This window comes from Microbispora triticiradicis (assembly GCF_005864065.1).
Classification (GTDB): Bacteria; Actinomycetota; Actinomycetes; order Streptosporangiales; family Streptosporangiaceae; genus Microbispora; species Microbispora triticiradicis.
The window spans coordinates 1-57,671 of the sequence record NZ_VANP01000011.1 but is presented as its reverse complement, the minus strand read 5'-3'; the positions used below and the strand labels follow the sequence as shown (position 1 = coordinate 57,671).

The 57,671-nt window shown below is 73.0% G+C and carries 44 protein-coding genes (1 of these 44 running past the window's edge); 18 read left to right on the top strand and 26 right to left on the bottom strand.

Annotation, left to right across the window (positions count from 1 at the left end; genetic code table 11):
* The 4 genes from murA to FED44_RS25625 all read left to right on the top strand — a co-directional run.
* Nucleotides 1-738, top strand: the 3' portion of a protein-coding gene (murA, locus tag FED44_RS25640) for a UDP-N-acetylglucosamine 1-carboxyvinyltransferase (RefSeq protein WP_111697408.1). Its footprint begins 567 nt before the window's first position; 738 of the gene's 1,305 nt are visible here — the last part of the coding sequence; its start codon lies beyond the left edge, outside the window; its stop codon occupies nucleotides 736-738.
* Nucleotides 739-790: 52 nt separating this feature from the next.
* Nucleotides 791-3,529, top strand: coding sequence for a transglycosylase domain-containing protein (locus FED44_RS25635; protein ID WP_138462331.1), 2,739 nt, complete (start codon nucleotides 791-793; stop codon nucleotides 3,527-3,529).
* Nucleotides 3,530-3,648: 119 nt separating this feature from the next.
* Nucleotides 3,649-4,125, top strand: a complete 477-nt coding sequence (locus tag FED44_RS25630; protein ID WP_138462330.1) for a hypothetical protein — start codon at nucleotides 3,649-3,651, stop codon at nucleotides 4,123-4,125.
* A gap of 4 nt (nucleotides 4,126-4,129) precedes the next feature.
* A complete protein-coding gene (locus FED44_RS25625; protein WP_138462329.1) occupies nucleotides 4,130-6,667 on the top strand; it encodes a tetratricopeptide repeat protein in 2,538 nt (845 codons plus the stop codon).
* 232 nt (nucleotides 6,668-6,899) lie between these two features.
* Here FED44_RS25625 and FED44_RS38535 read toward each other — a convergent pair whose 3' ends face one another.
* A complete protein-coding gene (locus FED44_RS38535) occupies nucleotides 6,900-8,000 on the bottom strand; it encodes a chorismate mutase (protein ID WP_138462328.1) in 1,101 nt (366 codons plus the stop codon).
* Between the two features lie 308 nt (nucleotides 8,001-8,308).
* On the opposite strand from FED44_RS38535, the gene FED44_RS25615 reads away from it, so the two are divergent.
* The gene (locus tag FED44_RS25615) at nucleotides 8,309-10,861 is read left to right on the top strand and encodes a serine/threonine-protein kinase (RefSeq protein ID WP_138462327.1); all 2,553 of its coding nucleotides are present in this window, start codon (nucleotides 8,309-8,311) and stop codon (nucleotides 10,859-10,861) included.
* 216 nt (nucleotides 10,862-11,077) lie between these two features.
* Here the strand turns inward: FED44_RS25615 and FED44_RS25610 are convergent, their stop codons facing one another.
* From FED44_RS25610 to FED44_RS36610, 3 genes are all read right to left on the bottom strand, one after another.
* The gene (locus FED44_RS25610) at nucleotides 11,078-11,569 is read right to left on the bottom strand and encodes a hypothetical protein (protein WP_111697402.1); all 492 of its coding nucleotides are present in this window, start codon (nucleotides 11,567-11,569) and stop codon (nucleotides 11,078-11,080) included.
* Between the two features lie 198 nt (nucleotides 11,570-11,767).
* The gene (locus FED44_RS25605; protein ID WP_208759169.1) at nucleotides 11,768-12,541 is read right to left on the bottom strand and encodes a MerR family transcriptional regulator; all 774 of its coding nucleotides are present in this window, start codon (nucleotides 12,539-12,541) and stop codon (nucleotides 11,768-11,770) included.
* Between the two features lie 74 nt (nucleotides 12,542-12,615).
* Nucleotides 12,616-13,176: an RICIN domain-containing protein gene (locus FED44_RS36610; protein WP_138462325.1), complete on the bottom strand. Its 561-nt coding sequence runs from the start codon at nucleotides 13,174-13,176 to the stop codon at nucleotides 12,616-12,618.
* A gap of 278 nt (nucleotides 13,177-13,454) precedes the next feature.
* Here FED44_RS36610 and FED44_RS25595 point away from each other — a divergent pair, with 278 nt between their 5' ends.
* The 4 genes from FED44_RS25595 (at nucleotide 13,455) to FED44_RS25580 (ending at nucleotide 17,179) form a co-directional block, all read left to right on the top strand.
* Complete coding sequence (locus FED44_RS25595; RefSeq protein ID WP_138462324.1) at nucleotides 13,455-13,988, top strand: hypothetical protein; 534 nt, start codon at nucleotides 13,455-13,457, stop codon at nucleotides 13,986-13,988.
* Nucleotides 13,989-13,993: 5 nt separating this feature from the next.
* Entirely contained in the window at nucleotides 13,994-14,914 is a 921-nt protein-coding gene (locus FED44_RS25590; RefSeq protein ID WP_111697398.1) for a hypothetical protein, read from the top strand.
* Between the two features lie 33 nt (nucleotides 14,915-14,947).
* Nucleotides 14,948-16,294, top strand: a complete 1,347-nt coding sequence (locus tag FED44_RS25585; RefSeq protein WP_138462323.1) for a carbohydrate binding domain-containing protein — start codon at nucleotides 14,948-14,950, stop codon at nucleotides 16,292-16,294.
* A gap of 153 nt (nucleotides 16,295-16,447) precedes the next feature.
* Nucleotides 16,448-17,179 carry a GNAT family N-acetyltransferase gene (locus tag FED44_RS25580; protein ID WP_138462322.1) on the top strand — a complete coding sequence of 244 codons (732 nt, stop codon included), beginning with the start codon at nucleotides 16,448-16,450 and terminating at the stop codon, nucleotides 17,177-17,179.
* A gap of 29 nt (nucleotides 17,180-17,208) precedes the next feature.
* On the opposite strand, the gene rpsD is transcribed toward FED44_RS25580, so the two are convergent.
* Nucleotides 17,209-17,823 carry a 30S ribosomal protein S4 gene (gene rpsD / locus FED44_RS25575; protein ID WP_138462321.1) on the bottom strand — a complete coding sequence of 205 codons (615 nt, stop codon included), beginning with the start codon at nucleotides 17,821-17,823 and terminating at the stop codon, nucleotides 17,209-17,211.
* Nucleotides 17,824-17,890: 67 nt separating this feature from the next.
* Here rpsD and FED44_RS25570 point away from each other — a divergent pair, with 67 nt between their 5' ends.
* The 5 genes from FED44_RS25570 (at nucleotide 17,891) to FED44_RS25555 (ending at nucleotide 22,577) form a co-directional block, all read left to right on the top strand.
* The gene (locus FED44_RS25570; protein WP_138462320.1) at nucleotides 17,891-18,610 is read left to right on the top strand and encodes a DUF2470 domain-containing protein; all 720 of its coding nucleotides are present in this window, start codon (nucleotides 17,891-17,893) and stop codon (nucleotides 18,608-18,610) included.
* Between the two features lie 177 nt (nucleotides 18,611-18,787).
* The gene (locus FED44_RS25565; RefSeq protein ID WP_138462319.1) at nucleotides 18,788-20,644 is read left to right on the top strand and encodes a cellulose binding domain-containing protein; all 1,857 of its coding nucleotides are present in this window, start codon (nucleotides 18,788-18,790) and stop codon (nucleotides 20,642-20,644) included.
* An 11-nt stretch (nucleotides 20,645-20,655) separates the two neighbouring features.
* A complete protein-coding gene (locus FED44_RS38210) occupies nucleotides 20,656-20,781 on the top strand; it encodes a hypothetical protein (RefSeq protein ID WP_262367387.1) in 126 nt (41 codons plus the stop codon).
* A 9-nt stretch (nucleotides 20,782-20,790) separates the two neighbouring features.
* On the top strand, nucleotides 20,791-21,942 hold the full coding sequence (locus FED44_RS25560) for a sensor histidine kinase (RefSeq protein ID WP_111697392.1): 1,152 nt from the start codon (nucleotides 20,791-20,793) through the stop codon (nucleotides 21,940-21,942).
* A complete protein-coding gene (locus FED44_RS25555; RefSeq protein ID WP_138462318.1) occupies nucleotides 21,939-22,577 on the top strand; it encodes a response regulator in 639 nt (212 codons plus the stop codon). The genes FED44_RS25560 and FED44_RS25555 overlap by 4 nt, the downstream gene beginning before the upstream one ends.
* 27 nt (nucleotides 22,578-22,604) lie before the next feature.
* Here FED44_RS25555 and FED44_RS25550 read toward each other — a convergent pair whose 3' ends face one another.
* A complete protein-coding gene (locus FED44_RS25550) occupies nucleotides 22,605-24,035 on the bottom strand; it encodes a M1 family metallopeptidase (RefSeq protein WP_138462317.1) in 1,431 nt (476 codons plus the stop codon).
* 96 nt (nucleotides 24,036-24,131) lie between these two features.
* Nucleotides 24,132-26,984, bottom strand: coding sequence for a M14 family zinc carboxypeptidase (locus FED44_RS25545; RefSeq protein WP_208759168.1), 2,853 nt, complete (start codon nucleotides 26,982-26,984; stop codon nucleotides 24,132-24,134).
* A gap of 385 nt (nucleotides 26,985-27,369) precedes the next feature.
* Here FED44_RS25545 and FED44_RS25540 point away from each other — a divergent pair, with 385 nt between their 5' ends.
* Nucleotides 27,370-29,298, top strand: coding sequence for a serine/threonine-protein kinase (locus FED44_RS25540; protein ID WP_138462316.1), 1,929 nt, complete (start codon nucleotides 27,370-27,372; stop codon nucleotides 29,296-29,298).
* A 92-nt stretch (nucleotides 29,299-29,390) separates the two neighbouring features.
* Nucleotides 29,391-31,064, top strand: coding sequence for a serine/threonine-protein kinase (locus FED44_RS36605; RefSeq protein WP_208759167.1), 1,674 nt, complete (start codon nucleotides 29,391-29,393; stop codon nucleotides 31,062-31,064).
* A gap of 14 nt (nucleotides 31,065-31,078) precedes the next feature.
* Here the strand turns inward: FED44_RS36605 and FED44_RS25530 are convergent, their stop codons facing one another.
* From FED44_RS25530 to FED44_RS25520, 3 genes are read right to left on the bottom strand one after another with little or no spacing between them, the layout of a single operon-like run.
* Complete coding sequence (locus FED44_RS25530) at nucleotides 31,079-32,008, bottom strand: RluA family pseudouridine synthase (protein ID WP_117410369.1); 930 nt, start codon at nucleotides 32,006-32,008, stop codon at nucleotides 31,079-31,081.
* The gene (gene lspA, locus FED44_RS25525; RefSeq protein ID WP_244302260.1) at nucleotides 32,001-32,699 is read right to left on the bottom strand and encodes a signal peptidase II; all 699 of its coding nucleotides are present in this window, start codon (nucleotides 32,697-32,699) and stop codon (nucleotides 32,001-32,003) included. Before lspA ends, FED44_RS25530 begins: the two co-directional genes overlap by 8 nt.
* Nucleotides 32,672-33,067, bottom strand: a complete 396-nt coding sequence (locus FED44_RS25520; protein ID WP_138462314.1) for a TraR/DksA family transcriptional regulator — start codon at nucleotides 33,065-33,067, stop codon at nucleotides 32,672-32,674. The genes lspA and FED44_RS25520 overlap by 28 nt, the downstream gene beginning before the upstream one ends.
* 652 nt (nucleotides 33,068-33,719) lie before the next feature.
* Here FED44_RS25520 and ileS point away from each other — a divergent pair.
* Nucleotides 33,720-36,893 (top strand): isoleucine--tRNA ligase, encoded by a 3,174-nt coding sequence (ileS, locus tag FED44_RS25515; protein WP_138462313.1) that lies wholly within the window; start codon nucleotides 33,720-33,722, stop codon nucleotides 36,891-36,893.
* A gap of 72 nt (nucleotides 36,894-36,965) precedes the next feature.
* Here the strand turns inward: ileS and FED44_RS25510 are convergent, their stop codons facing one another.
* From FED44_RS25510 to ftsL, 16 genes are all read right to left on the bottom strand, one after another.
* Nucleotides 36,966-39,326, bottom strand: a complete 2,361-nt coding sequence (locus tag FED44_RS25510; RefSeq protein ID WP_138462312.1) for a hypothetical protein — start codon at nucleotides 39,324-39,326, stop codon at nucleotides 36,966-36,968.
* Between the two features lie 45 nt (nucleotides 39,327-39,371).
* Complete coding sequence (locus FED44_RS25505; protein WP_117410375.1) at nucleotides 39,372-40,235, bottom strand: DivIVA domain-containing protein; 864 nt, start codon at nucleotides 40,233-40,235, stop codon at nucleotides 39,372-39,374.
* Between the two features lie 49 nt (nucleotides 40,236-40,284).
* Nucleotides 40,285-40,575 carry a YggT family protein gene (locus tag FED44_RS25500; RefSeq protein ID WP_117410376.1) on the bottom strand — a complete coding sequence of 97 codons (291 nt, stop codon included), beginning with the start codon at nucleotides 40,573-40,575 and terminating at the stop codon, nucleotides 40,285-40,287.
* Nucleotides 40,576-40,658: 83 nt separating this feature from the next.
* Nucleotides 40,659-41,186, bottom strand: a complete 528-nt coding sequence (locus tag FED44_RS25495) for a cell division protein SepF (RefSeq protein ID WP_117410377.1) — start codon at nucleotides 41,184-41,186, stop codon at nucleotides 40,659-40,661.
* Between the two features lie 135 nt (nucleotides 41,187-41,321).
* Nucleotides 41,322-42,023 (bottom strand): YggS family pyridoxal phosphate-dependent enzyme, encoded by a 702-nt coding sequence (locus FED44_RS25490; protein ID WP_208759185.1) that lies wholly within the window; start codon nucleotides 42,021-42,023, stop codon nucleotides 41,322-41,324.
* A 2-nt stretch (nucleotides 42,024-42,025) separates the two neighbouring features.
* Nucleotides 42,026-43,486: a cell division protein FtsZ gene (gene ftsZ / locus FED44_RS25485; protein WP_138462311.1), complete on the bottom strand. Its 1,461-nt coding sequence runs from the start codon at nucleotides 43,484-43,486 to the stop codon at nucleotides 42,026-42,028.
* A 250-nt stretch (nucleotides 43,487-43,736) separates the two neighbouring features.
* Nucleotides 43,737-44,408: a cell division protein FtsQ/DivIB gene (locus tag FED44_RS25480; RefSeq protein WP_138462310.1), complete on the bottom strand. Its 672-nt coding sequence runs from the start codon at nucleotides 44,406-44,408 to the stop codon at nucleotides 43,737-43,739.
* Nucleotides 44,405-45,829, bottom strand: coding sequence for a UDP-N-acetylmuramate--L-alanine ligase (gene murC / locus FED44_RS25475; RefSeq protein WP_111701211.1), 1,425 nt, complete (start codon nucleotides 45,827-45,829; stop codon nucleotides 44,405-44,407). Before murC ends, FED44_RS25480 begins: the two co-directional genes overlap by 4 nt.
* Nucleotides 45,826-46,905 (bottom strand): undecaprenyldiphospho-muramoylpentapeptide beta-N-acetylglucosaminyltransferase, encoded by a 1,080-nt coding sequence (gene murG / locus FED44_RS25470; RefSeq protein ID WP_111701210.1) that lies wholly within the window; start codon nucleotides 46,903-46,905, stop codon nucleotides 45,826-45,828. The genes murC and murG overlap by 4 nt, the downstream gene beginning before the upstream one ends.
* A 1-nt stretch (nucleotide 46,906) precedes the next feature.
* Nucleotides 46,907-48,238: a putative lipid II flippase FtsW gene (gene ftsW / locus FED44_RS25465; protein WP_138462409.1), complete on the bottom strand. Its 1,332-nt coding sequence runs from the start codon at nucleotides 48,236-48,238 to the stop codon at nucleotides 46,907-46,909.
* Nucleotides 48,239-48,423: 185 nt separating this feature from the next.
* Entirely contained in the window at nucleotides 48,424-49,800 is a 1,377-nt protein-coding gene (gene murD / locus FED44_RS25460; RefSeq protein ID WP_138462309.1) for a UDP-N-acetylmuramoyl-L-alanine--D-glutamate ligase, read from the bottom strand.
* A complete protein-coding gene (gene mraY, locus FED44_RS25455) occupies nucleotides 49,782-50,858 on the bottom strand; it encodes a phospho-N-acetylmuramoyl-pentapeptide-transferase (protein ID WP_111701208.1) in 1,077 nt (358 codons plus the stop codon). Before mraY ends, murD begins: the two co-directional genes overlap by 19 nt.
* Nucleotides 50,855-52,222, bottom strand: coding sequence for a UDP-N-acetylmuramoyl-tripeptide--D-alanyl-D-alanine ligase (locus tag FED44_RS25450; RefSeq protein WP_138462308.1), 1,368 nt, complete (start codon nucleotides 52,220-52,222; stop codon nucleotides 50,855-50,857). The genes mraY and FED44_RS25450 overlap by 4 nt, the downstream gene beginning before the upstream one ends.
* 141 nt (nucleotides 52,223-52,363) lie before the next feature.
* Nucleotides 52,364-53,986 carry a UDP-N-acetylmuramoyl-L-alanyl-D-glutamate--2,6-diaminopimelate ligase gene (locus FED44_RS25445; RefSeq protein ID WP_138462408.1) on the bottom strand — a complete coding sequence of 541 codons (1,623 nt, stop codon included), beginning with the start codon at nucleotides 53,984-53,986 and terminating at the stop codon, nucleotides 52,364-52,366.
* A gap of 113 nt (nucleotides 53,987-54,099) precedes the next feature.
* Nucleotides 54,100-55,830 (bottom strand): peptidoglycan D,D-transpeptidase FtsI family protein, encoded by a 1,731-nt coding sequence (locus tag FED44_RS25440; RefSeq protein WP_244302258.1) that lies wholly within the window; start codon nucleotides 55,828-55,830, stop codon nucleotides 54,100-54,102.
* A 1,064-nt stretch (nucleotides 55,831-56,894) separates the two neighbouring features.
* Nucleotides 56,895-57,239: a cell division protein FtsL gene (ftsL, locus tag FED44_RS36025; protein WP_165900912.1), complete on the bottom strand. Its 345-nt coding sequence runs from the start codon at nucleotides 57,237-57,239 to the stop codon at nucleotides 56,895-56,897.
* A 220-nt stretch (nucleotides 57,240-57,459) separates the two neighbouring features.
* Between ftsL and FED44_RS36600 the strand changes: the two genes are divergently transcribed.
* The coding region (locus tag FED44_RS36600) for a hypothetical protein (protein WP_208759166.1) at nucleotides 57,460-57,671 on the top strand (212 nt) is incomplete at its 3' end.

Here is a 57,671-nt window from a genome sequence, read left to right as displayed (position 1 = left end):
GAGCCGGAGGTGGTCGAACTCGCGCTGTTCCTCCAGCGCATGGGCGCGATGATCGAGCTCAGCCCCGATCGGCGCATCGTCATCGAGGGCGTCGAGCGCCTGCACGGCGCCTCCACCTGGCTGGCCGGCGACCGCATCGAGGCGTTCTCGTACCTCGTGGCGGGGCTGGTGACGGGCGGCGAGGTGCGGGTGCACGGCTGTCACCAGGACCGGCTGGTCACGGCCATCACGACGCTCGCCCGGATGGGCGCGCGGTTCGAGATAACCGACGACTGGCTGTGCGCCTCCGCCCCGGACGGCCTGCGCGCGGCGGCGGTGCAGACCGACACCCATCCCGGTTTCATGACGGACTGGCAGACCCCGCTCATGGTGCTGTTCACCCGCGCCGAGGGCATGTCGGTGCTGCACGAGACGGTCTTCGAGAACCGGTTGGTGTACGTGCCCGCGCTGCAGAAGATGGGGTGCGAGATCGAGGTGTTCGCCCAGTGCCTCGGCGGACCGGCCTGCCGCTACCACGACACCAACGCCAAGCACTCGGCGGTCGTGCGGGGCATCTCCAGCCTGCGCGGGGCCGACGTCACGCTCCCCGACATCCGCGCCGGGTTCTCCGCGGTGCTGGCCGCCGCCGTCGCCGAGGGCACCTCGACCCTGCGCGGCGTCAACCACATCGAACGCGGATACCACAGGCCGTTCGAACAGTTCACCTCCCTCGGGTTGAAGATCAACAGGCTGACGTAAAGCTTTCCGCCTCCCGGGTTTGGGAAAACGCCGGAGGTCGCACTGATATCCCGTGACCTCTCGTCTCCTCGGCCACGTCAGTCTCGGCCGCGCCGTCCTCTCGCTGAGCCTGTGCGGCGCGGCCGGGGGCGGACTGGTCGCCGGGCTGGTCATGCCCTTCGTGGGCGGGGCCGGTCTGGCGGCCAAGCGTGCCGCGTCCGCGTTCACCGAGCTGCCCGCGCCGCTGCGCGAGGAGCCGCTGCCCGAGATGACGCGGCTGCTCGACCGCGACGGCCGGCAGATCGCGCAGTTCTACTACCAGAACCGGCAGTCGGTGCCGCTGAGCATGGTCGCCCCGGTCATGCGGCAGGCCATCGTGGCCATCGAGGACTCCCGGTTCTACGAGCACGGCGGTCTGGACCTCAAGGGCACGTTGCGGGCCCTCGTCACCAACACCCAGGCGGGCGGCATCCGGCAGGGCGGCTCGTCCATCAGCCAGCAGCTCGTCAAGAACATCATGCTCAACCAGGCCGAGACGGAGCAGGAGCGGGCGCAGGCCCTCGTACGCACCTTCCGCCGCAAACTGGACGAGCTGCGGTACGCGCTGGCGCTGGAACGCAAGTACACCAAGGACCAGATCCTGGAGCGCTACCTCAACATCGCGTACTTCGGCGCGGGCGCCTTCGGGGTCCAGGCGGCGGCCCGGCGGTTCTTCGGGGTCGACGCCGCCGACCTCACGCTGACGCAGGCGGCGACGCTGGCCGGCGCCGTGCGCACGCCGTACGACACGGACCCCTCCCTGGGCGACGACCACAGAGACCGGCTGCGCGCCCGGCGCGACCTCGTCCTGAGCCGGATGGCCGAGCTCGGGCTGGTCGGCCGGGACCGGGCCCGCGACGCGGCGGCCACGCCGCTGGCGCTGCACCTGCGTCCCGAGCCCGGCGGCTGCGCGGGCAGCGCCTACCCCTTCTTCTGCGTGTACGTCGAGCGGGAGGTGCTGACGAACCCGGCGTTCGGCTACACCAGGGCCGACCGGGAACGGCGCCTCCAGCGGGGCGGCCTCACGATCTGGACGACCATCGACCCGGCCGCGCAGCGGGCCGCGGGCCGGGCCGTCGCCGCGCGGGTCAGCCCACGCGACAACCAGGTGGCGTCGGAGACGATGATCGAGCCGGGCACCGGGCGCATCCGCGCCATGGCGGTGAGCAAGCGGTACGGGCGCAACCCGCACGACCGCGACCTCGGGCGAAACACCACCTACAACCTCGCGGCCGACGTCGCGCACGGCGGCGGGCTCGGCCTCCAGGCGGGTTCGACGTTCAAGGTGTTCACGCTGGCCACCGCGCTGAAGCAGGGGATGCGGTTCGGTGACGGCTTCACCATCCCCGGCTCGTACGTGCCGTCGTACGGCTACCGCGACTGCTCGGGCAGGGCGGTGAACGACCCCCGCACGGTCATCCACAACGCCGGCGGTGAGGGCGGCGGCGGGCCGTACAGCCTGGAGATGGGCACCTGGCAGTCGGTCAACATCTTCTACATGCGGCTGGAGCGCGAGGTGGGGCTGTGCGACGTGGTCACGACAGCCCGATCGCTCGGCATCCGGCGGGCGGACGGCACGCCGCTCCGCGAGGTGCCGACCTTCACGCTGGGCGCCAACGAGATGGACCCCACGACCGTGGCGGCGGCCTACGCGGCGCTGGCCGCCCGTGGCCTCTACTGCAGGCCGATGGCCATCGCGGCGGTCGTGGAGCACGACGGCACCCGGACCGAGGTGCCACCCGCCTGCGTGACCGCGCTGGAGCCGGCCGTCGCCGACGCGGTGAGCCACGTGCTCACGGGAGTGTTCAGCAAGGGCACGATGCGCGGCCAGTCCATCGGCCGCCCGGCCGCGGGCAAGACGGGCACGAACAACGGCTACACCTCGGCCTGGTTCGCGGGTTACACGCCCGGCCTGGCCGCCGCCGTCAGCGTCGGCGACATCCGCGGCTCCTACCGCTACCCGCTCACCGGCGTCACCATCGGCGGCCGGTACTACGGCGCTGTGCAGGGCGCCTCGCTGCCCGGCCCGATCTGGGTGGACTCCATGCGCGCCGCCCTGCGGGGCACCCCGGCGTACGACTTCACCCCGCCGGACATGTCCCGGTTCGGCGGCGGCTTCACGCCGGGTCTGAAGGAGGCGCTGGAGAAGCAACGCAAGAAGCAGAAGGAGAAGAAGAAGCGGGAGGCCGAACACCGGCGGCACGACGGCGCGGCCTCCCAAGCGGGGGGTACGGCCTCAGGCGGCGCGGGGAGCCGGGCCACCCCCGCGCCGGTGAACGGCGGCCACCCTCTCGCGGCCGGACCCGGAAGGCTCCCCTTCGCCGCCGGAGGCGGCCGGATTCCCTTCGCCGCCGGAGGCGGCCGGATTCCCTTCGCCGCCGGAGGCGGCCGGATTCCCTTGGCCGCGGGAGGCGGCCGGGCCGTCCCTGCCGTCACCACGATGCGCTTTCCCACGGCCGGCCACGATTTCTCCCACACCTTCGCCCGGGTCTTCGGCCCTGACGTCGCCCGGACCTTCGCCCGCGTTCTGGGCCACAACCCGCCGGTCGCCTCCGCGGCCCGTATGCCCGGCCGCACGCCCGGCCGCACGGGTGCGCGCGGCGCACCAGCGGCCACCGGCAGGACGAGTGGCAGTGCGGAAGCCAGGACGGGAGCCAGGCGGGACGGCAGGAGCGACGGCAGGAGGGACGGCAGAGCGCGGGGCAGGACGAGTGGCAGGGCGAGCCGCGCCCACGCCACTTCTCCGCGAAGCGTCCGGCGAAGCAGGCACTGAAGCGCTCAGCGGCATCCCTGAAGCACGCACGAAGCAACCACCACAACAGCCACCACAGCAGGCGGCGGAAAGCCGACGAGTCATCGACCCGAACGCTCCGGCCCGACGATGATGGAAGCATGCGCGGACGTGTTCTCACATGGGCCGGCGGGATCGCCGCGCTCGGCGCCGGTACGGCACTCGCCGTGTACCTCTCCTCGGTCGGCCTGGACAACGCTGACAAACTCGCGAGCGTGCTCGGGCTCTTCGTCGGTCTCGTCAGCCTGGCCGTCGGAGTCTGGGGGCTGCTGCTGACCCACCGGGAACATGCGCGCACCCCGGCGAGCGGCACGGGCGCTCCGGGGAACGACGCCGCGAACAGAGCCGCCGCCGCAACCGGGACCCGCACCGGGACCGGCACTGGAACCGGCACTGGAACCGGCACTGGGACCGGCACTGGGACCGGCGCCGAGACAGGCACAGTGAGCAGCGGAGTTCACAACGAGATCAGTGGCGGCACGTTCCACGGCCCGGTCGTCCAGGGGCACACCGTCACCGGACCGGCCGCGTCCGGTCCGGGCCCGGCCGCTCCCCGCGAGCGCGAGCGGAAGGACTGAACGCGTGGCGGTCACCCGCAACACGATCAGCGGCGGCCTTTTCCTCAACACGGTGGTCCAGGGCCACACCATCACGGTTCAGCTTCCGCCAGAGGTGACCCCGGCGCTGTCCGGCGCGCCCTTGCCGACACAGGGGTTCACGGGCAGGGACACCGAGCTGGCCGCGCTACTCGACGTGCTCGGTCCGCCCGAGGGCCCCAACCCCGGGGACGTCAGTACCGGGGACGTCAGTACCGGGCACGCGGGTTCCGGAGAGGGCGCTGCCGGTACGGGTGACGAGCCGCTCCGCCCTCGTATCGCCCTCGTAACGGGCCTCGGCGGCGCCGGCAAGACCGAGCTCGCCCTGCAGGCCGCACACATCGCGCGAGAGCGCGGCTGGTTTCCCGGCGGCGTGCTGTTCACCGACCTCCACGGCTACAGGGACCCCTACGACCACGACCACAGCGCCAACCACGGCCACAGCGCCGACCACGACGCCGACCACGGCGACCAGTGCGGGGCGCGGCCGGGCCGGGTGCTTGGAGGGCTGCTGCGGGCGCTGGGCCTGGATACCGGACGCATCCCTCCGGACATCCAGGACCGGGCCCGGCTGTTCGCGACGGTGCTGGACGCGTACGCCGGGGAGGGCCGCCCGATCCTGCTGGTCCTCGACAACGCCTCCTCGGCCGAGCAGGTGCGGCCGCTGCTGCCCGGCACCGGAAAGGTGTTGGTGACCTCCCGGCACACGCTGGACGTGGGGGCGCGGGTCCTCGACCTCGGCATGCTCGAGCCCGGCGCGGCCGTGGATCTCCTGGCCCGGCGGCTCCGCCTGGCCCGGGGCGACGCCGACACCCGGGTCGCCCGCGAGCCCGCCGAGGCGGCGGACGTCGCCCGTCTGTGCGCCGGGCTTCCGCTGGCTCTGCGCATCGTCGCCGCGTTGCTCACCGCCGACCCGGCCCGTCCTCTGCACGCGATGGCGGAGGACCTGAAGGAGGAGGCCACCCGGCTCGACGAGCTCACGTACGAGGACCGTGCGGTGCGCGCCGCCTTCGAGCTGTCCTACCGCCGGCTCGGCGCGGAGGAGGCCCGGGTGTTCCGGCTGATGACCGCCTGCCCCGGCCCCGACTTGTCCACCGAGACGGCCGCCGTCGCCGCTGGCCTCGACGAGAGACCGGCCCGCCGCCTGCTGGAGTCCCTGCACCGCGCGCATCTCGTCGAGCGCGGCGACGCGTACGGCCGGTGGCGCATGCACGACCTCGTCCGCCTGTACGCCGGGGAGCGGGCACGCGACCGGTCCGGGCCCGACCGGCGGGACGAGGCGTTCGACCGGCTCCTGGGCCATTACTGCGCGCGGGCACCCGCCGCCGTGGCGTGGCTGACCCAGCCGGAGGAGCGTGCCCGGCAGAATTCGTCGTTCGCCTCGCGGGAGGAGGCGGTGGCGTGGCTGGACGCCGAGGCGCGGGTTCTCGTCGCGGCCGTCACCGCCGCCGCCGGGCGCGGCGACTGGAAGCGGTCGCACGCGCTCGCGGTGACCCTTCCCGCCTACTTCGAGTTTCGCCGGCTCACGGACGAGTGGCTCGCCATGGCGCCGGTCGCCCTGGACGCGGCCGGACGGCTGGGGCCACGCGCCGTGCTCGCGGTCGAGGCGGACCTGGGCAACGCCTGTCGCCTCACGGGGCGCTACGAGGACTCGGTCGCGCACCTGAAAACGGCCCTCGACCTGGCCACCGACGAGCGGGCCCGAGGTCGGATCCTGCACAACCTCGGGCTGACGTACCTGCGGATGGGGTTACTGGTGAAGGCAGAGAACTGCCATCGCCGCGACCTGCGTATCTGCACCCTTGCGGGCGACCTGCGCGGCAGGGCGCACGCGGCCGTCGCACTGGGCGACACGCTGCGCGCGAGGCGGCGTCACGCGGAGGCGGCGAAGGTGCTGACCGAGGCCGTCACGCTGCTCCAGATTCTCGGCACGCGCGGACTGGGCCATCCCGCCGTCCTCATGCACGCGCGGACCAACCTCGCGCTCACCTACCTCGCGGGCCGTCCGAGGAGCACGCCGACGTACATCCTGTGGCAGTTGTGCGCCGCCCTGGCCACCGCCCGCGAACTCGACGACCGTCCGGCGCAGGCCGTCATCTTCCTGAACCTCAGCACGGCGTACGCGAACAGGTGCGTGGTCTGCCACGGGCCGTCGGCCGTCGAGTGGGGCCGGCGGGCGGTCGCGCTCGCCGGGGAACTCGGCGACACCGAAACGCGGGCCAGGGCGCTGTCGGCGCTCGGCCGTGCCGCCGGGGGTGAGGAGGGCAGGCAGAGCATGGCCGAGGCGCTGGCCCTCTTCGAGAAGCTCGGCGCCAAGCGGGAGCTCCAGGCCGCACGGCGTGTGCTCGCCGACGTCGCACTTCCGCCGCCGGACGAACATGCCTGCACTGCCTGCATGGAGGGCGAGGCCGACGTCCTGGTGCGCGACTGGCTGGACGACCTCCCCCACGCCGTGCTGCGCGGCGACGACGGACGACTCGACGAGTTTCTCATCCCCGGCTGCAACGTCGGCCGCCCCGGCTGAGCCCCTGGCCGGTTCCCCGGCCGCGCTCTCGGCTGAGGCGGCCACAGGGCGAGACAGACCGGGCCGGGCACGTGCGGGGCGTACGTGTAGTGAGGGCTGCGGCAAGAGGCGCTGTGCACGCCTCGCTGCCGAGGATCGGCTTCACCCCCTGGGACGGGGCCGCCGTCACCGACCGCGTAGCGGACCCGGGCGCGAGCAGCCGGACCCGGGCGCAGCAGTGGGGCCCGGGCGCTCAGCCACGGTCCCGGTCCCGCTCCTCTTCGGCGGCGTGCAGGCCCGCCTCGATCACCGCGTTCATGATCGGTGCGAGCCGCCGTACGCCGAGGCGGGGGGCGCGCCGCGCCATGCCCGCGACCAGGCGGCGCTCGCGCTCCATGTCCCGTCCCCGGAAGCCGCCGACGGGCTTGAGCCGCTGGATCCGCGCGGCCAGCAGGGCCCGTCGTTCGAGGAGGACGGCGAGAGCCGCGTCCACCCGGTCGATCTCTCCCCGGGCCTCGGTCAGGGTCCGCGGGGACTGCGGCCGGACGAGGGCCGCCAGGAGGGTCACCGCCTCGCCGACCGCCTCGCACGCTTCGGGCGGTGCGGCGGGGTCGAGCAGCAGACCGTCCGCCCCCGCCGCGACGGCCGCACCCGCGAGGCCGCCGTCGCGGCCCAGCGCGGCGAGCACCGGCCGCCCCGTCCGCTCCCGCGCGGCGCGCATGAGCGCGAGGTCGGGCGCTGAGTGGGGGGCTGAATCGGGAGCCGGGCCGGGAGCACGGTCGAGAGTGGCGGGGGTGGGGGTGGGCGCGAGATCGGACGGCGAGAGGTGGGACGCGACCGCCGGTTCCGTGCGGCCGCCGCCCTCGCAGAACACGATCGCCTCGTTGCCCTCGGCCGCGCAGTGGTCGGCGGCGGCCAGCCATTCCTCCAGCGTCACCGCACGCCCCCGCTGGTCGACGCCCCGCTGGATGATCACGGGCAGCCCGAGCCGGGCTGCGGCGCGGACGAGGCCGGGTTCGCGTGCCCAGGCCGGTCCGAGCACCACCGCGTCGGCGTGCCGGGCCATGGCGGGCAGGTCGGCGGCCGAGGAGGGCTCCACCAGCAGCGGCCCGGCCCATCGCGCCCTCGCCTCACCAACCGCCCTCTCGGTCATCTCCCCTGCCATCTCCGCAGGCGCCTCCGCGACCGCCTTGCCGGCGGGCCGGATGGATCGGGCCTCCGGTGAGTAACCGGCGGAGGGCAGACGCAGCCACCGGGCGTCCTCCCCGCCGATCACCACCACGGGGAGCCCGGGACCGATCACCAGGTCGCCGATCCGTACGGCGTCGCGGTCGAGCTGGGCTGCCTTCGACATGCGGGCTCCTCGCAGGCCGGGAAATTCTGATCAGAAAAGCTCTGGCCAGGTGGTTCTGACAACGAAAAAGGCAGAGACGCTGGCGTCCCTGCCTCAAGCCGGCTCCGGATGGTCGCTAGCTCACGATCGCGACCGGCCCTCCCGGAACCGGCCTCGTAAACGAGCTGTACCTACCCATATCTAGGACCTTAGCAGCGAGGAACCACGACTCGAACCGATTTGTCTCGGATCTCGGGATGGCGAGTGCTAGGGGCGGTTGATCCCTTTGCCATCCGTGGGACGATTCATGGGTCCAGGAAGGGGTTCGGGTGGCGCGTGCGGAGAGCCGGCTCGTCGGAGGCCGGTACCAGTTGATGGAGCCGATCGGCCGGGGTGGCATGGGAGTGGTCTGGCGGGCCCACGACCAGTTGCTTGACCGCCCCGTCGCGGTCAAGGAGGTCCGCTACGACAGCGCCATGGGCGACGAGCTCAGCGACCTCAACCGCCGCACCATGCGCGAGGCCCGCGCCGCGGGGCGTCTGACCCATCCCAACGTGGTGGTCGTCCACGACGTCATCGAGGAGGACGACCGGCCCTGGATCATCATGCAGCTCGTGCAGTCCCGCTCGCTGGGGCAGGTGATCAGGGAGGACGGCCCGCTGTCCCCCGAGCGCACCGTCGAGTTCGGGCTGCAGATCCTCGACGCGCTGCGCGCCGCCCACCGCCAGGGCGTTCTGCACCGTGACGTGAAGCCGGAGAACGTGCTGCTCACCGATGACGGCCGGGTCGTCCTGACCGACTTCGGCATCGCCCGGCTCGAAGCCGACAACACGATGACCCGCACCGGCCTCGTCGGCACTCCCGCCTTCATCGCGCCCGAACGGCTCCGCGGCGAGGCCGCGCAGCGCGAGTCGGACCTGTGGTCGCTCGGCGCCACGCTCTACACCGCGGTGGAGGGCAGGCCCCCGCACGACCGGGGCATGGCGATGGCCACCATGCACGCCGTGCTGAACGAGGCCCCCGCCCCGGCCCGCCGGGCGGGCGCGCTGGGCCCGGTGCTGATGCGCATGCTCGCCAAGGAGCCCGCCGACCGGCCCGGTTACGACGAACTCGCCCGCCAGCTCAAGCGGGCGGCGCGGGACCTCGCTCCGCCGCCGGCCCGGCCCGACGCGCCTGCCGAGCCCGTCTCCCCCGCCGCGCCGGTCTCCGCCCCCGGTTCCGCCTCCGCGCCCGGTTCCTCCTCCGCCCCCGCGGACGCCGCCTCCCCTGCCGCGTCGGGCTCCCCCGCCGCGCCTGCTTCGCCGCGGCCCACGACGCCGGAGGCCTCCGAGCCCGCGAAGCCCCGGACGTCCGCGGCCGGGTCCGAGCCGGGCAGAGCCTCCCGGGGTGTGACACCGTACCCTCCGGCCGTGTCCGCGCGGCGCGACGACCATTCCGCGGCGCCCAGCCGGAACGGCGACGGGCCGGAGGCCGGGCCCGGCCGGAGCGGCGACGGCGTGGGACGTTCCGCGGCCGGCGACGCCGCGCGTCCGGGCGAGACCACCTCGCCCATCCCGGTCGTCCAGGACGACGGCTCCCCCGGCTCGGCCGAGCCCGCCGGGGGCAAGGGAGGTTCGGGCGAAGGAGCCTCGGACGAGCCGGGGCAGGCGGGTGTGATGCCGGAGACGGGCGTGCAGGCCGCCCCGCCCGCCCGTACGAAGCCCTCGGCGAGCCCGGCGACCGGCCGCCGGGACGAGGCCGGAAAGGGCGGCGGGTCCGCCGCGGGCCGGGGACGGCCCGAAGCGGATGCCCGCGACGGCAGCACCAGGATCTCCCCGGCCGTCGGCGGGACCTCCACCCGGCAGCCCACCGAAAAGCCCGGCGGGGACGCCACGACCGACGCCTCGAAGAGGACCGCGTCCGGAGCGGCCGCGGCCACCGCACGGAACGGCGCGAGCGACCGTCTTCGTACGGGCCCCACGGCTGGCACCACGGCGGGCAACACGGGGGGCAACACGGCGGACACCACGGCGGCCTCCAGGCGCGCGGGCGCCGCGGCAGGCGGCGGTGCGGCCGGCGGCGCCTTCGGCGGGTCACAGGAGTCACCCGCGGTGTTCGCCCAGGAAGAGCCCGTCTGGCACGACACCACCACGACGTCCGGGACGTTGCGCGCACCCGGCGGCCTGCTGAAGGCCGCGCTGATGCTCGTCGGCCTGGTGGTCATCGTGGGTGTCGCGGGCTACCTCGGCGTACGGGCGGGCAGGAGCGACTCGGAGGGCGACCGCTCCTCCGGGTCGGCCGCCGCCCCCGCGGAAACGGGGAAGGGCACCAAGGAGCCCTCCGCCTCGGCGCCCCCCTCGGCCGCGCCGTCCTCCGCCGAGCCGTCCGCGTCCCCCTCGGAGGAGGCGACGGCCACGCCGTCTCCCGAGCCCTCCAAGAGCTCCGACGCCCCGGGGCCGGGGGACGTCCCCGACGGCTGGCACAAGTACAAGCACTCGAGCGGCTTCTCGCTCGCGCTGCCGAAGGGGTGGCACGTCGACGGCAGCGGCAACGGCGAGGTGCGGTTCCGCGGCGACTCGCACACCTATCTGGAGGTTCACCACACCTCCACTCCCGAGTCGGACGCCCTGAAGGTCTGGCGGCGCGACGTGCCGGGGATGAGCCGGAACTTCCCCGGCTACAAACTCGTCGAGATCCGAGAGGTCAAGGACTTCTGGAAGACCGCGGCCGACTGGGAGTTCACCTTCGGCGACAGCCGGTTCCGGTCACGCGTGATCGACCGCGGGTTCGTCACCGACAAGAACAACGGCTACGCGCTGCTCTTCAAGACCCAGGACGAGGGCTGGAAAAAGAAGAAGAAGACGTTCGAGACCATCGCCGCCACCTTCAAACCGAAGAAGTGACCGCCGGGCGCCTCCGCCCGGAAGCCGGGCGGTGGCGGGGCGGTGGCCGGGGTGTTCGGCGCCCGGCCACCGGCCGCCCTCGTCCACGGGAGGAGCGCGCCAGGCTGCCGTGGAGCGTGACGGCCGCGAAACGCACGATCGTGCCGGGCCCGCTCCAGGCGGGCGAACGCCTCCGGCCCGAGCCGTACGCCCCGAAGGTCTGGCGAAATGATGCGATCAGGGCTGGCCGACGTAGTCGACCACGACGGTCGCCGTACGGGCGGTCCAGCTGGTGGGCACGGGCGTGAACGTCACCTTCCCGGTGCCGTAGCACGGCAGCGTCGCGGTGACCGGGATCTCGGCCTTGACCCCGTAGTAGCCCAGCGTGAGCGCCCTCGAGACGGTCGACGGGTCGCCCAGGTCCACCGCGATCGTGGTGCCGCCGCCGCCCGTGTAGCCGACGCTCGCCGCCGACGACGAGATCGCGACGGGCCGCACCTCCACGGTCTGCCCGGCGAATGGATGACCGGTCTGTCCTGGATATACCGGCCCGAAGCACGCCATCTTGATGGTCGCGTGACCGGTCTCGCCGTTAACGAAACCGTAGAAGTACTGGTGGGGGCGGACGGGAGCGGGATCGACGACCCCGGCCGAGGCGGGGAGCGCGGTGGCCGCCACGAGGGCGGCGGCGGCCAGGGGGACGAGGCGCGCTGCGGCGGTGCGGAACACGGGACCTCCGGCTGACGTCAGGGACGGGGGCGTGCGACCCGCACGGTAGGCCGGTCCCTCCGGCGGGTCAACGCTCCCGCTCCCCCGCCCGGCCGGGCGCTCGGGAGACGCGGCGGAACCGGTGAAAGGTTCACCGCGCCCCGAGGGCCGCCTCCGGGATCCGGCGCGGCCGGCCCCGCGCCCGCCGTGGTGACGTGCTCAGCCCGCCTGGCGGGCCTGCTCCAGGTAGGCGACCAGACCGGCCATCCGCTCGGCCGGCCAGGGCAGGCTCCCTCCGATCTCCGCGCTGTTGTCCCGCCACATCCTGCGGGCCGCCGCCGCGGTCTCCGCGCCCGCGGGACCCTCCGGGTGGAACCGGCCCGCCAGCGCGTCCCAGCGGCGGACGAGGTCCCGGGCCCGCGGGTCGTCCGCGGGGATGCCGTCCGCCAGGTGCCGCAGGCCCTCCTCCACGAGGCCGGCCCACTCGCGTCTGGCGGCCTCGACGCCCTCGGGGCCCAGCGCTTCCCTGCGCTCCGCGAGCCGGCCGCGCTGCTCTTCGGTGAAATAGGTCTCGAACACTGACATGACCTCCAACGTCGTCATCAACCGTTCCGGGTCGGGACCGTACGGGTCGCCGGCCTGGCGGAGCAGGTCGCCGATGCGCCGCCGCAGCACGCCGATCCGCTCGGCGTGCTCGTCGAGCCTGCGCAACTGCTCCGCCAGCAGGGCGCGCAGCGACTCCGGGTCGTCCGCCGAGTCCGCGAGGACGTCCGCGACCTCCTCCAGCGACAGCCCGAGCCCGCGCAGCGCCCGTACTCGGTAGAGCCTGCGCAGGTCGCGTTCGGTGTACCGGCGATGCCCGGACGGCGTGCGCTCGCTCGCGACGAGCAGTCCTATCTCGTCGTAGTGGTACAGCGCGCGCACGGTCGTCCCGGTCGCCCGCGCCAGTTCTCCGATGGACCACCGTCGTCCGGCGTCGTCCTTCCCGCTCACGCCGGAAACGCTACGACCTCCCCCGACGGGAGGTTCAAGCGCGAGAGGTAATCGAGAAGGCGCCGTCCGAGATGTCACCACACGACGGCGTCGGGGCGGGTGAAGTGCCACAGCCTGTCGCTGGAGTTCTGGTCCTGGTCGAGGTAGATGTGGTCCCAGGTGCCGGAGGCCTCGTAGGTCTGCAGGGTTATCGCGAGCGAGGTGTTGGTACGCGGCCGCAGGCTGCCCCATTCGGTGTTGACGTTGGTCTCGGACACCTCGTCCCGGCGCGACCAGTCCTGGAGGGGCGAGCCGTCGCAGGTCTTGACGACCAGCGTGTCTCCCGCGTTCGGGGCACCGGAGGCGGGCTGAAGACACCTGCCGGCCACCTCGTTCCTGATCACCAGGAAACCGTCGTCCTTCTCGACGATGGTCCAGCGGGCCGACCTGTGCTGGATGGTGGGGGCGCGCAGGGTGACAGCCCGGGTCCCTTCCGCGACCGCGTCGCCCGACAGTGACATGCGGCTGCCGTCCATCTTGTTGATGATCCGCATGTTGAAGCTGGTGGTGTCCGCGTGGGCGGCAGCCGGAAACACGACGAGGACGGCTGACGCGATGGTCGAGGTCATCAGCGCGGAGCACCTGATGTTCGGCATGGGCGTGTCTCCCTGTCTCTCAGTGAAGGCGACGGACGGATCCTGTTGGCGGATCACTGAAGGCAGTCAATATCGGCCTCTGCTCGGATCACGGTCTCCGGCCACAAAGGCGCGTGAAAGGCGTGATCAAGGTCCGGCGATCAGGGCGTGACGGCGTCCCCGGATAGGGGCGTCACCCGGCGTGTTGATCTTACTTACCGGGAGCGCGTGACTACGTTCTGCAGCTGTGCGTCTGTTCGACGCCTGAGTCATCCGTTCCGAATCGCCGGAAGAAGGACATGCACATTTCTCGCCTGGCTGGCGCTTTCGCCACGCTCGCAGCGGCTTCGACGTTCGTCGCCTCCGCTGCCTTCGCCCCCGCTCACGCCGGGGTGACGACCGCCGCCCGAGCCGCCGTACTGGAGCCGGATCCACCGGACGACAAGCCCTGCCCCAACGGGGAGCCGAAGCCCTGCGGCGCCTCCGGGCAGGACCGGGAGGGCGTCGACTCCGGGCGCGAGGACGCCAGGAAGGAGGCCGACGAGGCCAAGAAGGACATCGCCGCCGCCAAGGACAAGGCCGACCAGTGCCCTCCTGGATCCGCGCAGGGCAAGCAGTGCATGCGCGACCTCATCGGCGACGACGCCGAGCAGCGAGAGGGCATGGCCGACGTCCGGAAGGAGCTCGACGCCTTCAGGCCCGCACCGACCGACAACGCCGCGTCGGCGCTGAACTCCACCTGTGACGCGTTCGCCGCGGAGCTTCCCGCCGCGTTCAAAGCCGCCGACGGTTCGCCCTCGCTGACCGGCCTGTGCGAGTTGATGAACAAGTGAGTCTCATGACATCTCTGGCCCGGCGGACGCCGGTGCTGTCCGCCGTCGCCCTGATCACGTTCCTTCCGATGGCGGCGTCCGCCGGCTCGGAGCCGACCCTGCCGACCGCGCGGGCGTTCGACGGTGACAGGCCGCTGCCGTCGGTGCGTCCGGTGACCGAGTACTGCGCCGCGCACCCCGGGGCGTGCCGGTTCGCCGTGAACAAGGCCGGGTCCGGGGACTTCTACAGCGCCGTCAAGTCTCTGGGCAACGCCGCGATCAACTGCACCGACGACAACATCACCGTGACGCGTCAGATCACCCTGCGTACCGGCAGCAGCGACAACCTCGGCGGCGAGATCACCGGGAAGATCGCGGTGGAGGGCCAGCTCAACGCCTCCGGCGAGGTCTCCGCCGCGGTGAACGCCGAAGGCAGCGGCAGCTTCGACACGCCGAACAAGCAGCAGGGCCCCAGCGCGACCTTCGGCGCCAAGGCCGGTGCGAACGGCAGCGGCAAGGTGGGCGGCTCCCTGGGGCTCAAGGGCGCCTTCGAGGGCGCGTTCAAGCTCGCCTACCAGCACACCTGGACCAGCGAGCAGACCGAGTCGACCACATACACCACCGTCGTCCGGCCCGGGGACGCCCTGGTCTTCGGCGCCAGCGCCGCCATGCAGCGCGTCGCCGGGACGATCACCGTGCCGAACGGCCTGCACATCCACAACGTCGTCGTCACCGGACCGTCGTCCGTCAACACCAGCACCTTCGTCGCCGAGACCTTCGTCGTGGGCGGAAACACCTGCGAGCAGGTGCATCCGCACGCCACGACCGCCGCGGACGACAACGTCAACCCGCCCCCCCGCCGCGTCGACGCGATGACGCCTCTTTCCGCCCTGCCGCCGGGGGCTCGGCTCAGAGAGCGGACCGTGCTTCCGTTCCGGCCGTCCTGACCGTCCCGCCAGCCCTCATCTATGGAGATCGACATGAATGTCATGCAGACCCGTGCCGGGATCGGCATGGTCCGGGCCGCCGGCCTCGCCGCGGCCCTCTGCCTCGGCCTGCCCGCGGCCGTCCAGCCCGCGTACGCCGGCGCGCCAGGCGGTTCCGGCAGCGCGGGCAGCAGGCCGGTCGCGGTCGTCAACGGCGACTTCGCCCTCCCCGCCCTTCCCGGCGGCAGTGTGAACTGGGGACCGGTGCAGGGCTGGTCGGTGGGTTCGACCGCCGGATCCGGCACCGCCGCCGGGGTCGGGCGTTACGCGGGAGCGGACTCCGGACATCCGGACGGCAAGACCGCCGTCATGCTGCGCTTCCCGGCCGCCGCCTACGGCTTCAAACAGCGGCTGCGCGGGGTGCGCGCGGGCGCCCGGGTGACCGTCACCTTCGACGACAGCCCGGGAATCGCCGCCGCCTGCACACCGGCGTCGGTCGCCCAGGGCCAGTCGTACACGGTCGAGGGCGCCGGGGGCGAGGTCAGCGAGCGGACCACCGCCCCCGACCCGGACAAGAAGCTCAACACCCTCGGCAAGGGGGTGTGGCGCACCGGGCAGACCTACACCTTCACCGCCTCCGAGCACGAACCACTGCTCACCTTCACCTCCAAGGTGCCCGCTCCCGCCAACGTGGGCGGCAACTGCGGCCCGCTGATCGCCGACGTACGGGCGGTCCAGGTGCCGCCGCCGGTCGACAAGACCATTCCCAAGACCGCCCTGCCGCCCTCTCAGGCCTTCTACGGCAACGACGCGAGGCCGGTGGCCGAAGCGGTGAATTACTGCAGCGGCGCTCCGGGCAGGTGCGTCTTCACGCCGGAGAGAGAGTATTCGTACGCGTACTACGAGGCGGCCCAGGTCAACGGTGACACCTACATCAACTGCACCCGCAACGCGCTGACCCGCACGCGCCCGGTCGCCTTCGCCGGGCGCTCCTACGGGGACCTGCCCGCCACCGCGGGCCTTCCCGGCACCACGGGCACGCCGAGCAACATGGCCCATCAGTTCGCCGCCGGGACCGCGACCAGTCCCGCCTGGGCCGCCAGGAGCGACCACACGGTGACCGAGGTTCTTCAGCCTTCGGAGGCCGCGTGGATCGAGACCCAGGCCGGCCGCCGACGCACCGACGGCTGGTTCACATCCGATCCCGCTCCCGCAGACCCGAACACCGAGTGGCGCCTGTACACCGTGCTGGACTACCCGGCCACCGAACTGTCCGACCGTGTCTACCAGCGCACCGGCCCCATGACGGCGTCGGAGAAGCAGCGCTGCCAGGCCGACCGCCCCACGGCCTCCACGCCCGTCGGCGTGAACAACCCCGCGGGCACCAACCGCTCTTCCTGAGTGTCGCGGCGTAGCCGGCGCGCGCCGGCTACGCCGCCGAAGCCCTCGCCCTCCACCGGGCGCGTGAACCGCTCCCGACGTCAGGTCAGGGGCCGTGCCTGGCTAGACTGCGGCTGCACGCAGGTCGCGGCCCGGTACGAAAGGCTCAAGGCGATGCTCGACCGCGACACCGTCGCACTCGACGACCCGGTCGCCGAGTCGCTCCGCGGCCGTCACGCGCACCTGGCCCGCCGGCTCGGCCGGGCGGCCGGTTACCTGCCGGAAGTCGCGAGCTTCTCCACCGTGTCCGGCGACCCGGACCCGGCGGAGTGGGACGACCTCGCGCGCCTGCTCGGTCGCGGCGGGTTCGCCGACCTGTTCAGCTGCCCGGCGACCCCGCCTGCCGACTGGGAACCGATCTTCGCTCTCGACGGCCTCCAGATGGTCTTTCTCGCGCCCGGTGCGACCGGCCGCGCCGGGCGCGCCGACGTCACCCACGTCGCCCACGTCGAGCCGGGTTCGGAGCTGGTCGAGCTGGGCGCCGACGACGTGCCGGAGATGCTCGATCTCACCGCGCGGACCCGGCCGGGTCCGTTCTGGCCCCGGACTCTCGAACTCGGCACCTATCTGGGCATCCGCGAGAACGGCGCCCTGGTCGCCATGGCGGGCGAACGGCTCCGTCCGCCCGGATGGACCGAGATCAGCGCCGTCTGCACCGCCCCCGAAGCTCGTGGGCGGGGATATGCCTCCCGTCTGGTGGACGCCCTGGTCACCCACATCACCGCCCGCAACGAGCGACCGTTCCTCCACGTGGCCGAGGCCAACACCTCCGCGATCGCGCTCTACGAACGACTCGGCTTCGCGTTCCGGAAGCGCGTGACGTTCCGCGGCTTCCGGACCCCGTGATCCCGTAGCCGGTCGCCGGGGCCGGGGCGTCAGCGGGAGTAGTGCTCGACGACGAGCTGCTCGTCCACCGGAACCACGATCTCCTCGCGCGTGGGGCGCCGCAGCAGGGTGAAGCGCAGCCCGCGGTGGTCGACGTCCAGATAGGGAGCAGTCCGCTCGTCGGCGTACGTGCCCTCGGCGGCGGCGACGAACGGCTGCATCCTGGCCGACCGGTCCCGTACGGTCACCGACTGGCCCGGCTTCACCTGGTAGCTGGGGATGTCCACCTTGCGGCCGTCGACCGCGATGTGCCCGTGGTTCACGTACTGCCGGGCGGCGTAGATCGACGGCGCGAGCCCGGCCCGCAGGACGAGGGAGGCGAGCCGGGTCTCCAGGAGCGCCACCAGCTGCTCTCCGGACCGGCCGGGACGGCGGACGGCGAGGTCCCAGTAGCGGCGGAGCTGACGTTCGGACACGTCGTAGTACCAGCGGAGCTTCTGCTTCTCCAGCAGCCGCATGCCGTAGTCGCCGGTGTTCCGGCGGTTGGTCTTGCGGCCGTGCTCGCCGGGCGGGTAGGGCCGGGCCTCGAAGTACTTCACCGCCTTCCGGGTGAGCGGAACGCCCGCCCGTCGCGACAGCCGCACCTTCGGTCCCGTGTAACGCATGACACCCTCTTTCCAAGTTAGGCAACCCTTACTAAGGTGAGCCTAACCTACCTTGAAGGAGCCACCCATGCGGCATCCCGTCACCGCTCCCCCGGTCCCCGAGCGCGTCCGCACCCTCGCGGCCCTGTCGGCGCCGACGCACGTCTCGGTCGCCGGGTCGGAGGTGCCCACGGCCGCCGCCCGCGGCGGCGTGGACGGCAGGGGCCGGCCGGTCCTGCTGGTGAAGCCGGGCGAGGTCCTGTACGGCGCGCCGGCCGAGACCCTGGTGACGGTCGACCTCTCCGCGACCAGGGAGGTCGGCGGGGTCGAGCGGCATCGCGCCCTGCTCAAGGTGCGGGGCTGGACGCAGCCCGTGCCCGCGGCGCAGGCCCGCGCCGCCGCCGTCGCCATCGCGGAGTCCTGCCCCGACGAGGACCTGTTCGCGGCCGTCGAGGGCGGCGCTCCCGCGCTGCTGCGCGTCGACGTCTGCCACGTGATCTATCTGACCGGCGGCGAGTCGGGCGTCCTCGACGCCGAGACGTACCTCGCCTCGGCCCCCGACCCGTTGCTCCCGCCCGCCGAGCGCATGGTGCGTCACGTCAACGAGTCCCACTCGGAGCCGCTCAAGGAGGCGGCGGAGAGGCTGACGGGCGAGGCGGCCCACGACGAGGTGTGGCTGTGGGAGCTGGACCGCTACGGCGCCACTCTGCGCCTGGGGCCCGGCCACCTCGTCCGGGTCCCCTGGCCGGCGCCCGTCGCGACGCCCGAGGCGCTCGAACAGGCCCTGGCCTGTCTGCTGTCGCGATGAGATCACCGGGCAGACACCGGGACGGCCCGGTGAAAGTTGCATCTCCATACGAAATCGTCCCCAGCTCAGGGGCTTGCGGACATCCTTCGCGTTGACCGTGCGGGGCGGCGGGGAACAGGATGCGGCTCGATCTGCGCCCGGCACGGGCGACAGCGCGATCGCTCGAAGGAGCTCCCAATGCACGCCTCGCTCACAGGCCGGCGGCGCGTCGGACTGGCCCTGCTGACGTCCGCGGCGCTCGCCGCCGCGTCGGTCACGGCCGTCACCGTCGCACCCGCGTCGGCCGCGACCTCCGCCACCGTGACGGTGAACACCGGTACGAGCCTGGGCACGATCCCCGCCGCCGGGCACGGGGTCAACGTCGCCGTCTACGACGGGAACATGAACAGCGCCCCCATCGCGGGCCTGCTGCGCGACGCCGGTTTCACCGCCGTCCGCTATCCCGGCGGGTCGTACGGCGACATCTACCACTGGAAGACCAACACCACCGACGGCGGCTACGTGGCGCCGAACACCGACTTCGACACCTACATGGGCACGGTGCGCTCGGCCGGCGCGCAGCCGGTGATCATCGCGAACTACGGCACGGGCACCGCCCAGGAGGCCGCCGACTGGGTGCGGTACGCCAACGTCACCAAGGGGTACGGCGTCAAGTACTGGGAGATCGGCAACGAGGTCTACGGCAACGGCCACTACGGCTCGGGCTGGGAGCAGGACAACCACTCCGACAAGAGCCCCAAAGCGTACGCGAACAACGTGCTGCAGTACATCTCGGCGATGAAGGCCGTCGACTCCTCTATCAAGGTCGGCGTGGTGCTCACCACCCCGGGCGGCTGGCCGGACGGCATCGTCGGCTCCGGCGACAGCGCGGACTGGAACAACACGGTCATGTCAATCGTGAAGGACAAGGCCGACTTCGTCATCGTCCACTGGTACCCCGGCGCGACCTCGGCCGCCGACAGCCTCGGCAAGGTCTCGCAGATCTCGACGATCACCGGCACGGTCCGCTCCCTGATCTCCAAGTACGCCGGGAGCAGGGCGTCGAGCATCGGCATCTCGGTCACCGAGCTGAACCCCAGCTATCAGCTCACCACCGCGACCGCGGCGCTGTTCGCCACCGACAGCTACCTGACGTGGTTCGAGAACGGCGCGATGAACCTCGACTGGTGGAACCTGCACAACGGGACCAGCCAGGGCCCGGCCACCGGCGACGACGGGACCCCCGACTACCACGACGAGGGCATCCTGTCCTCCGGCGCCTCCGGTGAGCCCGCGGCGAACACGCCGTTCCCGCCGTACTACGGCCTGGCCATGGTGGGCAGGGCCGGATCGCCCGGCGACACCCTGGTCAAGGCGTCCTCGTCCAGCTCGCTGCTCTCCGCGCACGCGGTGAAGACCTCGAGCGGCGTCAACGTGGTGCTGATCAACAAGGACCTGAACAACTCCACGACGGTGTCGCTGTCCTACTCGGGCTTCTCCCCCGGCAACGCGGCGACCGTGCTGCAGTGGCGCAAGGGCGCCACCTCGATCAGCACGAGCAGCGCGTCGTCGGCCACCTCGATCACGCTCCCGCCGTACTCGGTCACCGTGCTCAAGGCGAGCGGCGGCGGCACGTCGTCGCCGTCCCCGTCGCCGTCCCCGTCGCCGTCCCCGTCAACCTCGCCGTCCGCCTCGCCCTCGCCGTCCCCGTCTCCGTCGGTCTCGCCGTCGGCCTCCCCCAACCCGGGCCAGGGCTGCACGGCGACGTACACGGTGACCAACTCCTGGCCCGGCGGGTTCCAGGCCGAGGTGACGGTGAAGAACACCCGGACCACACCGATCTCCGGCTGGACCGCCGGCTGGACGTACCGCAACGGCCAGACGATCAGCTCCTCCTGGAACGCCACGGTGTCCCAGTCGGGAGCCGCGGTCACCGCGAAGAACGTGAACTACAACGGCTCCCTGGCGGCCGGCGCGTCCACGTCGTTCGGCTTCACCGGCAACGCGACCGGCGCGAACGACGTGCCCTCGCCGGTCACCTGCTCCGCGAGTTAGACCCTCTCGCCGTGCCCCGCCCGTACGAACGCGGGCGGGGCACAGGTGCGGGACGGGTGCGCGACGGCGGCGGCATGACTCCGGTCATGGTCGTCATGGTCCCGATGGCGGGTTGCATCCGCACCGTGGCGATCTAGGGTCGGAGCATGGCGGGTTTCGACTGGCTTCGGGACGCCGACCGGCCGTTCCTGTTCAACCTCGTGTTCTGGGCGGTGACGGCGGTCATGGCGGCCGGCCTCGTGCAGGCGGTGCTGCTCGGCGTCGGCAGCGTGCTGGAGTACGTGCTCTTCGCCGCCAACCTCGGCCTGGTCGTGGCGCTGTGGCCCATGCTGCCCTGGGACCGGGCGGAGGGCCGCCGCTGGGCGGCCCCGCTGTTCCTCGTGGCGACCACCATGCTGGGCATCAGCGGCGCCTACAGCACCCAGCTCCCCCTGATCCTCATCGCCGTCGCCAATCTGGCCTTCATCTACAGCATGCGGGCCGCGACGGTCATCCTGTCCTGCCTCGCGGTGGTGATGTTCGCCGCGGTCCCCCTGATCTTCCACAAGACCGTGCTCGACGGCCTGCAGGAGATGGGCCTCGGCGCGGTGCTCGCGGCGTTCGTGCTGGGCATGACGTCCTCCACGCTGGCGGCGCGGCGCAGCCGGGAGGAGGCGCGGGGGCTCCTCGAACGGATCAGGGAGCTGGCCGTCGCCGAGGAGCGGGCGAGGATGGCGTCGGAGATGCACGACTCCGTCGGCCATCACCTGACCGTCATCAAGATGGGCCTGGAGAACGCCGAACGCTTCCGGGAGCGCCGCCCCGACGCCGCCTGGGAGGAGGTCCGCCAGGCCAAGGAGCTCACGGTCGAGGCGCTGGCCGACGCCCGGCGCTGGGTGCGCGCGCTGCGCCCGCTCGCGCTGGACGGCCGGGTGGGCAGCGCCGCGCTCGAACGGCTCGCGGCGTCGTTCGACGGCACCGGCATCAGCGTGCGGTTCGAGGTGCGGGGCGAGGAACGGCTCCTGACACCCGACGTCGAGCTCGTCCTCTACCGGGTGCTGCAGGAGGGGCTCACCAACGCGCTGCGGCACGCCGGGGCCGAGCACGTGCGGGGCACGCTCACCTTCGGCGACGACCGGGTCGTGCTCGTGGTCAGCGACGACGGCAAGGGCCGGGACGACCGGTCGTCCGGCGGTTTCGGGCTGACCTCGCTGGCGGACCGGGCCAGGGCGCTCGGCGGCACGCTGACCGGCGCCAACGCGACGCGCGGCGGGTTCGAGCTGCGCGCCGAGCTGCCACTCACGGAGGTCGTGGCGTGACGCGGGTCAGGGTGGTGCTGGTCGACGACCAGGCGCTCATGCGGCAGGGGCTGCGCAAGCTGCTGGAGGTCGAGGACGGCGTCGAGGTCGTGGGCGAGGCGGCCGACGGATACGAGGCGCTGCACGTCGTCGGCGAGTGCCGCCCGCACGTCGCGCTGGTGGACATGCGGATGCCGGGCATGAACGGCGTGGAGCTGATCGCCCGGCTGGCCGCCGAGCATCCGCAGGTGGCCGTCATCGTGCTCAGCACCTTCGACGAGGACGAGTACATCTTCGGCGCGCTGCGCGGCGGCGCGACCGGTTACCTGCTCAAGGACTGCTCGCCCGAGGAACTGGTCGCGGCCGTCCACCGGGTGAGCCGCGGGGAGACGGTGCTGGGCAGCCCGGTGGCCGCCCGGCTGGTCGCCGAGCTGCGGCAGCTTCCGCTGCAGGGCTCGGCCGGCTTCCCCGGTCGGGAGCTGCTGTCGGAGCGCGAGCTGGAGGTGGCGCGGATGGTGGCCGCCGGAGCGGCCAACCGGGAGATCGCCGCGCGCCTGTCGATCAGCGAGGGCACGGTGAAGAACCACGTCTCCAGCGTGCTGCGCAAGCTGGGCCTGCGCGACCGGATCCAGCTCGCCCTGCGGCTTCGATCCTGATCCGGCCGCGCGTCCGCCGGGAGGGGCTCACCAGGAGGTGGGCTTGCCCTTCTGGTGGAGCCACACGTCGAAGAACGCCTTCAGGTCCAGGCCCGAGACCTTCTCCGCCGCGCTGACGAAGTCGGCGGTGCTCACGGTGCCGTACCGGTGCTCGGTGGCCCAGTCCTTGACGAGCCGGAAGAAGGCGGTGTCGCCGATCTTGCCGCGGAGCGCGTGCAGCGTCATCGCGCCCCGGTTGTACGGCACGTTGCCGAACATGTCCTCCGGGCCGGGATCGGCCGTGACGATCTGCCAGAACGACGAGGTCGCCGCGCGCCCGTAGTTGCTGGAGCTGTTGAACGTCTGCTGCGCCGTGGCGCCGCCGCTGTGCTCGGTCCACAGCCAGGTCGCGTACGTCGCGAAGCCCTCGTTCAGCCAGATGTCGGACCATCTGCCAAGGGACACGCTGTCGCCGTACCACTGGTGGGCGAGCTCGTGCGCCATCGTGCCCACGCTTGGCGCGCTGGAGAAGATCGGCTTGGTCTGGCTCTCCAGGGCGTACCCGACGTCGGGCGCGCGGTCGATGATCGCGCCCGCCGTGTCGAAGGGGTACGGCCCGAAGACGGACGAGAAGTACTCCAGGATGTCGGGGATCCGGGCGACGGCGCCCGCCGACTGCGTCACCAGGCGCGGGTCCACCGCCGTGTAGACGGGGACGCCGCCGGGAGTCGTCGTCTCGGCGACGACGAAGTTCCCCAGGGTCACCGTGGCGAGGTAGGTCGCCATCGGCTCCGCCGACTCCCAGACGAACGTCGTCTTCGCGTTCGTGGTCGTCTTGGACGTCAGGCGGCCGTTCCCGACGACCGTGACGCCCTCGGGGACCGTCGCGCGGAAGGTGAACGTCGCCTTGTCCTTCGGGCTGTCGTTGGACGGCAGCCACGCCGGGGCGCCCTGCGGCTCGCCCGGCACGAACACGCCGTCGTCCGTCGGCACCCAGCCCTCGATCGACTCGTCCGGGTCGGTGATGACCGGCGGGGTCCCCTTGTACGCCACCGTGACGGTGAAGGTCTCCCCGGCCTTGAGCTTCGGCCGCGGGGTGATCACGAGTTCCTGCCCGTCCCGGCGGAACGCGGCCGGGTGCTTGCCGACCTTCAGGGAAGTGATCTCCGGACCGCGGAAGTCGAGGTCGAACCGATCGAGGTCCTGGGTGGCGACGGCGGTGATCACCGTCGTGGCGTCCATGATCTTGGTGGCGGGGTCGTACGCGAAGGTGACGTCGTAGTGCCGCACGTCGAACCCGCCGTTGCCCTGGTCCGGGAAGTACGGGTCGCCGAGCGAGGGGGCGCCGGCGGAATAGCGGGGCTCACCGGGGTTTCCGGGCGCCGCGAGGGAGGCGGTCGCCTGGGTCGCGGTGAGCAGCGCGGCCGCGAGCGCCGCGCCGCCGAACCGCGCCGCCCGGCGGGTACGAGGCGATGTCATGAGGCTCCTATCGATGGTTCCGGCAGCGCCGGGCGGCCGGAGACCGGCCGCCCGGCGGGACGCGTGTGACGCCGCAAGGGGATTGTGCGGGATGGATCAGGCGACGACGGAGCGGAGCGGGATGTCCGCCGCGCCGAGGTCCCGGACCAGGTCGCGGACGAAGGGGTGTTCGTCGGCCGCCAGCCCGTCCGGGTTCGGGATCGTGACGTACGCCGAGTCTCCCGCCGTCGCCGTGCTCGCCGCGCCGGTGTACCGGGCCACCACGGCCTGGGTCCGGGCGAGGTCGGCCGCGGCCACCTCGATCACGATCGGACGCCACTCGCCGCCCAGGTTGGGCGGTTCCTCCGCCTTAGCCGCGGCGGCGCGCAGCGACTCCACCGGCGACTGGGCCTGCCCCGGCGTCGGCGCCGCGAGCGCGCGCTGCTGCGCGGCGGGCGCCCCGGCCGGGTAGAGCAGCGCGTTCGCGAGGAGGTGGATGCCGTTCTCGTTGTACGCCCGGAACAGCGGGTTGTAGGCGAACAACACGGCGTGCCCGGCGCCGTTCGGCTCGTCCACGAGGGAGGCCGTGCCCTTCAGCGCCTCGGCTCCCACGGTGTAGCCGTTGGACCAGAACGTGTCGCCGGACGGATAGGTGAGCACGTTCACGCCGGTCTGGCTCGGGTTCAGGATGGGGTCGCCGTTGTTGAACTGGAAGTCCTCGGCGGGACGGCCGAGCGCGACCGGGCTGCCCGCGCTCACGTCGACCCGGAAGTGCGAGCCGATGACCTGGTAGCCGGTCGGCTTGGCCTTCTCGGTGGTGGAGGTGAGGCCCGCGGCCCGGGCGACCCGGGTGCCCTCGTTGCGCAGCCCGACGTACGTGCCGCCCGCGGCCACCCACTGCCTGAGGTTGGCCAGGCCCTGCGCGGTCAGCCCGCCGTTGGAGCTGCTGCCGTCCGGCACGAGCAGGACGGTCCGCCCGGTGAAGGCCGGGGTGTTGCCGTTGACGTCGGCGGTGGTGACCGGCGTGAGGTCCAGGCCCCAGCGGGCCCCGAGCACGTACCGCGCCTCGCCGTACGACCCGGAGGTCGTCGAGACGCCGGTGCCGGCGAACAGGCCGACGTCGGGCGTGCGCAGCGCGGGGCCGGAGACCTGCCCGGGCCGGCCCTCGACGGTGACGCCGAGTGATTCCGCCAGCTCGTCCAGCTCGTCGCGGCCGATCGCGGTGAGAGGCAGGCCGACGAGCCCGCTCCTGGTGTCGCGCGTCAGCGGGATTCCCTTGGCGAGCAGCCGGAAGGTCAGCTCCGACGCGGCGGCCGAGTCCATCGGGTAGGTGTAGGACCCGCCGCGCTGCGCCCCGAAGGCCACGCCGCCGTCGATGTCCCTGACGGGGTCGGCCTTCGGCGACACCACGTCACCGGTGGTGATGGTGTCCACCCCCGCGAGCAGCGGGTTGCTCCACGAGGAGACGTCGTAGAAGTACGGGAACGGGACGTACGGGTCCTCGCCCATCACCGCCTGGATCCAGTGCTTCTGCGGCTGGTCCATCGGGATCCAGTAGGCGCCCTCCGGCACGGTCACGTCGCGCGCCGTGCGCCCGCCGAAGACGTGGGCGGTCGGCACCTGAACGGGCTTCTTCACCCGGTAGACCTCGACGTCCATGCGGCGGAGCCGCTGGACCAGCCTGCGTACGTCGCCGATCTGCCGGCCGGGCAGCAGGAAGTACGACCGGATGGTGACATCGGGCACCGGGAACCGGACCGTGTTGGCGGGCTGGACGACCTCGTTCGGCTCCAGGGCGCCGGCGGCGCCCTCGGCGAGCGCGGTCCGCCAGATCGAGAAGTAGCCGTCCAGGACCTCGCGCCGGTTGTCGGCGGCCCACCCGGTCGTCGCCCACTGGGTGTTGAACTGCTGCTGCACCCGGTCCTCGACGGCCGACGTGCTGCCCTTCTCGAACGTCATGCCGGCGGCGCCGAAGCCGGCGGCCGGGACGCTGTCGCCGTACCCCATGTAGAACAGGTCGTACGTCGCGTAGTTGAAGTAGCACTCGGTGGTGACCGCGGCGCCGCACGCGCCGTTGTAGCCGAAGCCCGCGGCGTTCGCCGCGCCGATGCGGTTGATCCAGTTCACCGGCTGGTCGGCGATCTCGTGGTGGATCGGGTCGGCGTTGGGCGGGAAGAAGTACTGCCGCCCGCCCATCTCGTGCGCGTCGACGAAGACCTGCGGCGGGTACGCCCGCAGCATGTCGATCTTGGCGTCGGTCTCCGGCTGGGTGCGGGCGAACCAGTCCCGGTTGAGGTCGAACCCGTAGTCGTTCTGCCTGCGGTTCGCGTCGCGGCCGTCCGGGTTCTGGGTCGGCACGATGACCGTGAGCAGGTTGTCGTTGCGCTTGGCCACGTCGCAGGACAGGCCGGCGGCCAGTTCGTACAGGGTCTTGAGCGCCGCGTCGGCGCCGCTCTTCTCACCGCCGTGCACGTTGCCCGCGATCCAGACGATGGCGGGCGCCTCCTCGGCGATCCGGGTGGCTTTGTCCGCCCGCAGCGTCCTCGGGTCGCGCAGCGAACGGATCTGGTCGGTGATCTTCTTCAGCTGTCCCGGGACCACGTGGCGGGCGTCGGACACGATGGCGTAGGGCAGGCCCTGGCCGGACACGCTGCGCGCCATCGTGCCGGTGACCACCCGGTCCGAGGCGCGGCCGACCGCCTCCACGTACCTGGTGATCTCTTCGGTCGTGAGCACCCGGGGCTGTCCCTTGCCCAGCGGGAAGCCGAAGAACTGCTCGGGGGTGGGCACCTGGTCCAGGTGCGCGCTCGAATCGCCGCACGGCGCGGAGGGCTTCTTCCCGGCGGCCACGGCCGGATCGGCCTGCGCGGGTGGGACCGGCGTCAGCGCGAGCGCGGCCGACACCAGGACCGCGGCGCCGAGCGCCATGCCGTAGGGGGATCTTCCGCACGTGGTCGTGCGCAACCGCATTTCGCCTCCAGGCGGGGGACGGGTCGTCTCGGGGGGAGGTCCGTCCGGAAACGACAAAGTCACTGCGGACAGTATTAGAGGGGAATAAACCGGACAAGACTGGCGAGATGTGTCGAAAATGTCACGCGACAATGAGAGAAAGTGTGAGATAAGGCGTTATCGCAGGTCAGCACAGTCCAAGCGAACCGAATCCGCCTTTTATAACGCGCCATAACGACTGAGCATCGGGTTCGCGCGCCGGAGCGCGGGTGACGGTTGCGAGCCGTGCGCGCGTCCTCGTCCCTGTCCGGTCTTCCGAAGTGCCCGCCGTCGCCGGGATTTTCGGCACGGCGGACGCCCGGGCGCCCGCCTGTGGGACCATTCAGGGGGTTTCGAGGAGGGGCGGGTGGACGAAGAGCGTCGGGTGGCGGGCAGATATCGCCTGCTCGAACCGATCGGCCGCGGGGGCATGGGCGTCGTCTGGCGTGCCCATGACGACCTGCTCGACCGTACGGTGGCCGTGAAAGAGGTGCTCTACCATCCCACCTCGGAAGAGGACCGGGACACGTTCAACCGGCGGACGATCCGCGAGGCGCGGGCGGCGGGCCGCATCGACCATCCCAACGTCGTCGTCGTCCACGACGTCATCGAGGAGGACGGCCGGCCCTGGATCGTGATGCAACTCGTCCAGTCGCGCTCCCTCGGCCAGGCGCTGCGCGACCAGGGCCCGCTCCCGCCCGGCCGGGTGGCCGCCATCGGCCTGCAGGTCCTCGACGCGCTGTGCACCGCGCACGCCGCCGGAGTGCTGCACCGGGACGTGAAGCCGGAGAACGTGCTGCTCAGCGGGGAGACCCGGGTCGTGCTCACCGACTTCGGCATCGCGACCATGCCGGAGGAGACCGCGCTGACCATGACCGGCGGCATCACCGGCACTCCCGCGTTCCTGCCGCCCGAGCGGCTCAACGGCTATCCCGCGACCCCCGAGTCCGACCTGTGGTCCCTCGGCGCGACGCTGTACGCCGCGGTGGAGGGCAGGACGCCGTTCGACCGCAACTCGGCGGTGGCCACGATGGCGGCCGTGCTGCACGACGATCCCGCGCCGCCCCTGCGGGCGGGGGCCCTCACGCCCGTGCTCGAAGGCCTGCTGCGCAAGGACCCGGCCCACCGCATCTCCCCGGCCGAGACCGCCGCCCTGCTCAACGCCGCCATCGCGGCCGGCCCGGGACCGGCGGCCGCCGCGCCCCCGCCCGGCTCCTGGCAGCCGAACCCGTCCGGGCCGCAGCAGCCGCCGAGCGGTTCCTGGCAGCCGGCGCCCTCCGGATCGCCGCCGCCCGGTGGCGGTCACTGGCAGACGAGCCCACCCCCGCCGGGACAGCCGTCCGGCGCGCACTGGCAGCAGACGCCGCCGGGGGCCCAGCCGTACGGCGGCTCCTGGCAGAGCGTGCCGCCGGGTCCGGGGCAGCCCGGCCCCGGCGCGTACGGCGCGGCCGCAACACACCCCCCGCACTCCCTCCCCCCTGCTCCGGGACAGTCCGGCGCGCGGCGCGGCCCGGCAGGCAAAGTGGCCCTGCTGGTCCTGCTCCCGGTGCTGATCGTGGGCGTCGTGGTGGGCGGGTGGTACGGCTACAAGACGCTCGTCGCGGGGCAGGTCGGCCGGGACTCCGCGTCGGCCTCCGAGAACGGCACCGGCAACGACACCGGCACCACTGGGGACTCCACAGGGGACTCCACAGGGGACTCCACGGGCGACTCCACGTCGGACGGCACCGGCGAGCCGAGTCCCTACACCGGGCCGACCTCCGGACCTCCGTCGCCCGAGCAGTCCGAGGAGCAGTCCGAGGAGCCGTCAGAGGAGCCGTCCAAAGAGCCGTCTTCGCGGCCGGCCACCACGCTGCCCGCCGGCTGGCGGACCCACCGCGACCCGCTGGGCTTCACGATCGGCCTGCCCTCCGGCTGGACCCCGTACGGCAGGGAGGCCACGCGGGTGCGCTTCCACGCCCCGAACGGCCGGGACTACCTGCAGGTGGACCTGACCCCCTGGGAGACCGACGACCCGGTCAGGGCCGTGCGCACGGTCGAGGAGGCCTCGACCGAGAAGGGATACCTGCGCGGCTACGAACGCATCGGCATCACACCGGGCACCTACCTGGGCGTTCCCTCCGCCGACTGGGAGTTCACCCACACGGTCAGCAGCGGGAAGGTGCGGGTGCTCGACCGCGCCTTCCGGCTCGCCGACGGCCGGTGCGTCGCCCTCTACTGGCAGGTGAGCGACGCCCGCTGGACTTCCGGGTTGTCATACTTCAAGGCCTTCGCCCGCACCTTCCAGCCCGGATGACGATCCAGCCGACGCGTACATGCCAGAAGCCTTTTGTCCCAGAAAGGTAACGATGTCGCATGCGTTCCCCCAACCGGGGTAGCGCGACAACCATGGCTGATGCGCAGACCTCCGAACGTGTCGTGGCAGGACGCTATCGCCTGATCGAGCCGCTGGGGCGGGGCGGCATGGGCACCGTGTGGCGCGCGGTCGACCAGGTGCTCGAACGCGAGGTCGCCGTCAAGGAACTGCACCAGTCCGCCGAGATGACCGGGACGGAACGGGACGTCTTCACGATCCGGACCTTCCGGGAGGCCAGGGCGGCCGGACGGATCAGCCATCCGAACGTGGCGGCGGTGTACGACGCCTTCGAAGAGGGCGGCTACCCCTGGATCGTGCTGGAACTGGTGCCGTCCCGGACGCTGGGATCGGTCATCCGCGACGAGGGACCGCTCCCGCCGCGCCGGGTGGCGGAGATCGGCGCGCAGGTGCTGGCCGGGCTGCGGGTCGCGCACGCCAACGGGGTGCTGCACCGGGACGTCAAGCCTGACAACGTCCTGCTCGCCGAGGACGGCCGGGTCGTGCTGACCGACTTCGGCATCGCGGCGATGGAGGACGACTCCCCCGTCACCCGCACCGGCATGCTCGTGGGGACACCGGCGTTCATCGCCCCCGAACGGGCGGCGGGACGGCAGGCGCAGCGGGCGTCCGATCTGTGGTCCCTCGGGGTGACGTTGTTCCTGGCGGTGGAGGGGCACTCGCCGTTCAACCGGGGTCACGCGCTCGCGACGCTGGCCGCGGTGATGTACGAGGAGTCCGGCCCCATGCACCGGGCCGGGCCGCTGGCCCCGGTCATCGCGGGGCTCCTGGTCAAGGACCCCGATGTCAGGATGACGGCCGACCTGGCGATGCAGCACCTGCACGCGGTGGCCACCGGGCGGGTGGCCGACCCGGTGGTGCCGCGTCCCCGGCAGCCGCCGCGTCTCGCCCGGTTCGTGCCGCTGTTCCACCAGGGCGAGGCGACCGCTCCGGCTCTCGTTCCCCTGTCCGGGCCCACGCCCCTGCCCGCGTCCGTACCGGCATCCGTGCCCGCGCCGGACGCCGGGCGCACTCCCACCCCCGCGCCGGTCACCGCGCCGGCTCCGGCGGGCCCGCGCCGCAGGCCCTGGGCGGTGGCGGTCGGAACGGGCGCGCTCGTCGCCCTGGTCGGCGTCGCCGCGGGCGCGGCGGCGTTCGCGACCGCCCGGACCGCGGCCGACCCCCGGGGGACCGCCGTCGTCAGCGTGCCCACCGTGACCGTCTTCGCGACCAAGACCGCCAAGGCCGTGCCCGACAAGGCCAGGGTCCTGGAGGCCGCCGACGGCGCCGGAAGCGGCGCCTCCGGCCGTACGGCGGCCAGGCCGGTCGCGAACTCCAGGGCCGGATCCTACGGCGGCGACGGGCGGCGGGCGCAGGAGAGCCGCGCCAGGAGTACGGAGAGGTCCGCGCCCAAGGCGAAGAACCAGGCGGAGCCCGGCGGTAAGGCCAAGGCCCCAAAAGGCAAGCCCGCCGCGGCGGGTCCCGGCACGCAGAAGCCCGCCAAGGGCCAGAACTCCGGCGCGGCCCAGTCGCCCACCGGCAAGGGAAACCAGGGCAAGGGAAACTCGGGAAAGTCGGGAAAGTCGGGAAACCAGGGCACGGGCAACCAGGGAAAGGGAAAGGGCACCGGTGACCCGGCCGGGGCGGGCGACGCCACCGGAGACTTCCCGGACGGCTACACCCAGCCGGAGATCGACTGGAACGCCTGAGCGACGCGGGCCGCTCAGCCCTCGTCGCCGAGGATCTCCAGCGCGCGGCCCAGGTCGTCGGGGTAGTCGCTGGTGAACGTCATCCACTCCCCCGTCGCCGGGTGCTCGAACGACAGCGAGACCGCGTGCAGCCACTGCCGCCGCACGCCCAGGCGGGCGGCCAGCGTGGGATCGGCGCCGTAGAGCAGGTCGCCGACGCACGGATGCCTGAGCGCGGCCATGTGGACCCGGATCTGGTGGGTCCGGCCGGTCTCCAGCTTGATGTCGAGCAGCGACGCCGCCCGGAACGCCTCGATCGTGTCGTAGTGCGTGACCGAGTCCTTGCCGCCGGCCACCACCGCGAAGCGTCCGTCACCTGAGGGGTGCCGGTCGATGGGGGCGTCCACCGTGCCCCGCAGCGGGTCCATGTGCCCCTGGACGAGCGCGTGGTAGCGCTTGTCGACCGTGCGTTCCTTGAAGGCCCGCTTGAGGTGCGTGTAGGCCCGCTCGCTCTTGGCGACGACCATGACGCCGGTGGTGTTGGCGTCCAGCCGGTGGACGATGCCCTGCCGCTCGGCCGCGCCGCTGGTGGAGACGCGATGGCCGCCGCCGAGCAGTCCGCCGATCACGGTCGGGCCGGTCCAGCCGACCGTGGGGTGCGCCGCCACCCCGATCGGCTTGCTCACCACGACGACGTCGTCGTCCTCGTACAGGATCGTCATGCCGGGGACGGGCTCGGCCACGGGCATCGGGGCGGCGGGCGGCGGCGGGATCGTGACGTCCAGCCAGGCGCCGGCGTGGACGCGGTCGGACTTCGCCGGGACCGCGCCGTCGACCAGCACCTCCCCGGCGGCGATCAACTCGGCCGCGCGGGTGCGGGAGAAGCCGAACAACCGGGCCAGGGCCGCGTCGAGACGCTCGCCCTCCAGCCCGTCGGGAACGGGCAGACTGCGGCGGTCACCCATCGGCCCGCTCCCTCGACCGGTCCCCCGCCTGCTCCCGGGTCTGCTCCCGGGTCTGCTCAGGGACCTCGCCCCGGGTCTCCGCACGGCTCTCGTTGCCGGCCGGTTCCGCCGCCTGCTCCGCGCCGGAACCGGAGGTCTCCTCCTCCGTCTGGCGGGTGCCGTCGATCTGGTAGCCGCGCCAGGCCAGGAACACCGCGAGCACGCCGCCGCAGACGATCGCGGAGTCCGCGACGTTGAACACCGGGAACCGGGTGACGGGGAACGCCTGGATGAAGTCGACCACGTGCCCCTGGAACGGCGCCGGCGACCGGAAGATCCGGTCGGTCAGGTTGCCGACGGCCCCGCCGAGCAGCAGCCCGAGCGTGATCGCCCAGGGCAGGCTGCGCAGCTGCCGGGCCGTACGGACGATCGCGACGACGACGGTCAGCGCGATCACCGTGAACACGATCGTCATGCCGGTGCCGATGCTGAAGGCGGCACCGGCGTTGCGGATCACGGTCAGGACGAGCGCGCCGGGAACGACGGTCAGGGGCTCCTCGTGCTCCAGGAACTTCACCACGAGGAACTTGCTGACCTGGTCGAGCGCGTAGATCACCGTGGCCACGACGACGAGGAGGGCGATCCTCCGCGCCCGGTTGCCGGGCCTCGCCCAGCCGGCGCCGCTCAGCGGCGCTCCTCCCGCTGCTTGCACGCTACGCACAGCGTCGCCCTCGGGAACGCCCGCAGGCGCTCCTTGCCGATCGGCTTGTGGCACGATTCGCACTCTCCGTATGTCCCTGCGTCGACGCGGGCGATCGCCCGCTCGTTCTGCGCGAGCAGGTCGCGCGCATTCAGGGTAAGGGCGATCTCGCGCTCACGCTCATAGGTCTTGGCGCCGGCGTCGGCCGGATCGTCCCCCGCGCCCTGGCTCACGTCCCCCGAGGCGAGCTGCTCCTCCGCCCTGGCGATGTCGGCGCGCAGCTCCCCGATCTCGTGCCGCAGCCGCTCGCAGACACCGGCGAGCTCCTCGTCGGACCAGACGTCGTCACTGATGGCGGTTCTCGCCGTGCGGGTCGTCATTGCGTGCCTCCCCTTCGCACAGGAGCACTTCGGCCAGGTCCGGGAAGCATAGGTCGCCGATAACGAATCGGCAACGGGCTCGCCGAGGCTTTTACCCCATCCGTACCAGGATGGCGCGTTCGGCCAGCTCCTCCCCGTCGCCCCATTTTTGATCCACTTTGCCGCGGCTGGTACGGCGGCCCGGCTCCCGCCGCCGGGCACCCCATGAGGACTCCGCCGGAGACCAGGGCGCGCACCCCTCACAACACTCGGGGTGTCCACGTATGTTCCTCCCACGTATTCCCGCCCCGGGCCGGATCTCACCCGGGTGTCGCCCGCCGTCGCCGGGGCGCCGTCCGGATATCGGGAAGCCCCCGCGGCCGGTCCGCGTTATCCTCGTAGTCTGCAAGGCGTTGATGGGGACGAGTACCTCCGCATCCGCCCGCTCAGCGACCCGGGGACGGTGTGAGCCCGGGGCGGGCCGCGGTGGGAAGATCACCCCGGAGCCGCCGGAAGAAAGGCCATCGGCCCAGTAGAACCGGCAGCGGCAGTGAAACGAGAGGGCGTCCGGCAGCGGGCGTCAAGAAGGGTGGTACCGCGGAGCCGTCCCCGGCTTCGTCCCTTCACGCGTGAACCAGCTCTGTCAGCCACCGCGTGGAGGTCACACCCGACGATGTCTTCCCACTACTTCCGCTCACTTCCCGCGCAGGTCGACCTGCCGGCCCTCGAACGAGAGGTCCTCGAACGCTGGCGGGACGGGAAGATCTTCGAGCGTTCGCTGGAACAGAACGCCGCCGGACCTTCCTGGGTGTTCTACGAGGGCCCGCCCACCGCCAACGGCATGCCGGGCGTCCACCACGTCGAGGCCCGGGTCTTCAAGGACGTCTTCCCCCGCTACAAGTCGATGCGCGGCTACCACGTGCCCCGCAAGGCCGGTTGGGACTGCCACGGCCTGCCCGTCGAGGTCGCCGTGGAGAAGGAACTCGGCCTGTCCGGCAAGCCGGAGATCGAGGCGTACGGCATCGCCGAGTTCAACGAACGCTGCCGCGAGTCGGTGCTGCGGCACGTGGACGCGTTCGAGGAGATGACCGAGCGGATGGGCTACTGGGTCGACATGTCCCAGGCCTACCGCACCATGGACCCCCAGTACGTCGAGGCCGTGTGGTGGTCGCTCAAGGTCGTCTGGGACAAGAACCTGCTGTTCCGCGACCACCGGATCACGCCCTACTGCCCCCGCTGCGGCACGGGCCTGTCCGACCACGAGCTCGGCCAGCCCGGCGGCTACGAGACCGTCTCCAGCCCGTCGGTGTACGTCCGGATGCCCGTCGTCTCCGGTCCTTTGGCCGACCTGGGCGCCACTCTGCTGATCTGGACCACCACCCCCTGGACCCTGGTGTCCAACACCGCCGTCGCCGTGCACCCCGACGTGACGTACGTCGCGGCCCGGCGCGGTGACGAGGTACTCGTGGTGGCCGAGCCGCTGCTTCGGCGGGTCCTCGGAGAGGACGCCGAGGTGCTGGCCAGCTATCAGGGCTCGGAGCTGGAGCACACCGCCTACCGGCGGCCCTTCGACCTGGTGGACATCGAGAACGCCCACTACGTCGTGCTCGGCACGTACGTCACGGTCGAGGACGGCACCGGCCTGGTCCACCAGGCGCCCGCCTTCGGCGCCGACGACATGGCCGTCTGCAAGCGGTACGGCCTGCCGGTCGTCAACCCGATCGGCCCCGACGGGCGCTTCGCGCCGGACGTGCCGTTCGTGGGCGGGCTGTTCTTCAAGGACGCCGACGAGCCGCTGACGGAGAACCTGCGCGAGCGCGGCCTGCTGTTCCGCGGCGAGCACTTCGAGCACAGCTACCCGCACTGCTGGCGCTGCCACACCCCGCTGCTCTACTACGCGCTCCCCTCCTGGTACATCAGGACCACCGCGGTCAAGGACCGGCTCCTCGCCGAGAACGAGGGCACGAACTGGTTCCCCGAGACGATCAAGCACGGCCGGTACGGCGAGTGGCTCCGCAACAACGTCGACTGGGCGCTGTCGCGGTCCCGCTACTGGGGCACGCCGCTGCCGCTGTGGGTCTGCTCGCAGGACGAGGACCACGTCACGTGCGTCGGCTCGCTGAAGGAGCTGGGCGAGCTGGCGGGCCGCGACCTCACCGCCCTCGACCCGCACCGCCCGTTCGTCGACGACGTGTCCTTCCCCTGCCCGACGTGTCAGGCGGAGGCGCGCCGGGTGCCGGACGTGATCGACGTCTGGTACGACTCGGGCGCCATGCCATTCGCCCAGTGGGGCGCCCCGCTGGTCAACGAGGACGTCTTCGAGAAGTCCTACCCGGGTCAGTTCATCTGCGAGGCGATCGACCAGACCCGCGGCTGGTTCTACTCGATGATGGCCGTCGGCACGCTGGTCTTCGGCCGCTCGTCGTACGAGAACGTGCTGTGCCTCGGGCTGATCCTCGCCGAGGACGGCCGCAAGATGAGCAAGCATCTCGGCAACGTGCTGCGGCCGATGCCGCTGATGGACCAGCACGGCGCCGACTCCCTGCGCTGGTACATGGCCACCTCCGGCTCCCCCTGGGCGCCCCGGCGGATCGGCCACGCCGCGCTGGAGGAGATCGTCCGCAAGGTCCTGCTGACCTACTGGAACACCGCGTCGTTCTTCACCCTCTACGCCAACGCCGAGTCGTGGTCGCCCGCCCGGGTGGCCGAGGCGCCGGCGTACGCCGACCGGCCGCTGATCGACCGGTGGGCGCTGGCGGAGCTGCACCGTACGGTGACCGAGGTCACCGCCTCGCTGGAGGAGTTCGACACGGCCCGCGCCGGGCGGCGGCTCACCGAGTTCCTGGACGACCTGTCCAACTGGTACGTCCGCCGCTCGCGCCGCCGCTTCTGGACGGGCGAGGCCGCGGCCTTCGCGACGCTGTACGAGTGCCTGGAGACGGTCACCCGGCTCATGGCCCCGCTCGTGCCGTTCCTCACGGACTACCTGTGGGACGCGCTGCGCGGCCCGGACGCCCCGGCCTCGGTGCACCTGGCGTCCTGGCCGGAGGCGAACACGGCGCTGCTCGACCCCGAGCTGTCGGAGCGGATGGCGCTGGTGCGCCGGCTCGTGGAGCTGGGCCGGTCGGCCCGTGCCTCCTCCTCGGTCAAGACCCGACAGCCGCTCGGGCGGGCACTGGTCGGGGCCCCGGGCTGGGCCGCGCTCCCCGGCGAGCTGCGCGACCTGATCGCCGACGAGCTGAACGTCCAGCGGCTGGAGGACCTGTCCGGCTTCTCCGCCGACCTGGTGACGTTCACGGTCAAGCCGAACTTCCGCAGCCTCGGCAAGCGGTTCGGCTCGCAGACCAAGCTCGTGGCCTCCGCCGTGTCGGCGGCCGAACCGGCGGAGCTGGCCCGTGCGCTGCGCTCGGGCGGATCGGCCGTGGTCGAGGCCGGAGAGCTGGGCACGGTGGAGCTCGGCCCGGACGACGTGATCGTCACCGAGCAGCCCCGGACGGGCTGGGCCGTGGAGACCGGAGCGATCGACACCGGCACCGGCGAGACCGTGGCGCTCGACCTGACGATCACCGACGAGCTGCGCCGGGCGGGCCTGGTGCGCGACGTGATCCGGCTCGTCCAGGAGGCCCGCAAGTCCACCGGCCTGTCCATCACCGACCGCATCGACCTGTGGTGGTCGGCGGACGGCGAGCTCGCCGGAGCGCTGCGCGAGAGCGGGGCGGCCGTCGCCGAGGAGGTGCTGGCGGCGAGCATGACCGAGATCACCGCGGACGGGGACGGTCCGGACGAGGACCTGCCGGCCCACGAGGACGCCGACCTCGGCCTGTCCTTCCGCCTGCGCAGGGCCTGACAAGCGGCGCCTTCACGACAGACGGCGAGGGGCCGGTCGGACTCACCCGACCGGCCCCATCGTCCGCGAGGATCAGCCGCCTTGGCAGACGGAACAGGGGGTGAGGCCGGACGACTCGGCCTCGGCTCGCGTCATGGTCTCCACGCCGCTGTCGTCCATCCCGCTGACCAGGGGGCATTCGGCGCTGTGGAAGCGCCGCGTGCCGACCATCACCCGCACCCGAGCGTCCCCGGCCTCGTCCCCGTTCGGGCCCGCGGACGGCTTTGCCGGGCGACCGGCACCATCGGCGTCGTCGTCGGCGCTGTCGGCACCGTCAGCACTGCTGGCACGGTCGGTTCTGCCGGCACGGTCGGCCCGCTCACCTGCCGTGCCCTTTTCTGCCGCGCCACTGCTCTTGCCCGCACCGCCACGTGTGTCACGGGTGCCCGTGCCGCCGTCGGCCGCTGCCGAGGTGGCACCCGCGTCGCTGTCGGGCGCGGCGTCCGTCAAATTCGAGGTGGTGGGACCGGCGGAGGCCTCGAACCCGGCGCGCCCGGATTCGGTGGTCTCCGCCGGCTCCACCGGCTTCTTGCCCGGTGCCTTGGTCGCGCCCGGCTTGGCTGCCTTGGCCGCGCCCGGCTGGGCGGAAGGGGAGGAAGCGCTCTCTCCCGGGTCCTCGCCTCCGGCGGCACCGGCCGGGGCCGGGTCCCAGGGCCGCACCCTTCCTGGTCTGAACCAGTCGTGTTCCGCCGTGTCGGTGATCGACTCGTCCGTCTCGTCGTCGGCCCGGCCGGGTTCGTCCCCGGTGCCGGACGGCGACCAGGACCGTGCGGACCAGGACGACACCGAAGACACCGAAGACACCGAAGACGCCGACGACCCGGACGACGACGCGGACACTCCGGACGACCCGGACGTGGATGATCCCGGCGACGGGGTACCGGAGGCCGGGCTCCCGGCGCCGGACGGCTTCGTCACGCTCCGGCCGAACCAGTCCACCGGCGTGTGGCCGTCGCTCTCGTCCTCGGTCACGCCTGACGACGTCCCAGGCTTTCCTTCGCGCTTCTCGTCCCGCTCCTCCGCCCCTGCCGTCGAACCGGACGCGGACGACCCGGACGCGGACGATGAGCTGGTCGAAGAACCGGTGCCAGACGAAGCGGAACCGGACTTCCCAGTACCAGAAGACGCAGCCACAGAAGACGCAGTGCCAGAAGACCCGGTGCCGGAAGACGCAGCCCCAGAAGACACGCCGCCGGAGGACGCGCTGCCGGATGCCGTGATGCCGGAGGAGACGGCGCTGGATGTCGCAGCCCCGGATGTCGCAGCCTGGGAAGCCGTGGTGCCGGACGGGCGGGCGGGCCCGGACGGGCGTGATCCCTGCACGCCGGTCTCGGGGAGCCCGGAAACGGGCGGCTTGGGGTCGGCTGCTGCGGAACGGGGAGACTCCGGGCCGGTGGCGGCGGAGGCCCCTGCGGGGCGGCGGGTCGTCTGGGGTCCGGCTTCGCCGCGCGGAACGCCGGCGCTGATCGTGGCGTCGCCGGCCGCGCTGTCACCGGCGGTGTCGCTGCTGGGGGCGTCGGCGCGGAGAGCAGTGTCACGGGCCGCACTGCCACCAGCCGCCGCACTACGGGGGGCGTCGGCGCGGAGAGCCGTGTCACCGGGCGCGCTGTCACCGGGGGGTGTCTCACCCCGGGCCGGGCTCTCGTCGGCGGCTTCGCCGGAGGCTGCGTCACCGGGGCCTGTGTCACCGAGAGCGGCGTCGCCGGGAGCCGTGTCGCCGCCGGTGGCGCTGTCGCCGGGTGCGGGCTCCTCGGGCTCCGCCGTACGGGCGAAGGTCTCGGGGAGGCAGGTGGTGCAGGGGGTGAAGCCCTCCTCGCGGGCCTCCTCGTAGGTCAGCTCCTCGGTCTCGCGCCCCACGAGCTGGCGGCAGGTGGCCAGGTGGAAGCGTCTGCGCCCCGGGATCACCAGGACGATCGCGTCGGGGGCGAGGCCGCGGCCCGCGGTGGCCGGCGTCCGGGAGACCGGCACCGTCCGCTGGGAGGGCTGCGGCGGGAAGGGCTGCGCGGGGAAGGCCTGGGAGGGAAAGGGCTGTGCAGGAAAAGACTGGGGCGGCACAGCCCCGTGATGCGTGACCGGCGGTGCCGCCACCATGGGCGTCGCCACCGGGTGCGCCGGTGCCCCTGCGAGGGTCCCGCCGTACGCCCCGCTCATCGCGCCGACCGGCGCGAGCTGGGGCGTGGTCGAACCCTGGGGGGTGGGAGCGGTCCCCTCGGCGGCACGCCCGCCGGACGGGAACAGCTCGTGGCGCCTCAGCAGTGCCCCGATCAGCAGACAGACCGCCGACAGCACGCTGACGACGATCGACCACATCACTAGGGGGGGCGTCCCCAGCACGACGCCCGCGATGAGCAGGACGATGGCGGCGAGGACCAGTGCGGCACTGATGAGGATCACGGGGGTTCTCCGAGCTACCGGGTCCCTTTGAGGACCCGCCACTGCTTACCGGCGGTCGTTGTGGGGGCCGTCGGGACCGGGGAAGGCGCCGGAGTGCTGGGGAGGCTCCTGGGCGAACGGGTTGGGCGCGCCTGTCACCTGCTGCGGACCCGGCGCGGCGGCGTGGGCCATGGCCGGACCGCCACCGAGGATCGGGAAGGGGCCGCTGCCCTCGGCGGAGACGTTCAGCTTGTTGAGCTGGTCCTCCAGGAACAGCTTCAGGCGGCTGCGGTACTCGCGCTCGATGATCCGCAGGTCCTCCACCTTGCGCTCGATCTCGTCGCGGGTCTGCACCAGCGTGCCCATGGCCTGGCGGTGCCGCTCCTGGGCGTCGCGCTCCAGGGTCTCGGCCCGGGCGCGGGCGTCGCCGATGATCTGCTCGGCCTGACGGCGGGCCTTGCCGAGGATGTCGTCGGCCTCACGCCGCGCGCGGGTCACCGTCTCGTCCGCCTCGCGGCGGGCGTCGGCGATCGCCTGGTCGGCCGTCTGCTGCGCGAGGGCGAGCACGCGGGCCGCGGTGTCCATGTTGTCCTCGGCGGGCGGCAGGCCCATGCCGACGGGCACCGGCTCGGGGCGCGCCGGCTCCGGAGGCTTGATCGGCTCCGGCTGGGGGGCCATCATCTCGGGCTTGGGCTCGGCCACCGGAGCGGACGCCATCTGCATGGAGCCCGGCATGCCCATGCCGCCGGGGACCTTGCCCCTGAGGCACTCGGCCAGCTTCGCGCGGAGTTCCTCGTTCTCCTGGATGAGACGGTCAAGCTCGGCCTCGACCTCGTCGAGGAACGCGTCGACCTCCTCCTCGTCGTACCCCGGCCTCAGCCGGGTGGTACTGAACTGCTTGTTCCGCACATCAGCGGGCGTCAACGGCATTTGGGTCTCCTTGGCGCGCTTGGAGTCTGTCCGGTAGAGCGTTACCCGATCAACGTGGAAGCGCGTTCACGACTTGGATCAAGACCAAAACCACAATGAACAGCACTGTGAAGCTCAGGTCAAAGGCCACCGTACCCAACCTGAGGGGCGGAATGAAACGGCGGAGGAACTTGAGGGGTGGGTCGGTCGCCGTATAGGTGACCTCAGCCAGCACCAGGACGACCCCCGTGGGCCGCCAGGAGCGGGCGAACGCCTGCACCGTATCTATGATCATTCTGCCGATCAGCAGAACCAGGTAGAGGGTCAGGGCGATGACCAAGATCTCGCTAATGATCCCCACGGTCGAGCCCCGCCTCCCCTCTGTTCCGCCGCCTCCGGGCCACAGGGGCACCGCTAAGCCGGTCACTGTTCATGTATGGAACTCTAGCTCTGGTTGAAGAAGCCGCGTTCCGCGATTCTGGCCTTGTCCTCGGCGGTCACCTCAACGTTGGCGGGGGACAACAGGAACACCTTGTTGGTAACACGTTCGATGCTGCCGTGTAGGCCAAAGACGAGACCTGCCGCGAAATCGACAAGGCGCTTGGCGTCGCTGTCGACCATCTCTGTCAGATTCATGATGACCGGCGTGCCCTCGCGGAAGTGCTCGCCGATCGTGCGCGCCTCGTTGTATGTGCGCGGATGCAGGGTGGTGATCCGCGCCAGATCGGTCGTACGGCGCTCCAGCACGGTCGTGGGGGGACGCGGAGCCGGGACGGACGTCTCGGTGTCCTCGTCGCGCTCCGGAGCCCCGGCGTGCGCACCGGAGGTCGCGGCGAAGCCGCGCCGCGACGACTCGTAGTCCTCGTCGCCGTAGTCCTCGTCGGTGCCGTACTCCGCCGTGTACCTGTCTTCGTAGCGGTCGTCCTCCACGAGACCGAGGTAGACCGCCATCTTGCGCATCGCGCCGGCCATCGCTCGTCGTCCTCCGCGTTTCTGGTGCCTACAAGGTCCCTGGGGAAGGCCAGGGCGGTAGCCGTACCCCCCTTGGAGCTCACCGCTGATCGACCTCTACCTGGAGCGCGGACACCATGGTCCACTTGGGGGACATTACCTGACGAAGGGCTTTCTGCGGCCGAGCAACGCCGTACCGACTCTCAGGTGTGTCGCGCCGTTCGCGATGGCTTGGGGGATGTCTCCGCTCATTCCGGCCGATATCACATCCGCGCCGGGGTGTTCCTCGCGGAGGCGTCCGGCGACGGCCCGCAGCCGGGCGAACGCCGGCGCCGGGTCCTCCCCCAGCGGGGCGACCGCCATGACCCCCCGCAGCCGCAGCCCCTCGGTCTTCGCGACGAGCGCCCCGAGGGCGGGCGCCTCCTCCGGCCGCGCGCCGCCCCGCCCGGCGCCCTCGTCGAGGGAGACCTGGATGAGGCAGTCCACCTCGCGCCCGGCCCGTACGGCCTCGCGGCCGAGCGCCTCCACCAGGCGGGGACGGTCGACCGAGTGGACCATGTGGGCGTACGCGACGACGGAGCGGACCTTGTTCGTCTGTAACTGGCCGATGAAGTGCCAGGTGAGATCGAGGTCGGCGCAGGCGGCGGCCTTGTCCGCCGCCTCCTGGTCGCGGTTCTCCCCCACGTGCGAGACGCCCAGCCCGGCGAGCAGGCGCACGTCGGAGGCCGGGTAGGTCTTGGTCACCGCGATGAGGGTGACCTCCGCCCGCGACCGGCCGGCCGCCCGGCACGCCTCCTCGACGCGCCGCTCGACCTCCGCCAGGGCGGCGGCCAGCTCCTCGCGCCGGTCAGGGCGCAAGGTCACTTGAGGAAGTCCGGCACGTCGAGCTCCTCCTCCTGCTCCTCGAACACCACCGGACGCCGGGGACCCGGCTGGGAGGGGCGGGAGGTGATCGGGGCCGGCGGCTCGGGGGTGGGCCTCGGGATCGACACCGGGCCGGTGACCCCCTGGTCGCGCCCGCCGTCGGCGGCGTCCCTGGGGAACGGCGTGACCCCCTCGGCCTGCGGCGCGGCCTGCTGGGCGGGCTGGCCCACCGGCTGGGCCGGCTGCGGCACGGCGCTCGCCTGCGGCTGGGCCGTGGTGTGCACGGTGGCGGCCTGCGCCGTGGCCGGCTGCATGGTGGCGGGCGGCGGCGTGGGCGCCGGGGTGGCCGCGGACGGCGTCACGGCGCCGACCGGCCGTACGGAGGGCTGGGCCGGCTCCGGGCGCGGCTCCGGCCTGACCGGTGCCGGGGTCGCGGGGCGTGCGGCCTGGGCCGGCGCCGGGCGGGCCTGCTGCGGGCGCGCCAGCGGAGCGGCCACCGGCTTGACCGGTTCGGGCTCGTCGAACCCGGCCGCGATGACCGTCACCCGCACCTCGTCGCCGAGCGCGTCGTCGATGACCGTGCCGAAGATGATGTTGGCGTCGGGCGCGGCGGCGTTGCTGACGAGCTGGGCCGCCTCGTTGATCTCGAAGAGGCCGAGGTCGGAGCCGCCCGCGATGGACAGCAGCACGCCGTGGGCGCCGTCGATGCTCGCCTCCAGCAGCGGGCTGGAGACCGCCATCTCGGCGGCGGCGACCGACCGGTCGTCGCCCCTGGCGTGGCCGATGCCCATGAGGGCCGAGCCCGCGCCGGACATGACCGACTTCACGTCGGCGAAGTCCAGGTTGATCAGACCGGGCGTGGTGATGAGGTCGGTGATGCCCTGCACACCGGACAGCAGCACCTGGTCGGCGGCCTTGAACGCGTCGAGCACGCTCACCTGGCGATCGGAGATCGACAGCAGCCGGTCGTTCGGAATGACGATCAGCGTGTCGACCTCCTCGCGGAGGGTCTCGATGCCGGCCTCGGCCTGCATGGCCCGGCGCTTGCCCTCGAAGCTGAAGGGCCGGGTGACCACACCTATCGTGAGCGCGCCGAGCGAGCGGGCGATGCTGGCCACGACCGGCGCGCCGCCGGTCCCGGTGCCGCCGCCCTCGCCCGCGGTCACGAAGACCATGTCCGCGCCCTTGATGACCTCCTCGATCTCCTCCCGGTGGTCCTCGGCCGCCCTGCGGCCCACCTCCGGGTTGGCGCCCGCGCCGAGGCCCCGCGTGAGCTCGCGCCCCACGTCGAGCTTCACGTCGGCGTCACTCATCAGCAGCGCCTGGGCGTCAGTGTTGATGGCGATGAACTCGACGCCCTTGAGTCCCTCCTCGATCATCCGGTTGACGGCGTTCACTCCGCCGCCGCCGATGCCGACGACCTTGATGACCGCGAGGTAGTTCTGCGGTGCTGCCACGACGAGGGGCCTTTCCGCTCGTTTGCGTTTCATGCGGGCAGGGCCCGCCGTCTTCTCTTGAACTCTCACCCTCAAGTTGAGATTTAGAGTTATGTCAACCTGAGGATTGATACGGACAGTAGGGTTGCGCGTCCCCCAGGGTCAACTAACCGCGCCGCAAGGCAGTCCGGCGTGTCGCGCGCCGTCCTATTCGCACGATGCCCCGGTCCAGGGCGGCTTCGGCCGGTTCGAGCACGGTCAGTGAGATTTGTCACCTGACCGTCACCACTTCGGGCGAACTGACGTCGTAGTTCTTCCCCGGCTTGGCCAGCGCGGCGAGCAGCACCCGCCCCTTGCGGGCCGAGTCCCGCGCGTCTCCCCAGGTGACGGAGCGGCCGTCGGTGAGCTTGAGGGTGATCGACCGGGGCGAGGGGGCGCGCAGCTCCCGCAGCCGGCCGAGGAGGTCGCCCGGCAGCGCCCGGAGCACGGTGAGGCCCGCGCGGGTGGCGGGATCGTCGGCGGCGGCCCGCTCCACCCGCAGCACCGGAAGCTGTGGCGGGGCGACCGTCACCTGCTGGAGGACGACCCCGTACCGGTCGATCACCGCCGTCGCGACGCCCAGGGGGACCGCCGCCGCGGGCACGCGCTCGACCACGCTGATCCGCAGCGTGCCGGGCCAGACGCGGTCGACCGTGGCGGACTCGACGGCGCGCAGCGCCCGCACCCGCCCCTCGACCCCGGCGAGGTCCACGGTGGCGAGCGGCGTGCCCGTCCGCACTCCCGCCGCCTGGCGCAGCTCCTCGGCCGGGACGCGGCCGTTGCCGGTGATCTCGACCTCCCGCACGCCGAGGACGGGCGAGAAGAACACGACCCAGGTGGCGACGCCCACGACCCCGCCGGTCAGCAGGGTGGCGAGCGCCGAGCGCCGGACGGCCCGCCTCACCGGGCGGACAGCTCCGCGACGATTCGCGGGCCGAGCTCGGTGACGTCCCCCGCGCCCATCGTGAGGACGATGTCCCCGGCGTGCGCCCGGCCGGCGACGAGGGCGGGCACGGCCGCGCGGTCGGGGGCGTAGACCACCCGTTCGGCCGGCAGCGGCACCTTTCCGGCGACGAGCGCCCCGGAGACCCCGGGCTCGGGGTCCTCCCGCGCGCCGTACACGTCGAGCACCACGACCTCGTCGGCCAGGCCGAGCGCGGCACCGAACTCGTCGGCGAAGAACCGGGTGCGCGAGTAGAGGTGCGGCTGGAAGACCGCGATGACCCGGCCGTCGCCGCCGACCACGTCGCGGGCGGCGCGCAGGTCGGCGGTCAGCTCGGTCGGGTGGTGGGCGTAGCTGTCGAAGACCGTCACGCCGCCGGCCTCGCCCTTGGACTCGAACCGCCTCTTCGCGCCGGTGAAGGCGGCCAGTCCCTCCTTGACGTCGTCGAAGCGCAGGCCGAGGTGCAGCGCCACGGCGATCACCGCGGTGGCGTTGACCGCGTTGTGCCGGCCGGGCACGGCCAGGCGCACCTCGCCGCGTCCCGGCCCGCCGGGCGCCCCCGGGCCGAGCTCCACCCGGAACTCCACGCCGAGGCCGCGCGGGGCCACGTCGGTCGTGCGCAGGTCCACCCCGGCGCTCTCGCCGTACGTGACGACGGTGAGGCCGCGCTCACGGGCGATCGGCACGAGGGCGGCGGCGCCGGGGTCGTCGGCGCAGACGACCAGCAGCGACCCGACGTGCTCGACGAAGCGGGCGAACCCGTCGTGGACGGCCTGGGGGTCTCCGTAGTTGTCGAGGTGGTCGGCCTCGACGTTGGTGACCACGGCGATCCGCGGCGCGAGCATGAGGAAGGAGCCGTCGCTCTCGTCGGCCTCGGCCACGAACACCTCGCCCGTGCCGTCGTCGGCGCCGAGACCGGTCGTGACGAGCTGGCCGCCGACGCAGTACGACGGGTCCTCGCCGCACTTCTGCAGCGCCACGGTCAGCATCGAGGTCGTCGTGGTCTTGCCGTGGGTGCCGGCGACGGCGATGCCGGTGCGGCCGGACATCACCGAGGCCAGCGCCGCGGCGCGCGGGATCACCCGGAGGTTCTGGCGCAGCGCCTCCCCCAGCTCGGGGTTGGAGTCGCGGATCGCGGTGGAGACGACGACCGTGTCGACGTCCTTGATGTGGGAGGCGGCGTGGCCGACGTGGACGGTGGCCCCCATCTCGCGCAGTTCGGTCAGCTGCGCGGACGGGCGCGCGTCGCTGCCCGACACCGGTACGCCCCGCTTGAGCAGGATGCGGGCGATGCCGGACATCCCGGCGCCGCCGATGCCGATGAAGTGCACCCGCCCCAGGTCGGCCGCCGGCACGGGGTCCACGAGCTTGACGAGACTCATCGGGAAGCGATCTCCAGCACCTTGCGGGCGAGCGTCGTGTCGGCGTCCTTGCGGCCCATCCGGGAGGCCGCCTCGGACATCGCGACCACGCGCTCGGGGTCGTTCAGGATCGGCAGCAGCGTCTGGACGATCCAGGCCGCCGACAGGTCCGCGTCGTCGACCATCAGGCCGCCCCCGGCCCGGACGATCGGCTCGGCGTTGAGGCGCTGCTCGCCGTTGCCGTGCGGCAGCGGCACGAACGCCGCGGGCAGCCCCACGGCGGTCAGCTCGGCGCAGGTCATGGCGCCCGCGCGGGACAGCACGAGGTCGGCCGCGGCGTAGGCGAGGTCCATCCGGTCGACGTACGGGAGGATCACGTACTGCGGGTCGCCGGGCGGGGGCTCGATCTCGACGGTGTTCTTCGGCCCGACCACGTGCAGCACCTGGACGCCCGCGGCGCGCAGGTAGGGCGCGGCCTCCAGCGCCGCCTGGTTGACCGAGCGGGCGCCCTGCGACCCGCCGAACACCAGCAGCGTCACCCGGTCGGACTCCAGCCCGAAGTACGACCGCGCCTTGTCCCCCATCGACAGGCGGTCCATCGTGCTGATCTCCCGGCGCAGCGGGATGCCGACGTACTCCGCGTTGGGGAGGACGGCGTCCGGGTGCCCGGTGAAGACGTGGTCGGTGAGGCGGGCGCCGAGCCGGTTGGCCAGGCCGGGCCGCGGGTTGGCCTCGTGGACCACGATGGGCACGCCGCGCCGCCGGGCGCCGAGGTAGGCGGGGGTGGCGACGTAGCCGCCGAAGCCGACCAGGATGTCCGCGCCGACCTTGTCGAGGATGCCGGCGGCGCTGCCGATGGCCCCGGCGAGCCGGCCGGGCACGGTGAGGAGCTTGGGGCTGAGCGAGCGGGGCAGCGGCACGGCGGGCACGAGCTCCAGCTCGTAGCCGCGCGCGGGCACCAGGCGGGTCTCGAGTCCGCGCTCGGTGCCGAGGCAGGTGATGCCGATCCTCGGGTCGAGCCGGCGAAGCGCGTCGGCCAGCGCGAGCGCCGGCTCGATGTGGCCGGCCGTCCCGCCGCCGGCGAGGACCACCCTCATGTCACTCCCTGCTCTCTCGCGGATGTTCCCGCGGACGTTCTCGCGAATGCTCCCGCGGCCGCTCCCGCGTCGTTCCCACTCGTGCCGTACGCGGCCGTGCCGTCCGCCGGACGGCCTCGCGCGGGGACGCGGGCCGGCGCCAGGCTCGGGCGTTCAGGCCAAGCCAGCTTAGAGCCCGCGCGACCGGTCCGGGGCCACGGGCCGCCAGCGCCTCGGCCGCGCCCGGCTCCCGTTTGGCGAACGACAGCAGCATGCCGAGCGCCGCGAGCGTCGGCAGCAGCGCCGATCCGCCGTACGACACGAGCGGCAGCGGGATGCCGGTGACCGGGAAGGCCCCGATGACCGCGCCGATGTTGACGACGGCCTGCCCGGCGATCCAGGCGGTGGCGGCGGCGGACGCCAGCCGGACGAAGGGGTCCCTGGTCCGCATGGCGATGCGCAGCCCCGCGTAGCCGAGCAGTCCGAACAGCGCGACCACCACGAGCGTCCCCAGCAGCCCGAGCTCCTCGCCGATGATGGAGAAGATGAAGTCGCTCTCGGCGTGGGGCAGATAGTTCCACTTCTGCCGGCTGGCGCCCAGCCCGATGCCGAACCAGCCGCCCGACCCGATCGCCATCAGGCCCTGCACGGACTGGAACCCCTCGTGCTGCGCGGTCTCCCACGGATTGAGGAAGCCGGTCAGGCGGCGGAGCCGGTAGGGCTCGGCGATGATCATAGTGGCGGTCGCCAGCGCGAGCAGCCCGAGGATGCCGCCGAAGAGCCGTACGGGCGCGCCGACCACCCACAGCAGCGCCAGGAAGATCATCATGAGCACGAGCGTCGTGCCGAGGTCGCGCCCGAGCATGACCAGGACGGCCAAGAGGGCCACGCCCGGCATCAGCGGGATCAGCAGCTGACGCCACTCGATGCGGCCTGCGCGCGCCCGCGTCGCGAGCAGGTCGGCCCCCCACAGCACCAGGGCCAGCTTCGCCGGCTCCGACGGCTGCACCGAGAACGGGCCGATGACGATCCACCGCTGGGCGCCCAGCAGTTCCTGGCCGAGGAAGATGACCATCAGCAGGCCGAGGATCGACAGGCCCATCAGCGGATAGCCGGCGAGGCGGAAGAACCGCTGCGGCAGCCGGGAGCACACCCACATGAGCGGGAGCCCGATCGCCACCGAGGTGACCTGCTTGAGGAACCAGTAGAACGGGTTCCCGGTCCGCTGCAGCGCCTCGATGCTCGACGCCGACAGCACCATCATCAGCCCGAGGGCGAGCAGCAGCGCGCTGCAGCCCAGCACGAGGTGGTAGGACGTCAGCGGGCGGCCGAGCAGCTCGCGCAGCGCCGCGATCTGCGTGCCGGCCCAGCCGCCCGGCGCCTGCTCGCCCGCTGTTCGCTCGCCTCGGGCCCGCTCGCTCTGTGCCCGCTCCCCCCGGGTCCGGCCCGCCGGGGTGCCGGCCGGGCTGCCGGTCTGGCCCGGCGCCCGGTCGCTCGCCGTCCGGTCGCTCACGGTCCGGTCGCTCACCGTCCGGTCGCTCACGGTGCCGCCAGGCGGTGCACGGCTGCGGCGAAGGCCTCCCCACGCGCTCCGTAGCCGGCGTACATGTCCAGTGACGCTCCGGCGGGGGCGAGCAGCACGGTGTCACCCGGAGAGGCGAGCCGGGCGGCTTCGGCGACGACGCGGTCCATGACCCCAGTGTCTTGCCCCGGCACGTCCACGACGGGGACATTCGCGGCGTGTCGCGCCAATGCCCGGCGGATCAGCTCGCGGTCGGCCCCCAGCAGCACCGCGCCGCGCAGGCGGGGCGCGGCCTGCCGTACGAGGTCGTTCACGTCGGCGCCCTTGAGCTGGCCGCCCGCGATCCACACGATCGAGGGGTAGGCGGCCAGCGACGCGGCGGCCGCGTGCGGGTTGGTGGCCTTGGAATCGTCCACGTAGTCGACGTCCCCCACCGTCGCGACGTGCGCGATGCGGTGCGGGTCGGGCGTGAACTCGCGCAGGCCCCGCCGTACGGCCTCGGGCGGCACACCGTGGGCGCGGGCCAGGGCCGCGGCGGCGAGCGCGTTGGAGACGTTGTGCGGCGCGAAGGGGCGCACGTCCTCCAGCGAGGCCAGCTCCTCCGCCGAGGACGCCGGGTCGGCCACGAAGGCCCGGTCGACCAGCAGGTCCTCCACGATCCCGAGCTGCCCGGGCCGCGGCACGGCGAGCGTGAAACCCACCCGGGAGGCGTACGGCTCGGCCAGGCGCGACGACCACGCGTCGTCGGCGTTGAACACGACGGTCCCGGCGGCGGTGAAGACCCGCGCCTTGGCCGCGGCGTACTCCTCCATCGAGCCGTGCCAGTCGATGTGGTCGGGCGCGACGTTGAGCACGGCCCCCGCGAGCGGCGCGAGGCTCGACGACCAGTGGAGCTGGAAGCTCGACAGCTCCACGGCCAGCACGTCGTACGGGCCGTCCACGGCCTCCACGATCGGCACGCCGACGTTGCCCACGGCGAGGGCCCGGTGCCCGGCGGCGGACAGGATGGAGGCGAGCATGCGGACGGCGGTGGTCTTGCCGTTGGTGCCGGTCAGCGCCAGCCAGGGGGCGGCGTGCTCCCCGCGCAGCCGCCAGGCCAGCTCGACCTCCCCGATCACCTCGGCGCCGGCCTTCTCCGCCGCGACGAGGAGCGGATGAGCAGGCCGCCAGCCGGGCGAGGTGACCACGAGCGAGACGCCCTCGGGCAGAGCGGGCTCGCCGAACCGCACCTTTACCCCGAGGGCTTCGAGGTCGGCGGCCGCGGCGCGCTGCCGCTCGCCGTCCACCGCCTCAAGGACGGTCACCCGCTCGCCGCGGCGGGCCAGGGCCCGGGCCGCGGCCGCGCCCGACACGCCGAGACCGGCGACGACCACACTCACTGCTTCGGCATCCATTCGAGGTAGAACAGGCCGAGACCGGCGGCCACGCACAGCGCGGCGATCAGCCAGAAGCGGACCACGATCGTGGTCTCGGCCCAGCCGGACAGCTCGAAGTGGTGCTGGAGCGGAGCCATCCGGAAGACCCGTTTGCGGGTCATCTTGAAGAACCCGACCTGGATGATGACCGACATCGTGATGAGCGCGAACAGGCCGCCCAGGATGACCAGCAGGAGCTGGGTCCGGGTGGTGAAGGCGAGACCGGCGATCACGCCGCCGAGGGCCAGCGAGCCGGTGTCGCCCATGAAGATCTTGGCGGGCGGGGCGTTCCACCACAGGAAGCCCAGACAGGCCCCCAGCACCGCCGCCGCGACCACCGCCAGGTCGAGCGGATCTCGCACCCAGTAGCAGTTGGGGCCGAAGCCGACCGTCGTGCAGCTGTTGCGCAGCTGCCAGTTGCCGATGAGCACGTACGCCGCGAGGACCAGGCAGGTGGCGCCGGAGGCCAGGCCGTCGAGCCCGTCGGTCAGGTTCACCGCGTTGGAGAAGCCCACGATGAAGAACAGGACCCAGACGACGAAACCGATGAGCCCGATGGACGGCCCGATGTCCCGCAGGAACGACACCCGCGTGTCGGCCGGGGTCACGGCGTAGGCGTTGGGGAACCGCAGCACGAGCACCGCGAAGACCGCGCCGACGACGAGCTGGCCGGCGGCCTTGGCGCCGCTGCGCAGGCCCAGGCTCCGCTGCTTGTAGATCTTGATGAAGTCGTCGAGGAAGCCGACCGCCCCGAGGCCGGTCATCAGGAACAGCACCAGCAGGCCCGAGGCCGTCGGAGGGTCGCTGACCGCCGAGAAGACGGTCACCCCGTGGGCCAGGAAATAGCCGATCAGCGCGGCGATCACAATCACCGTGCCGCCCATCGTGGGAGTGCCCTTCTTGTCGTAGTGACCCGACGGGCCCTCCTCCCGGATGTTCTGGCCGTACCCGCGCCGGGCGAACAGCCGGATGGCCAGCGGCGTGCCGACCATGGACAGCAGCAGCGAGATCGCCCCCGCGATGAGGATGTTCCTCACCGGGCGTCACCTCCGAGGATCGCCTCGGCGACCCGCTCGAGCCCGGCCGCACGCGGCCCCTTCACCAGCACCGCGTCCCCGGGCGCGAGCCGGTCCGACAGCTCCCGCGCCGCCGCGGCGGTGTCGGGCGCGTGGATCGCGCCGGGGGCGCCCCTGAGCACCGGCCCGGCGTCCTCCCCCACGACGATCACCGCTTCCAGCCCCGCTCCGGCGGCCAGCCGCCCGAGGTCCTCGTTCAGCGCCGGGCCGTCCTCGCCCAGCTCGCGCAGCGCGGCGATCACCGCGAACCGCCGCCGCCCGGCGCCGATGACCCCGAGGCTGCCGAAGGCGGCCCGCATGGAGTCGGGGTTGGCGTTGTACGCGTCGTTGATCACGGTCACGCCGTCGGGCCGGTCGGTGACCTCCATCCGCCAGCGGCTGCGCGGCTCGGCCGCCGACAGCTCCTCGGCGATGGCCGCCACCGGCATGCCCAGCTCGTAGGCGGCGGCCGCGGCGGCCAGGGCGTTCTCGACGGCGTGCGCGCCGTACAGGCGCAGCCGCACCGGGGCGGCGCCGGACGGCGTGCGCAGCGTGAACGAGGCGCGGCCTGCCGCGTCGAGCGTCTCGTCCTCCGCCCGCACGTGCGCGCGGGCCGCGCGGCCGAACCAGGTCACCCTGGCCTCCGTACGGCCGGCCATCTCGCTGACCAGCGGATCGTCGGCGTTGAGCACCGCGGTCCCGTCGGCGGGCAGCGCCTCGACGAGCTCGCCCTTGGCCCGGGCGATCGCCTCCTTGCCGCCGAACACGCCGAGGTGGGCGGTGCCGACGTTCAGCACCACGCCGATGCGCGGCGGGGCGATCTCCGCCAGGTAGGCGATGTGGCCGATGTTGCGCGCGCTCAGTTCGAGCACGAGGAACCGGGTGCCCTCGTCGGCCTTGAGCACGGTCAGCGGATGGCCGATCTCGTTGTTGTACGAGCCGACCGGCGCGACCGTCGGGCCCATCCGCGCGGCGAGCCCGGCCAGCAGGTCCTTGGTCGTGGTCTTGCCCGCGGAGCCGGTCACGCCCACCACGGTGGCGCCGGGAAGCTCCCTCACCACGGCGTTCGCCAGGGCGGCCAGGGCTGCCTGGGGGTCCCCCACGATCACGGCCGGCGCGTCGACCGGCCGGGTGGCGAGGACGGCGACGGCGCCCGCCTCGTGGGCCTGCCGGGCGAAGTCGTGCCCGTCGGCCCGCTCCCCCTTGATCGCCACGAAGAGCGAGCCGGGCACGACCGCCCGCGAGTCGATCACGACCGGTCCTCGGACCAAGGCCGCGGGGTCGGCCAGGCCGTTCAGGGCTCCCGACGTGATCTCGGCGACCCGGGCCAGCGGCAACGGGATCATGTGTCTGTCCTGCTCTCTTTCGCGTCGCTTGTCGGGCCCCCGTGAAGCGGTGGAGCACCGTCACCCGGAGCGCTGTCAACCGGAGCCATGTGAACCGGAGCCATGTGACCCGGGACGCCTGGGGCGCTCCGTAACACCGCCTCACGCACCGGCGGTCTCCCCTGCGGCCCGCCGTGCCCGGTTCCGCTCCGCGATGGCCGCGGCGGCCACCTCACGGTCGTCGAAGGGGATGACCTCGCCCCCGACATACTGCCCCAGCTCGTGTCCCTTGCCCGCCACAACTACCACATCTCCGGGCGAAGCACCGCCGACGGCCAGGCGGATGGCGGCCGCCCGATCCGGCTCCACGACGACGTGCGCCCTCTCCTTCGGAGGTACCCGCAGCGCGCCCTCCAGCATCGCGGCGAGGATCGCGAGCGGGTCCTCCGTTCGAGGATTGTCACTGGTCAGGATCGCCACGTCGGCGAGGCGGGCGGCGGCCTCGCCCATCATCGGACGCTTGCCGCGGTCGCGGTCGCCGCCGCAGCCCAGCACGACGACCAGGCGCCCACCGGGCCCGTCGTCGGGTGTGCCGTCCGGCCCCTTGTCCAGGCCGTCGTCCAGCACCGCCCGCAGCGAGTTGAGCACCGACTCCACCGCGCCCGGCTTGTGCGCGTAGTCGACGATCACCTGCACGTCCCCCGGCACGTCGCCGTCGCCCGGCACCCGCTCCATCCGGCCGGGGACGCCGGTGAACTCGCCGACGCCGGTCACCGCGGCCTGCAGCGGGACGCCCGTCTCCACCAGCGCGACCAGCGCGCCGAGCGTGTTGGCCACGTTGAACGGGCCGGGCAGCGCCACCGCCACGTCGGCCTCGACCCCTCCGGGGCCGACGAGGCGGAACCGGCTGCCGGCGGAGCCGAGGCGGACGTCCTCGGCGCGCCAGTCGGCCTCCGGCGCTCCCGTGGCGGAGAACGTGGTGATCGGGATCTTGGCCGTGCCGGCCAGCTCGCGGCCGTGGGCGTCGTCGGCGTTCACCACCCCGAGACGGCTGAACTCGGGGGTGAACAGGCGCGCCTTGGCCGCGAAGTAGTCGTCCAGGTCCCGGTGGAAGTCCAGGTGGTCCTGCGACAGGTTCGTGAAGATCGACACATCGTAGAAGAGGCCGTCCACCCGGCCGAGGGCCAGGGCGTGGCTGGAGACCTCCATGGCCGCGGCGCTCACGCCCTGCTCGCGCATCAGCGCGAACAGGGCCTGCAGGTCGGTCGCCTCGGGAGTGGTCAGATCGGGCGTGAACCGCACGTCCCCGGCGCGGATCTCCACGCCGCCGACGAGGCCGGTGCGGTGGCCCGCCGCCCGCAGTCCCGCCTCCAGCAGGAAGGTGGAGGTGGACTTGCCGCTGGTGCCGGTCACGCCGATGAGCGTGATGCCGGACGCGGGCCTGCCGTACACCCAGGAGGCCACCTGCCCGAGCACCGCCCGCGGGTCGGGCACGACGAGCACCGGCAGGCCGGTGGCCGCGGCCGCGTCACGGCCCTCGGGGTCGGTGAGGATCGCCGCCGCGCCCGCCGCGAGGGCGGCTCCGGCGAACTCCGCGCCGTGCCGGGAGGCTCCGGCCACCGCCACGTACAGGTCGCCGCGCCGCACCCGGCGCGAGTCGAGGGTGACGCCGGTGACGGCGCCGCGGACCACCCGCGCTCCGGGGGAGGGCACGGCCGACGACGACGGGCCGAGCAGGGACGCGAGCGCGGACAGCGGGCGGGCCTGGACGGCCTCTGGACGCATGGACGACGCGGAACGCACGGCGAGAGCGTACCCCTCTCCGCCGCTCGCCTCCGCCACCCGGCCGTCCGTCGCCGGGGCCCGCGTGGTCTCCACCCCGGCCGGTTCGGTCCCGGTCACTCCGCGGGGCGAAGGACCATCGCGGGCGCCTTCGTGCCGGTCGGGGGGATCTTCCTGCTCTTCAACGCGAAAGTCATGACGTCCTTGAACACCGGGGCGGCGACGGCGCCGCCGTAGTGGTCCTTCTTCGGGTCCTGGATGACGGCCAGGGCCATCAGCCGGGGCTGGTCGGCGGGGGCGAAGCCCACGAACGTCGCGGTGTATCCGCAGTATCCCGCGCACTTCTCGTCGTACCGCATCGCTGTGCCGGTCTTGCCCGCGACACGGTAGCCCTCGATCGAGGCCTCCTCTCCCGTGCCCTCGTGGCCGACCGCGGCCTCCAGCATGAGCGCGATGGATCGGGCGGTCGTCTCGCCGATCACCCGCGTGCCCTTGGCGGCCGGAGCGGCGACGAACGCGCCGTGCGCGTCGGTGGTGCCCGCCACGATCGAGGGGGTCACCCGCACTCCTCCGTTGGCGATCGTCTGGTAGACGCTGGCCATCTGCAGCGCGGTGACCGAGATGCCCTGGCCGTAGGCGATCGTACAGCGCTGGCTGCCCGACCACGTCTGCCACTGGGGCAGCAGGCCGTCCTGCTCGCCGGGGACGCCCGAGCCGCTGCGCGCGCCGAACCCGAAGGACCGGAACATGTCGTACAGCCGCTGGCTGGAGATCTTCTCCGCCGCCATGATGGTGCCCACGTTGCTCGACTCCGCGAGGACCCCGGTGAACGTCATCGACTCGGGCCCGTGCGGGTGGGCGTCCTTGAGCTGCTGGTCGGCGCACTGGATGTGGTCGGGCACCCGGAAGACGGTGTCGGGCGTGACCACCCCCGCCTCCATCGCCGCGGCGGCCGTGATGACCTTGTTGGTGCTGCCCGGCTCGAAGATCTCCGACACCGCGCGGTTGGCGCGGTCCTCCGCCGGGGCGGACTGCCAGTCGTTGAGGTCGGCCTGGGGCGCGTTGGCCATGGCGAGGATCCGGCCGGTGGCCACGTCCATCACGATCACGCTGCCGCTGCGCGCCCCGGTGTCGTGCACCCGCCGGGCCAGCGTCTGCTCGGCGGCCCACTGCAGGTCCCGGTCGATGGTCAGCCGGACGTCCCGTCCGGGCACCGGCGCCTCGCGCTGGCTGCGCGTCATCGGGATGCGCTGGCGGTTCGCGCCGAGCTCGATGCTCTGCTTGCCGTCCCGGCCCGCGAGGACGTCGTTGTACGCGCTCTCCAGGCCCTCCAGGCCCCGGCCGTCCACGCCGGTGAAGCCGAGCAGGCCGCCCGCGAGCGACTTGCCGGGGTAGAGACGGCGGTAGGTCTCCTTGGTGCCGACGCCCCTGAGCTTGAAGCCCATGATGCGCTTGGCCCGCAGCGGCTCGACGTCGCGCGCCAGCGGGATGTAACGCTGGGTGGTCTTGGCCAGCGCGGCGGCGACGTCCTCCTTGGGCTTGTTCAGCTCACGCGCCAGCGTGGTGGCGACCAGGTCGCGCTTGGCCGGGTCGACGTCCTTGGGGTCGACGTAGACCTCTCTGGCTTCGACCGTCACCGCGAGCTCGTGGCCCTCCGCGTCGGTGATCGCGCCGCGCCGCGCCGGCAGGATCTCGGGCTGCACCCGCTGCTGCACGGCCTTCGCCTGGAGCACCTTGGAGTCGAGCCCCTGCAGCTGCACCAGCCGTCCGGCGAACAGCGACAGCACGATCGCCATCACCAGCATCGCCGCCCGCAGCCGCCGTACCGGGTTGCCCAGCCGCAGCACGGCCGGCGGGCGCGGGGGTGGCGGCGGCCCGCCCGGCGCCCGGAGCGGACGCGGCGGGGTGCGCCCTGATGTGCGCGGCGGAGTGCCTGGTGGTGTGCGCGGCGGTGCGCCTGCTGGTGTACGCGGCGGGGTTCGCGGCGGAGTGCCGCCCGTCCGGGCACGGCCCTGGCCCGCGCCGCCCGACGCTCTTCCGCCTTCCGCGGCCGAGCCACCCCTGGGCGAGGGCCCAGCCCCCGGCGCGCCCTTGCCGGAGGCGCCGGCGCCCGTGGCACCCCTGGCCGAGGCCCCACCGCCCGGCGCGCCCCCGGAGGACGCTCCCCTGGCCGAGGCCGCTCCGGCAGGCGGGCGGGCCCCACCGGCGCCGCGGGACGGGACGTCGCTTCCTGCGCCCGCGCGGGACCGGGCCGGCGTCTGACCGCCGCTCCCCGCGCCACGTGGCCGCCCCGCGGCTCCGCCACGGCCCCGATCCGAGCCGCCGCTCCCGGCCCGGGACGCACCGTCGCCCGGCACGCCCTGATCGGCCGCGCGCTCGCCTCCCGCACGGTTGCCCGCACGGTTGCCGGCACGGCCACTCGCCGCGCGGCCGCCCGGCACACGCTGGTCCGCCGCGCGCTCGCCACCCGCGCGGCTACCCGCACGGCCACTCGCCGCACGGTTGCCCGAGACGCGGTCCGCTGCCACCCGCTCGCCTCCCGCACGGTCACGCGCCGCGCGGCCGCCCGGCACGCGGTCGCCGTCCGTACGACCACGGGCCGCACGGGTGTCGCGGGCGGGGCGGTCGGGGGCTGCGGCGTCACGGTCCGCGGGGCCTCTCGTGCGGCCGGCGTCGCCGCCGCGCCCGGCTCCGCCACCGGCGCCCGGGCGTGCCGGGCGTGCGGGGCGGCCGGACGCGTCGCCGGACCCGGGATCGGACGGGCGGCCGGGACGGCCGGGTTTCTGCGGTCCGTCCTGACGGGAGGGCCGTCCCGGGGACCCCGGGTCACGCCTGCCGCCGCCCGGGCCCTGGCCGCCACCACGCCCGGTGGGACCCCCGCGGCCGGGACCCGGGTTCCGGCCGCTGTCTCTCACCGGTCCGTGCCCTCCTCCGTGCCCGCCTCCTGGCCCTGCTGCCCGGCCGTGCCCTCGCCCGTCGTGATGAACCGAGGGGCGGAGCGGTCCTGCTCCAGGCCCTGCCCACGACCCGCCTCGTCCACCGCGCCGGGCTGGCTCCACGTGCGGAGCAGGTTCTCCTGCTCGGCGGCCTGCCGGTGCAGGTCGTCGATGCTCGACCGCAGGTCGGTCAGCTTGAACGAGTCCTGCGCGAGGACCGTGTTGAGCAGCAGGAGGGTCACCAGACCCCCGCACATGAGACCCACGACGAGCAGCACGAACGGCGCACGCGGAGGCCGCCGGAACGCTCGCCGCGCCATTCTGGCACGTGGGGACGTCGCCGGGGAGGCAGCGGCGCCCGCGCCACGCCGGGCGCGTCCCGGCGCGGGCGCGGCCTCGGCGGTGTCCCGGCGCTCCCGCTCCGGGCTCTCCCGGCGCGGCGACTCACGCTCCGGCGTCTCCCGGAGCGGCCTCTCACGGAGTGGCCTTTCACTGGGCGGCGCGACACGGCCGGCCGCGGCCGCCCGTACGGCGTCGCGCTTGGGGGCCGCGGCGGATCCGGCGCCGGTCTTCGCCGGGGCCCTGCCCTTCCGGGGAGCCGCGGGCGCCTCCTGCCGGGCCCTCGCCTCGGCGCGGGCGGGCGTGGCGGCGGGGGCCGCCGCGCGGCCGCCGGCCGGTGACCAGGACCCGAAGCTCGGGAAGCGCGCGGATCAGCGTGTCCACGAACGGCGCGCACCCGGGGAGAAGGTGCT

What these genes read in the sequence shown, in the direction of transcription:
- FED44_RS25630 (WP_138462330.1), top strand. Translation starts at nt 3,649, where the DNA reads ATGCGCGGACGTGTTCTCACATGGGCCGGCGGGATCGCCGCGCTCGGC.
- FED44_RS38535 (WP_138462328.1), bottom strand. Translation starts at nt 8,000, where the DNA reads ATGTCGAAGGCAGCCCAGCTCGACCGCGACGCCGTACGGATCGGCGAC.
- FED44_RS36610 (WP_138462325.1), bottom strand. Translation starts at nt 13,176, where the DNA reads ATGCCGAACATCAGGTGCTCCGCGCTGATGACCTCGACCATCGCGTCA.
- FED44_RS25595 (WP_138462324.1), top strand. Translation starts at nt 13,455, where the DNA reads ATGCACATTTCTCGCCTGGCTGGCGCTTTCGCCACGCTCGCAGCGGCT.
- FED44_RS25590 (WP_111697398.1), top strand. Translation starts at nt 13,994, where the DNA reads ATGACATCTCTGGCCCGGCGGACGCCGGTGCTGTCCGCCGTCGCCCTG.
- FED44_RS25585 (WP_138462323.1), top strand. Translation starts at nt 14,948, where the DNA reads ATGAATGTCATGCAGACCCGTGCCGGGATCGGCATGGTCCGGGCCGCC.
- FED44_RS25580 (WP_138462322.1), top strand. Translation starts at nt 16,448, where the DNA reads ATGCTCGACCGCGACACCGTCGCACTCGACGACCCGGTCGCCGAGTCG.
- rpsD (WP_138462321.1), bottom strand. Translation starts at nt 17,823, where the DNA reads ATGCGTTACACGGGACCGAAGGTGCGGCTGTCGCGACGGGCGGGCGTT.
- FED44_RS25570 (WP_138462320.1), top strand. Translation starts at nt 17,891, where the DNA reads ATGCGGCATCCCGTCACCGCTCCCCCGGTCCCCGAGCGCGTCCGCACC.
- FED44_RS25565 (WP_138462319.1), top strand. Translation starts at nt 18,788, where the DNA reads ATGCACGCCTCGCTCACAGGCCGGCGGCGCGTCGGACTGGCCCTGCTG.
- FED44_RS25560 (WP_111697392.1), top strand. Translation starts at nt 20,791, where the DNA reads ATGGCGGGTTTCGACTGGCTTCGGGACGCCGACCGGCCGTTCCTGTTC.
- FED44_RS25550 (WP_138462317.1), bottom strand. Translation starts at nt 24,035, where the DNA reads ATGACATCGCCTCGTACCCGCCGGGCGGCGCGGTTCGGCGGCGCGGCG.
- FED44_RS25545 (WP_208759168.1), bottom strand. Translation starts at nt 26,984, where the DNA reads ATGCGGTTGCGCACGACCACGTGCGGAAGATCCCCCTACGGCATGGCG.
- FED44_RS36605 (WP_208759167.1), top strand. Translation starts at nt 29,391, where the DNA reads ATGGCTGATGCGCAGACCTCCGAACGTGTCGTGGCAGGACGCTATCGC.
- FED44_RS25530 (WP_117410369.1), bottom strand. Translation starts at nt 32,008, where the DNA reads ATGGGTGACCGCCGCAGTCTGCCCGTTCCCGACGGGCTGGAGGGCGAG.
- FED44_RS25520 (WP_138462314.1), bottom strand. Translation starts at nt 33,067, where the DNA reads ATGACGACCCGCACGGCGAGAACCGCCATCAGTGACGACGTCTGGTCC.
- ileS (WP_138462313.1), top strand. Translation starts at nt 33,720, where the DNA reads ATGTCTTCCCACTACTTCCGCTCACTTCCCGCGCAGGTCGACCTGCCG.
- FED44_RS25505 (WP_117410375.1), bottom strand. Translation starts at nt 40,235, where the DNA reads ATGCCGTTGACGCCCGCTGATGTGCGGAACAAGCAGTTCAGTACCACC.
- FED44_RS25495 (WP_117410377.1), bottom strand. Translation starts at nt 41,186, where the DNA reads ATGGCCGGCGCGATGCGCAAGATGGCGGTCTACCTCGGTCTCGTGGAG.
- murC (WP_111701211.1), bottom strand. Translation starts at nt 45,829, where the DNA reads ATGAGTCTCGTCAAGCTCGTGGACCCCGTGCCGGCGGCCGACCTGGGG.
- murG (WP_111701210.1), bottom strand. Translation starts at nt 46,905, where the DNA reads ATGAGGGTGGTCCTCGCCGGCGGCGGGACGGCCGGCCACATCGAGCCG.
- murD (WP_138462309.1), bottom strand. Translation starts at nt 49,800, where the DNA reads ATGGATGCCGAAGCAGTGAGTGTGGTCGTCGCCGGTCTCGGCGTGTCG.
- FED44_RS25450 (WP_138462308.1), bottom strand. Translation starts at nt 52,222, where the DNA reads ATGATCCCGTTGCCGCTGGCCCGGGTCGCCGAGATCACGTCGGGAGCC.
- FED44_RS25445 (WP_138462408.1), bottom strand. Translation starts at nt 53,986, where the DNA reads ATGCGTCCAGAGGCCGTCCAGGCCCGCCCGCTGTCCGCGCTCGCGTCC.
- ftsL (WP_165900912.1), bottom strand. Translation starts at nt 57,239, where the DNA reads ATGGCGCGGCGAGCGTTCCGGCGGCCTCCGCGTGCGCCGTTCGTGCTG.